At 38.7% G+C, this 50,503-nt stretch carries 50 protein-coding genes (1 of these 50 only partly in view); 28 read left to right on the top strand and 22 right to left on the bottom strand.

Going from position 1 to position 50,503, the window contains the following annotated elements:
- Window positions 1-229: hypothetical protein (locus AACZ73_RS07990; RefSeq protein WP_339876969.1), on the bottom strand; the 229-nt coding region annotated here is incomplete at its 3' end.
- A 24-nt stretch (window positions 230-253) separates the two neighbouring features.
- Window positions 254-445 (bottom strand): hypothetical protein, encoded by a 192-nt coding sequence (locus AACZ73_RS07985; RefSeq protein WP_339876967.1) that lies wholly within the window; start codon window positions 443-445, stop codon window positions 254-256.
- Window positions 446-540: 95 nt separating this feature from the next.
- On the opposite strand from AACZ73_RS07985, the gene AACZ73_RS07980 reads away from it, so the two are divergent.
- The 4 genes from AACZ73_RS07980 to msrB all read left to right on the top strand — a co-directional run bounded on the left by AACZ73_RS07980 (window position 541) and on the right by msrB (window position 3,605).
- Entirely contained in the window at window positions 541-1,005 is a 465-nt protein-coding gene (locus tag AACZ73_RS07980) for a helix-turn-helix transcriptional regulator (RefSeq protein WP_339876965.1), read from the top strand.
- Between the two features lie 761 nt (window positions 1,006-1,766).
- A complete protein-coding gene (locus tag AACZ73_RS07975; protein ID WP_339876963.1) occupies window positions 1,767-2,642 on the top strand; it encodes an aldose 1-epimerase family protein in 876 nt (291 codons plus the stop codon).
- 12 nt (window positions 2,643-2,654) lie between these two features.
- A complete protein-coding gene (locus AACZ73_RS07970; RefSeq protein ID WP_339876962.1) occupies window positions 2,655-3,140 on the top strand; it encodes a peptide-methionine (S)-S-oxide reductase in 486 nt (161 codons plus the stop codon).
- 21 nt (window positions 3,141-3,161) lie between these two features.
- Window positions 3,162-3,605 (top strand): peptide-methionine (R)-S-oxide reductase MsrB, encoded by a 444-nt coding sequence (gene msrB / locus AACZ73_RS07965; protein WP_339876961.1) that lies wholly within the window; start codon window positions 3,162-3,164, stop codon window positions 3,603-3,605.
- Between the two features lie 64 nt (window positions 3,606-3,669).
- Here the strand turns inward: msrB and AACZ73_RS07960 are convergent, their stop codons facing one another.
- The 4 genes from AACZ73_RS07960 to AACZ73_RS07945 all read right to left on the bottom strand — a co-directional run bounded on the left by AACZ73_RS07960 (window position 3,670) and on the right by AACZ73_RS07945 (window position 8,000).
- Complete coding sequence (locus AACZ73_RS07960) at window positions 3,670-4,317, bottom strand: NAD(P)H-binding protein (RefSeq protein WP_339876959.1); 648 nt, start codon at window positions 4,315-4,317, stop codon at window positions 3,670-3,672.
- Between the two features lie 280 nt (window positions 4,318-4,597).
- Window positions 4,598-5,686 (bottom strand): PmoA family protein, encoded by a 1,089-nt coding sequence (locus tag AACZ73_RS07955; protein ID WP_339876957.1) that lies wholly within the window; start codon window positions 5,684-5,686, stop codon window positions 4,598-4,600.
- Window positions 5,687-5,747: 61 nt separating this feature from the next.
- Window positions 5,748-6,626, bottom strand: coding sequence for a sugar phosphate isomerase/epimerase family protein (locus AACZ73_RS07950; protein WP_339876956.1), 879 nt, complete (start codon window positions 6,624-6,626; stop codon window positions 5,748-5,750).
- A 3-nt stretch (window positions 6,627-6,629) separates the two neighbouring features.
- Window positions 6,630-8,000 carry a Gfo/Idh/MocA family oxidoreductase gene (locus AACZ73_RS07945; RefSeq protein WP_339876954.1) on the bottom strand — a complete coding sequence of 457 codons (1,371 nt, stop codon included), beginning with the start codon at window positions 7,998-8,000 and terminating at the stop codon, window positions 6,630-6,632.
- 405 nt (window positions 8,001-8,405) lie between these two features.
- Here AACZ73_RS07945 and AACZ73_RS07940 point away from each other — a divergent pair, with 405 nt between their 5' ends.
- From AACZ73_RS07940 to AACZ73_RS07895, 10 genes are all read left to right on the top strand, one after another.
- On the top strand, window positions 8,406-9,047 hold the full coding sequence (locus tag AACZ73_RS07940) for a hypothetical protein (RefSeq protein WP_339876953.1): 642 nt from the start codon (window positions 8,406-8,408) through the stop codon (window positions 9,045-9,047).
- Window positions 9,047-9,757 carry a DUF3307 domain-containing protein gene (locus tag AACZ73_RS07935; RefSeq protein WP_339876951.1) on the top strand — a complete coding sequence of 237 codons (711 nt, stop codon included), beginning with the start codon at window positions 9,047-9,049 and terminating at the stop codon, window positions 9,755-9,757. The genes AACZ73_RS07940 and AACZ73_RS07935 overlap by 1 nt, the downstream gene beginning before the upstream one ends.
- Window positions 9,758-10,660: a bile acid:sodium symporter family protein gene (locus tag AACZ73_RS07930; protein ID WP_339876950.1), complete on the top strand. Its 903-nt coding sequence runs from the start codon at window positions 9,758-9,760 to the stop codon at window positions 10,658-10,660.
- A gap of 34 nt (window positions 10,661-10,694) precedes the next feature.
- Window positions 10,695-11,696, top strand: coding sequence for a 1-acyl-sn-glycerol-3-phosphate acyltransferase (locus AACZ73_RS07925; protein WP_339876949.1), 1,002 nt, complete (start codon window positions 10,695-10,697; stop codon window positions 11,694-11,696).
- 76 nt (window positions 11,697-11,772) lie between these two features.
- Entirely contained in the window at window positions 11,773-12,867 is a 1,095-nt protein-coding gene (hppD, locus tag AACZ73_RS07920; RefSeq protein WP_339876947.1) for a 4-hydroxyphenylpyruvate dioxygenase, read from the top strand.
- An 80-nt stretch (window positions 12,868-12,947) separates the two neighbouring features.
- Window positions 12,948-13,544: a DUF502 domain-containing protein gene (locus AACZ73_RS07915; protein WP_339876945.1), complete on the top strand. Its 597-nt coding sequence runs from the start codon at window positions 12,948-12,950 to the stop codon at window positions 13,542-13,544.
- Window positions 13,545-13,601: 57 nt separating this feature from the next.
- Window positions 13,602-14,624 (top strand): DNA topoisomerase IB, encoded by a 1,023-nt coding sequence (locus AACZ73_RS07910; RefSeq protein WP_339876943.1) that lies wholly within the window; start codon window positions 13,602-13,604, stop codon window positions 14,622-14,624.
- Between the two features lie 62 nt (window positions 14,625-14,686).
- The gene (locus AACZ73_RS07905; protein WP_339876941.1) at window positions 14,687-15,646 is read left to right on the top strand and encodes a mechanosensitive ion channel family protein; all 960 of its coding nucleotides are present in this window, start codon (window positions 14,687-14,689) and stop codon (window positions 15,644-15,646) included.
- The gene (locus AACZ73_RS07900; RefSeq protein WP_339876940.1) at window positions 15,646-16,668 is read left to right on the top strand and encodes a YihY/virulence factor BrkB family protein; all 1,023 of its coding nucleotides are present in this window, start codon (window positions 15,646-15,648) and stop codon (window positions 16,666-16,668) included. The genes AACZ73_RS07905 and AACZ73_RS07900 overlap by 1 nt, the downstream gene beginning before the upstream one ends.
- Window positions 16,669-16,904: 236 nt before the next feature.
- Complete coding sequence (locus AACZ73_RS07895) at window positions 16,905-18,635, top strand: phospho-sugar mutase (protein ID WP_339876938.1); 1,731 nt, start codon at window positions 16,905-16,907, stop codon at window positions 18,633-18,635.
- A 55-nt stretch (window positions 18,636-18,690) separates the two neighbouring features.
- Here AACZ73_RS07895 and AACZ73_RS07890 read toward each other — a convergent pair whose 3' ends face one another.
- From AACZ73_RS07890 to AACZ73_RS07880, 3 genes are read right to left on the bottom strand one after another with little or no spacing between them, the layout of a single operon-like run.
- The gene (locus AACZ73_RS07890) at window positions 18,691-19,656 is read right to left on the bottom strand and encodes an L-histidine N(alpha)-methyltransferase (protein WP_339876937.1); all 966 of its coding nucleotides are present in this window, start codon (window positions 19,654-19,656) and stop codon (window positions 18,691-18,693) included.
- A 3-nt stretch (window positions 19,657-19,659) separates the two neighbouring features.
- Complete coding sequence (gene egtB, locus AACZ73_RS07885; RefSeq protein WP_339876936.1) at window positions 19,660-20,805, bottom strand: ergothioneine biosynthesis protein EgtB; 1,146 nt, start codon at window positions 20,803-20,805, stop codon at window positions 19,660-19,662.
- A 41-nt stretch (window positions 20,806-20,846) separates the two neighbouring features.
- Window positions 20,847-21,791 (bottom strand): succinylglutamate desuccinylase/aspartoacylase family protein, encoded by a 945-nt coding sequence (locus tag AACZ73_RS07880; RefSeq protein ID WP_339876935.1) that lies wholly within the window; start codon window positions 21,789-21,791, stop codon window positions 20,847-20,849.
- A gap of 182 nt (window positions 21,792-21,973) precedes the next feature.
- Here AACZ73_RS07880 and murB point away from each other — a divergent pair, with 182 nt between their 5' ends.
- Entirely contained in the window at window positions 21,974-22,987 is a 1,014-nt protein-coding gene (gene murB / locus AACZ73_RS07875) for a UDP-N-acetylmuramate dehydrogenase (RefSeq protein ID WP_339876933.1), read from the top strand.
- On the opposite strand, the gene AACZ73_RS07870 is transcribed toward murB, so the two are convergent.
- On the bottom strand, window positions 22,984-23,466 hold the full coding sequence (locus tag AACZ73_RS07870) for a dCMP deaminase family protein (protein WP_339876932.1): 483 nt from the start codon (window positions 23,464-23,466) through the stop codon (window positions 22,984-22,986). The two genes, murB and AACZ73_RS07870, sit on opposite strands and share 4 nt — an antisense overlap.
- Before the next feature lie 139 nt (window positions 23,467-23,605).
- On the opposite strand from AACZ73_RS07870, the gene AACZ73_RS07865 reads away from it, so the two are divergent.
- From AACZ73_RS07865 to AACZ73_RS07845, 5 genes are all read left to right on the top strand, one after another.
- Entirely contained in the window at window positions 23,606-24,184 is a 579-nt protein-coding gene (locus AACZ73_RS07865; protein WP_339876931.1) for a DUF4136 domain-containing protein, read from the top strand.
- 213 nt (window positions 24,185-24,397) lie between these two features.
- The gene (locus tag AACZ73_RS07860; protein ID WP_339876929.1) at window positions 24,398-24,754 is read left to right on the top strand and encodes a response regulator; all 357 of its coding nucleotides are present in this window, start codon (window positions 24,398-24,400) and stop codon (window positions 24,752-24,754) included.
- 265 nt (window positions 24,755-25,019) lie between these two features.
- On the top strand, window positions 25,020-25,202 hold the full coding sequence (locus AACZ73_RS07855) for a hypothetical protein (RefSeq protein ID WP_339876928.1): 183 nt from the start codon (window positions 25,020-25,022) through the stop codon (window positions 25,200-25,202).
- A 71-nt stretch (window positions 25,203-25,273) separates the two neighbouring features.
- Complete coding sequence (locus AACZ73_RS07850; RefSeq protein WP_175499650.1) at window positions 25,274-25,423, top strand: hypothetical protein; 150 nt, start codon at window positions 25,274-25,276, stop codon at window positions 25,421-25,423.
- A 30-nt stretch (window positions 25,424-25,453) separates the two neighbouring features.
- Complete coding sequence (locus AACZ73_RS07845; RefSeq protein ID WP_339876926.1) at window positions 25,454-25,921, top strand: DUF6526 family protein; 468 nt, start codon at window positions 25,454-25,456, stop codon at window positions 25,919-25,921.
- 10 nt (window positions 25,922-25,931) lie between these two features.
- Here AACZ73_RS07845 and AACZ73_RS07840 read toward each other — a convergent pair whose 3' ends face one another.
- The 3 genes from AACZ73_RS07840 to AACZ73_RS07830 all read right to left on the bottom strand — a co-directional run bounded on the left by AACZ73_RS07840 (window position 25,932) and on the right by AACZ73_RS07830 (window position 30,140).
- Window positions 25,932-27,035, bottom strand: coding sequence for a glycerate kinase (locus tag AACZ73_RS07840; protein ID WP_339876925.1), 1,104 nt, complete (start codon window positions 27,033-27,035; stop codon window positions 25,932-25,934).
- 2 nt (window positions 27,036-27,037) lie between these two features.
- Window positions 27,038-28,387 (bottom strand): alanine/glycine:cation symporter family protein, encoded by a 1,350-nt coding sequence (locus AACZ73_RS07835; protein WP_339876923.1) that lies wholly within the window; start codon window positions 28,385-28,387, stop codon window positions 27,038-27,040.
- Between the two features lie 154 nt (window positions 28,388-28,541).
- Window positions 28,542-30,140 carry a beta-N-acetylhexosaminidase gene (locus AACZ73_RS07830; protein ID WP_339876921.1) on the bottom strand — a complete coding sequence of 533 codons (1,599 nt, stop codon included), beginning with the start codon at window positions 30,138-30,140 and terminating at the stop codon, window positions 28,542-28,544.
- Window positions 30,141-30,383: 243 nt separating this feature from the next.
- On the opposite strand from AACZ73_RS07830, the gene AACZ73_RS07825 reads away from it, so the two are divergent.
- The gene (locus AACZ73_RS07825; RefSeq protein WP_339876919.1) at window positions 30,384-31,841 is read left to right on the top strand and encodes a Gfo/Idh/MocA family oxidoreductase; all 1,458 of its coding nucleotides are present in this window, start codon (window positions 30,384-30,386) and stop codon (window positions 31,839-31,841) included.
- Window positions 31,842-31,941: 100 nt separating this feature from the next.
- On the opposite strand, the gene AACZ73_RS07820 is transcribed toward AACZ73_RS07825, so the two are convergent.
- The 5 genes from AACZ73_RS07820 to AACZ73_RS07800 form a co-directional block, all read right to left on the bottom strand.
- Complete coding sequence (locus AACZ73_RS07820; protein WP_339876918.1) at window positions 31,942-33,561, bottom strand: OmpA family protein; 1,620 nt, start codon at window positions 33,559-33,561, stop codon at window positions 31,942-31,944.
- Between the two features lie 3 nt (window positions 33,562-33,564).
- Window positions 33,565-34,536, bottom strand: a complete 972-nt coding sequence (locus AACZ73_RS07815) for a deoxyhypusine synthase family protein (protein WP_339876917.1) — start codon at window positions 34,534-34,536, stop codon at window positions 33,565-33,567.
- A 98-nt stretch (window positions 34,537-34,634) separates the two neighbouring features.
- Complete coding sequence (locus AACZ73_RS07810; RefSeq protein ID WP_339876915.1) at window positions 34,635-35,243, bottom strand: OmpH family outer membrane protein; 609 nt, start codon at window positions 35,241-35,243, stop codon at window positions 34,635-34,637.
- Between the two features lie 89 nt (window positions 35,244-35,332).
- Entirely contained in the window at window positions 35,333-36,235 is a 903-nt protein-coding gene (locus AACZ73_RS07805) for a histone deacetylase (protein ID WP_339876914.1), read from the bottom strand.
- A gap of 54 nt (window positions 36,236-36,289) precedes the next feature.
- On the bottom strand, window positions 36,290-36,853 hold the full coding sequence (locus tag AACZ73_RS07800) for a hypothetical protein (protein WP_339876913.1): 564 nt from the start codon (window positions 36,851-36,853) through the stop codon (window positions 36,290-36,292).
- Window positions 36,854-37,693: 840 nt separating this feature from the next.
- Between AACZ73_RS07800 and AACZ73_RS07795 the strand changes: the two genes are divergently transcribed.
- Together AACZ73_RS07795 and AACZ73_RS07790 are read left to right on the top strand one after the other, a co-directional pair.
- Window positions 37,694-38,443: an acyl-CoA desaturase gene (locus AACZ73_RS07795; RefSeq protein WP_339876912.1), complete on the top strand. Its 750-nt coding sequence runs from the start codon at window positions 37,694-37,696 to the stop codon at window positions 38,441-38,443.
- Window positions 38,444-38,604: 161 nt separating this feature from the next.
- Window positions 38,605-38,934, top strand: coding sequence for a BlaI/MecI/CopY family transcriptional regulator (locus AACZ73_RS07790; RefSeq protein ID WP_339876911.1), 330 nt, complete (start codon window positions 38,605-38,607; stop codon window positions 38,932-38,934).
- Window positions 38,935-38,996: 62 nt separating this feature from the next.
- Here AACZ73_RS07790 and AACZ73_RS07785 read toward each other — a convergent pair whose 3' ends face one another.
- Complete coding sequence (locus AACZ73_RS07785; protein WP_339876909.1) at window positions 38,997-42,239, bottom strand: S41 family peptidase; 3,243 nt, start codon at window positions 42,237-42,239, stop codon at window positions 38,997-38,999.
- Between the two features lie 178 nt (window positions 42,240-42,417).
- Here AACZ73_RS07785 and tyrS point away from each other — a divergent pair, with 178 nt between their 5' ends.
- The 3 genes from tyrS (at window position 42,418) to AACZ73_RS07770 (ending at window position 45,973) form a co-directional block, all read left to right on the top strand.
- A complete protein-coding gene (gene tyrS / locus AACZ73_RS07780) occupies window positions 42,418-43,710 on the top strand; it encodes a tyrosine--tRNA ligase (protein WP_339876907.1) in 1,293 nt (430 codons plus the stop codon).
- A gap of 143 nt (window positions 43,711-43,853) precedes the next feature.
- On the top strand, window positions 43,854-44,549 hold the full coding sequence (locus AACZ73_RS07775) for a TetR/AcrR family transcriptional regulator (protein WP_339876905.1): 696 nt from the start codon (window positions 43,854-43,856) through the stop codon (window positions 44,547-44,549).
- Between the two features lie 2 nt (window positions 44,550-44,551).
- Window positions 44,552-45,973, top strand: coding sequence for an amidohydrolase family protein (locus AACZ73_RS07770; RefSeq protein WP_339876903.1), 1,422 nt, complete (start codon window positions 44,552-44,554; stop codon window positions 45,971-45,973).
- Window positions 45,974-46,053: 80 nt separating this feature from the next.
- Here the strand turns inward: AACZ73_RS07770 and AACZ73_RS07765 are convergent, their stop codons facing one another.
- Window positions 46,054-47,592, bottom strand: coding sequence for an oligopeptide:H+ symporter (locus AACZ73_RS07765; RefSeq protein WP_339876901.1), 1,539 nt, complete (start codon window positions 47,590-47,592; stop codon window positions 46,054-46,056).
- A gap of 631 nt (window positions 47,593-48,223) precedes the next feature.
- On the opposite strand from AACZ73_RS07765, the gene AACZ73_RS07760 reads away from it, so the two are divergent.
- A complete protein-coding gene (locus AACZ73_RS07760) occupies window positions 48,224-48,661 on the top strand; it encodes a peptidylprolyl isomerase (RefSeq protein WP_310098005.1) in 438 nt (145 codons plus the stop codon).
- 225 nt (window positions 48,662-48,886) lie between these two features.
- Window positions 48,887-49,492 carry a hypothetical protein gene (locus AACZ73_RS07755; RefSeq protein WP_339876898.1) on the top strand — a complete coding sequence of 202 codons (606 nt, stop codon included), beginning with the start codon at window positions 48,887-48,889 and terminating at the stop codon, window positions 49,490-49,492.
- Here the strand turns inward: AACZ73_RS07755 and AACZ73_RS07750 are convergent.
- Window positions 49,489-50,193 carry an RNA methyltransferase gene (locus tag AACZ73_RS07750; protein ID WP_339876897.1) on the bottom strand — a complete coding sequence of 235 codons (705 nt, stop codon included), beginning with the start codon at window positions 50,191-50,193 and terminating at the stop codon, window positions 49,489-49,491. The two genes, AACZ73_RS07755 and AACZ73_RS07750, sit on opposite strands and share 4 nt — an antisense overlap.
- 16 nt (window positions 50,194-50,209) lie before the next feature.
- Window positions 50,210-50,503, bottom strand: partial view of a DNA gyrase/topoisomerase IV subunit A gene (locus AACZ73_RS07745; RefSeq protein WP_339876895.1) — the end only. It continues 2,331 nt past the right edge of the window; 294 of the gene's 2,625 nt are visible here — the last part of the coding sequence; its start codon lies off the right edge, out of view — the gene reads right to left on this strand; it ends in the stop codon at window positions 50,210-50,212.

The following is a 50,503-nucleotide window of genomic DNA, read 5'->3' as shown; positions in this document are numbered from 1 at the left end:
ATATGGATTGCCATTCGTGTGGCATGCACTTCCAGGATACAAGAGCCTCATTTCCCTTTCCTCTTCCTTCCTTCAGTCTGAATCCTGGAGTACGATTTGCTCGATGCTTAAAAGCATGGTAACTCATCAGCCCCATTGAATAGGGATGTCTCTTGTCGGAGTCACTTAAAAGATAACTTAGGCGTACTCCAATCTGATTGTTGTAAATCTCGTAAGGTGAAATCTGCATGGTTACTAGTGGTTAATTGCGTGGTTATATTGATTCTAGGACAGCCTTTAGTTTGGGAATTATATTGACACCCTTGTAATGCCCATTTATAGTCTCATTGAGAGTCTTTCTAGAACATCCGATTAGCTCTGCAATCTGCTCCTGAGTCATTTCTGACTTGAATACCTCGATTGAGAGATATTTATTTTCAGGATACCTGGGTTCTTTCTTTTTCATAGTTCTTGATTACCTTTGTTACTATTAACACAAAGTATGTCAATCATATTGACAAACGCAAATCATAATGTCAATTATTTTAACAATTATTTGAAATGGATTTTTTGAGATTGAATATCAAGTACTTAAGAGTAATAAATGGTCTTACTCAAGTTCAGTTAGCTGAAATTTTAGATGTTTCCAGAAGCAATATTGCTAGTTATGAAAGCGGGACGATACCTCCTGTCGATATTGTTCACAGGCTTGTCAATCATTTTAACATAAAGTTCAATGATTTTATAGAAAAGGATCTATCAAGTTTTGAATCAAAAAATGTGAATACTGTATTGATAAATACAGATAGGGAAATACCAAATATCCCTAAGCAAACTAGTCAGGTTAATGAGCAAGTAAACCCGATTGATTTTTACAGGGCAAAAAATATAGAGTCTCTAGAAAGGATTATTACTGCCCAAGAAACCGTGATAAGAACTCAGCAGGATACAATTGACGCGTTAAAGGAAGTCATTACCGAAATCCGGCCAAAATCAACCAAGAAAGAGTTTCATAAATCCCAATAATTCCACACGCACACACTTTTTATTAATTAAAACCTTTAAAAATCAACCTAATGGCTTGATTTTCAGTTGTTTATTTGATTTTGTTAAATGTTTGAATGTGGTTTTATAGGGTACCAAATAATCATTAATTAGCTCTTTAATTGTCAAAAAATAATGCTATAGGGTATTGAAAGGCGTTTTTTTAACGGTTTTTTGGCACCCTAAATGGCACCCTAACTGGCACCCATACCCACACATTTAGCAAAAATCAATGGAATTCATCACTCATTTTTCTAGCTGCTTTTGATAAAAAAATAATGCTTTAAAGGTCTTTTAAATCCCCTTTGTAGGCACTTTAAACGGGCATAATGGAAGTTTTTAAGCCGTTTTGGCATACATTAGCCTTTGTGATGATAGCACGATGGAAGAGGATGGAAGAGAAGGACGTTTCGATTTCAGCCGTTTACCTAGCTAAAACCATTAAAAAAGCCTCTCCATTTGCTAGAGAGGCCGTTTTTCCACCGTTTTATAAAAATGCCGTTTTAGTACGGTTCGTATTGTGCCCTATACTTTTGGAAGCAACTTTCATCTTTTATTAAAAATCTATTAAGAGATTCTTCGTTTTATACCAGTCCTAAGTGGGGTTAAATGAAGGGAGAACGATTTTATCTTAAAAATGTATGCTTTAAACTTCAGAATCACGAAAATAAATTTTGATATATTAACCATAATAGAATCTCTTTTTACCACCAATTTTAATTCTTAGCGAAAATTAAGTAATCATGAATTATACACTAGAGTCTGCAGAATTAACCATAGCAGTCAATCCAATTGGAATGGAACTCAGTTCCATCAAATCAAAACTTACAGGCGTCGAATATATGTGGCAAGCTGACCCAACTATCTGGAAGGGACAGGCGCCGGTACTTTTTCCAATTGTCGGAGCACTCAAAGATGGCTATACCCTCATAAATGTTGAGAAATATGAAATGCCAAAGCATGGATTAGTTCGGAATTCTTCCAAACCTGAACTTATCAAACAAACTGATAATTGTCTATCATTTCGCTTGACATGGGATCAAGAAACGTTACAGCATTACCCATTCAAATTCCAGCTTGAAATATCTTTCATTCTTTCAGGTAAAACGTTGGAGATAAAACATCAAATCACCAATCTTGATAATGTACCCATGCCATATTTTCTTGGTGGACATCCTGCATTCAACTGTCCATTGCTGCCTGGAGAGATATATGAAGATTACAGGATTCAATTTCCACAGCAAGAAACTGATAGTACTTGGTTGATCGACGAACAAGGACTGATTAAAAATGAGCCAAAACCATTTATAGAAAATAGTAATATTATTCCATTGAGTAAGGACTTATTCGACGATGACGCACTAATTTTCAAGCATTTGAAATCCAAAGAAGCAACGCTTTCCCATAAAGAAAAGGGCGCAATTTTGACTGTAAAATTTGATGATTTTGATTACTTAGGAATTTGGGCAAAACCTGCAGCTCCATACGTTTGCATAGAACCCTGGTTAGGCATAGCAGATAGTTCAGATTCCAATCATGAGTTTACCAAAAAAGAAGGATTGTCTTTAGTAGAACCAAACCAAAGCGAAACCAAAAGCTATTCTATCATTGTTGTATAGAAAAAAAATGTAATGACTGAACAGAAGATTGGTTTTGGAGGAGGATGCCATTGGTGCACAGAAGCTGTATTTCAGTCCCTGACCGGAGTAAATAAAGTAGAACAAGGCTGGATAGCTTCTGATGGCGAAAATAGCAGTTTCTCTGAGGCCGTGATTCTTAACTATAATCCTGAGTCGATAAATCTTAAAACACTAATAGAAATTCATTTATTATCTCACTCAAGTATGGCTAATCATAGCCTTCGCAATAAATACAGATCTGCTATTTACTATTTGGATAAGTCACAAAGAGCTGAAGTGGAAAAAGCATTTTCAGAAGCTAAATTAATCTTGGATAAGGAACCTATTACCAAGGTTTTGTCCTTGTGTGATTTCAGGTCAAATAAGGAAGAGTTTTTGAATTACTATCAGAAAAGACAGGATGCTCCATTCTGCCAAACCTACATTTCGCCCAAACTTGTAATGCTCAGACGGCGTTACGCTAAACAACTTAATTAGAATTAAAACGAATTGAAAGATATGCTAAACTGGAATGACATTATAAAATTTGCTAACAATGGAAATCCTACACCGCCTAAAAGAGTGGAAAAAACGGATGCGGAATGGAAGGAGATTTTAAGTTCTGAAGAATACTATGTCGCCCGGCAAAAAGGAACTGAGCGGGCACACAGCTCTGAGCTTTGTAGCTTATTTGAGCCTGGATTGTATGCCTGTAAATGTTGTGGTACCCCTTTATTCGATTCAAATGAAAAGTTTGAAAGCGGAACAGGCTGGCCATCTTTTACTCAGCCGGTTGCGGTGGAAAATGTCGCTTACCATAAAGATATAAGCTTTGGAATGGTAAGAGTAGAGGCGCTTTGCAACGTATGTGATGCGCATCTTGGACATGTATTTCCGGACGGCCCTGCTCCTAGTGGATTGAGATATTGTATGAATGCAGTTTCACTGGAAAAAGTAAAGTAAAAGCAAAAAGTTAAATTTCTATTAAATTAATGAAGCAGGCCTAAAGGCCTGCTTCATTTTTTTTTTATTCAATATTTGCAATAAACGGAGCCTCTTTCAAGTGGCTTCCATTCTGCAAAACAGTAATAAGAAATCTAGCCAAGCTAGTAGCTGAAATATACTGTCCTGGACAATCAGTCAATGAAACAACAATCTCCGGAGCTTCATCAGTCTGCATTATCAAAGGCAATCTTACCAAGGTCCATTCTAATTTTGAGGCACGAAGAAGCTCATATTCCAACTGCCTATCTTTTGTGGATACCGGATAATTGGAGTACATCCAATCCGTGGCTGCACGTATTGTTTCTCCTTTTTGATCCATTTCAGTTTCCACGTTCAGTCCCGTAATCACAAGATAGCGGCTAACCCTATTTGCTTCCAATACTTCCAAAATTAGTTTGGTTGCCTTACTGAAAATTGTAGGCTCGCTGTGAGGAATCCCCATCCCTAGCAAACTTATTAATCCATCACAACCAGAAATTAGCGCTTGTAGCGCTTTCTTATCCAACAAATCACCAATAATTACTTCTATATTGGGATGTTTAGATGGAACTTTGCCGGGATTCCGGACAAGGACTTTAATTTTAAAATTTTGGCGAAGAAGCTCTTTAACCAAGAACACTCCGGATTTGCCTGTACCGCCGATCACAGCGATTTTATTGTAATTTTTCATCTTTCTATAATTTCTTTGAGGTAAAAGGAATCCCAAACGATGATTAATAATCCGTATGCAAAACGTTTTATGCTTAATCGATTTTATGGGGTTCTTTATAAAGTTTAAGTAAAAATAAACCAAAGCATTCCCTAGCAGGAATAGCTTATTTACTTGCTAGAGAGCAAGAAGTTGGTTCTGTCAGATATTTTATAGAGAGATTTTAATAGGCTAAAATTAGCATAAAAAAGTAAAAGGGAGCTAATTAAAACTAGCTCCCTCTAAAAAGTAAATACGTATCTTACTTAGCCCATTCGATATAATCCTGGCTAACCTGACCTTCTAAAATACTTTCATTGGAATAGATGATAACTCTATATTTGAAGGTTGCCGATTCTCCTTTTTCCAATTTGAAATTTAACTCCTCTTTACCATCACTCAATGCTTTTTGCCCCAAAGGGTTTGCTGCAAACAAGCCATATCCTCTTGCATGCCAATAGGTTGGATATCCTGGGTTAGATGGAAAATCTAAGATAGCTACAGAGATATTTTCGTCATTGATTTTACCTGTGAGGCTTACCCAATCCCCTCTAGTTCCCCACACATCATCACCCTTAATTCCTTCACTACTCAAATACATTCCAGTAATTCCTTCATTATTCATTGTTGGAACATCAGTGGCAACTCCTGAAGCATCCGTGAAAATCTCCGGTTTATTGGACGGATGCTCCAGCTGTCTTGCTGTGCGTAAGCCAAGCATCCCTTCCTTGTTGTCTGTCAATTTTACTTCACCGTTTGGAGCCGTCAAGGTGGCGATCCGATCTATAGTACGCTGATCATCTTTTCCGCTGAAAATAAAAGTGGTGTTTTCTGTTAAAAGAACCTCTCCAGCGTTATTCATCCAATCCAAGCTCACTTCCAATACACCTCCCTCTTTTCCACTTTTCACAGAGTTGATGGATTTGTGTACGATATGACCATATTTGGTTTTGTCAGTGATCGCCGAAGAATTGTTCCAAAAGTCCAGTCCATTCACATCACCATAATTGAACCAGAGGCCCAAATGATGAGGGTGATCAACCCGCTCTCCTGGCCTAGGACTGATAGGCCATCCACGGGTAATTGCATTTCCATTAGCAGTATTTATAGGATAAAGTACAGGTTTCTCCAATGAATCAGGATAGATATAAGAAGTAAAAAACTCTCCATCAATGATTACATCTACTTTCTTTGCAGCATCATCTCTAATGAGTTCTATCCTATCTTTCATTTCCTCAGTTTCTTTTTCAGTTTCTGTTTTTTTATCAGAAGATCCACAAGCAAAAGTCATTGTATATAAGGCAACTAACGTTAGATAGGTAAAGTATTTTTGTCTGTTTAAAATCCGCATAGAATTTATGGATTTAGGGTTTAGTAATTAAATGTAAAAGTGCTATTCGTTTCAGGAAAAGTTATTTATTCCCCTTCTTCAGCTGATTGAATAATGTCAGCTGTTCCTTCAGTGCAGCTACTCGATCGGCAGGTTCAGTTCTAGCTTCCATCAGAATCCAGCCATCATAGTTGATGTCATTAAATAATTTGAAAAGTTCTGGATAAGGATAATCGCCTTCATTGAATTCCCTGACGTGTACCGTGTCTCCAAACCATTTTTTTACGGAATTGAAATTCTCTTCAAGGCCAGGCGGAAGTAGATCTTCGGCATTGCAGTTCCAGCATATTTTCACTGCAGGCTCGGTGACCTGTTCAAAAATCGCTTTCATATTGGGTAGCTCTTGTGTCAAATTCCCATGAACCTCCACCCTTACTAACTGCCCATATTCTGAGGCAAACTTTCCAACTTCATTAAAGGAAGCAGCTATCTGAGAGATCGTCTTTTCCTTTGGAACCCCTTCAGGTAGATTGTTTGGCTTCACCTTAATTCCAGTGGCACCAATATCTTTGCAAAGTTTTATATATTCTTTTGTTTCGTCTACATTCTTTCGTACAACTGCCGGATCCGTACTATGGTATTCGAAATTACTACCATATCCTAAGCAAGTTACCTTGCTATCCTTAAAGCGTTTTTTAACTTCGGCACGCTCTGCAGCATTTAGACTTGTTTCCACTCCGTGCTCATGTTCTGTTCGAAGTTCTACTCCCAGCACCCCTGCTTTTTCACAGTTAGCGATCAGCGTGGGAAGATCCCAGTCTCGTCCCCATTGATAGGTTACCAATCCGAATTTCATGTTCGACTTTGCCATGGCAAAGACATCCAAGGGAAATTGCATAGCAGCAAGACTTACACTAGCTACTACGCTTTTCTGCATAAAATTTCTTCTAGAATTACTCATAAATCAAACTTTGTTTGGAACTGTGTAAGGATCACGGTAATCTCTAGTAAGCATTTTATCTGCTTCCTTGTCCTTTACAAACTTTTCAGTCGTCCCATCAAATCTCAATTCACGGCCGGTGAGGTACGATACATTGGCGATAAGTGGAAGCACAGAAGATTTGAAACCTTCTTCGATATCACAATGAAGGGTTTCATTATTTTCTGCACGTATGGCATCCAAAAAATTGGCATAATGCTCGGCACCACCCGGTGCTGCGAGTACTTGACTACTCGGAGCTGGAGCAGTTTCTTTCTTTGATTGGGCGAAAGGTTCTTTTCCTTTCTCACGAAATGCTTTCCAAGTACCGCCGTCTAGTTCCAGATAACCTTTGGTTCCATAAAACACATTTCCTATGTGGATGCCTAAGCTTGATTCGCCATTCGTGTATCTTCCACGGGTCTCAAATTCAAGCATGGTTCCATCTGCGTATTTGAAAACTGAACTTTGAGTATTTGGAGTTTCCTGAGAGCATTCATTTGGATCTATTCCGTAGATTCCTCCTGCTGAATACACTGAAATTGGATGTTCATTCTTATTCATTCCCCAGCGAGCTACGTCAAATTGGTGTGGACCTTGGTTTCCTGTATCACCGTTTCCTGTGGCCCAGTGCCAATGCCAGTTGTAATGAACTTTCTTTTCATTGTATGGAATCATCTGCGCCGGACCTCTCCAATAATCGTAATGTAAGGATGCAGGCGGTGTGCTGTCTGCTACTTTACCAAAAGAATCGCGAGGCTTAAAGCAAGTTCCTCTTGCCATATATACATCCCCAATTCCTCCGCCATGAAGGAATTCCATAGCTTCCATCACATTTGCAATGGAGCGGTTTTGGAATCCTACCTGCACTCTTCTATCATATTTGCGGGCTGCTTCTACCATTTTTCTGCCTTCCCAGACATTGTGACTTGCTGGCTTTTCTATGTATACATGCTTCCCTGCTTGGCATGCCCAGATAGTTCCCAGCGCGTGCCAGTGATTTGGAATAGCCATAGATACTGCATCTAATTCCTTATCCTCGAGTACCTTTCGCATATCCCATTCCGTGGTTGGAGTGACGCCGGTTTTATCGATGACTACTTTTGATTTCTCAGAGAAATACTGCTCATCTGCATCACAAAGCGTTTTTAGTCTTACGTTACGATTATCTTTCAGGGCACACCACTGATCGATGTGATTGCTGCCTTGTCCGCGGATACCTATCACCGCCAGATTGATCCGCTCGTTTGCGCCGATGATGGAAGCGTACGATTTTGCACTCATACTCATTCCTGCCATGGCTATTCCGGCAGTTCCTAAGAGACTTTTCTTAATGAATTCTCTTCTTTTTTCCATTTTGATTTAAGGTTACAGGGTTTTTTATTATTCTTCCTAAGTTTATTCTCTTCTTCTTGATTGGCTGATTTACAGCATTTCATATGGTTATAATTGTTTTAAATAGCCCCAATGATTTCCCGGACCAATTAGCAATTATTTTGTGTTTGCCTTTTCTTTTATTCTATTTCACCTACGAATTTTTAATCTAAACAATCTCTTCTTATCTATCAATACTAATTATTTATACACCCAAATAACTTGTGCAAACGATTGCTTTTATCCTCCTTTCCTAATCCTATTAACTGATCTTTATCACTACTTACGGTGATATTCCGGTTTATCACTGTAAATGGTGATATTCTGATTTATCACCGTAAATGGTGATATTTTGGATTATCACCGTAAATGGTGATATTTGAGATTATGACAGCAATTATAACAGGAGATATTATCAATTCCCGCGAGCTCAAAAGTCAGGATATATGGATCAAGCCATTCAAAGAATTGCTGGGCAACTGGGGACAAACTCCAAAGCAATGGGAAATCTTCCGTGGAGATAGTTTTCAACTGGAAATCGCAGATCCAACCGAAAGTTTACTCGCTGCACTACAGATCAAAGCGCTAATAAAAAGTCTTCCCTACCCTGACAAAAATAAAAGGAGTTCTCCAGTGGACGTGCGGATGGCAATTGGAATAGGTGCAAAAACTCACAATGCTGACAGCGTCTCTGAAAGCAATGGAGAGGCTTTTGTAAGGTCAGGTGAAAAATTTGAGCACCTGAAAAGCGAAATGGTCACCTTAGCAATCAACTCTCCCTGGGAAGAATGGAATGATGAAATGAATCTTTACCTGAAATTGGCCGGCATTCAAATGGACAGCTGGTCAATATCCTCAGGCGAATTAATGTCAGAAATGCTATCCAATCCAGATCGTACACAAGCGCAGATAGGAGAAATCCTGCATATCAACCAAAATTCTGTCAGCAAACGCTACAAAGCCGCAAATGGAGAGGATATTTTGGCTATGGAAAAATTATTCAGAAAGAAACTTAGTCAACTTCTGTAATGCTGATTTTAATCAAACTTATTCTCGCCCATCTCATTGGAGATTTTATACTTCAGCCCACCTCATGGGTAAAAGAAAAGGAGAAACGAAAAGCTACGTCGCCAAAGCTATATCTGCATGTGTTGCTTCATGGTGTGCTGGTGATATTAATACTTTGGGATTTTAGCCTATGGCCAATGGCGCTGACTATTACTCTAGCACATTCGGGTATAGATCTAATAAAGCTTTATGCGCAAAAGCCTAAAACTAAAACAACCTGGTTCATCGCAGATCAAATCTTACATATAGTAAGTATTTTCCTCATTTGGGTAGCTTTTACAGAGGTTTCTATTGATTTCGGGCAAATCCTACAAAGTCCGAGAATTCTTTCCCTTATCACTTTAATACTTTTCCTTACTCAGCCTACCTCAATTATTTTATCCAACCTGCTTAAAAAATGGTCTGATTCCATCCCTTCACAGCCCGACCAGTCTCTGCAGGATGCCGGCAAGTACATAGGGATTTTGGAGCGGCTATTTGTCTTTTCATTTATAGTGACTGGGCACTGGGAGGCCGTAGGTTTTTTGCTGGCAGCGAAATCTGTCTTTAGATTTGGCGATCTTCGAAAATCAAAAGAGAGAAAACTCACTGAATACATTCTGATCGGAACCCTGCTAAGTTTTGGTATTGCCATGGTTTCCGGTCTTATCTTTTTCTCTATTTCAAATTAAATGAACCCAAGCACCGAACTGGATTCGATCCAGCTGAATTTTTCTGCCAATGATTTACTGCTGCTCAATCTAGCCTTGGCTTTGATCATGTATGGGGTAGCACTAGATTTAAGATTTGAAGATTTCAAATACCTGATACAAAATCCAAAAGGTTTCTTTCTAGGGGTATTTTCACAGTTCCTATTATTGCCATTTCTTACCTGGTGTCTCGTGCTCATCATGCAGTCACCTCCTTCGGTAGCATTAGGAATGTTTCTCGTGGCAGCTTGTCCAGGTGGGAATGTCTCCAATTTCCTGACTAGTCTGGCAAAGGGAAACACCGCACTTTCAGTGAGCCTCACAGGATTCTCCAGTATAATTTCTATCATCACCACTCCTTTGAACTTTGCACTGTGGGCAGGATTTTATGCTCCCACCTCAAACCTCCTCAAAGAAATCAGTCTGGATTATACTGATGCCTTCTCTACAGTAGCATTAATCCTAGGTATTCCATTGATCTTAGGAATAATTACGCACAAGTATGCACATACATTTGCAGAGAAAGCCTCCAAAATTCTAAAGCCACTGAGCATATTAATTTTCGCTGCCTTTGTGGTAATCGCTTTTACAGGGAATTTTGAATTATTCACCAAATACATATCCCTCATCTTCCTATGGGTTTTGGCGCACAATTTCGTGGCTTTGGGGTCAGGATTTATTACAGGAAAGCTATTCAAACTTCCATTGGCTGATGTCAAAACAATCACGATAGAGACAGGGATTCAAAATTCAGGTTTGGGGCTGGTTTTGATTTTCACTTATTTTGATGGCCTTGGTGGAATGGCTATTATTACAGCCTGGTGGGGTATCTGGCACTTGATTTCAGGTATGACAATCGCAAGTCTTTGGAAATCAAAAAACTGAACAAGAAAACAGTTTGTGAAAAGCAAAAATATCAATGCAGTATATAGTAAATGAATTCCTTCGTATCCTCGTCAAGATATCTCTTAAGGGATATTTCAAAAAAATCATCATCGAGGGAAAGGAAAATGTTCCAAAGAATACTCCTATTCTTCTCGTGGCAAATCATCAAAACGCATTGATAGATCCTTTGCTTCTGGCTACTCATACAGGGCTAAAACCTTATTTTTTAACCCGTGCCTCAGTATTCAAAAAATCATTTGTTGCCAAGCTGCTGAATTTTATCTACATGCTACCCGTCTATAGAGTTCGTGATGGATTTTCTACTATTCAGCAAAATCAAGGCACTTTTGATCAGACTTATGAGGTCCTGCAAAAGAATGGAGCTGTGATCATATTTGCCGAAGGAAGTCATAGTCTAATACGAAATCTACGCCCACTGAGTAAGGGGTTTACAAGAATAGCTTTTGGACTAAAAGAAAAATATCCTGAAACCACTCCTGTGATCCTACCTGTAGCACTAGATTACTCTGCTCATAAGCGCTCAGGAAGTATAGTCCGAGTTACGATCGGAGAAGTAATTCCGGTCGACATGCCTGTTTCAAAATCCGGCTTGCTCACCAAGTCTGTTCAGGTTGCATTACAAAATCTGGTGGTAGAAATACCCAATGAAAACTATGATCAACATCTGGAAAGACTTCTGGAAAATAATGTGGATGTAAGTTCAAAGGCTGATGTAAGCCTGTTTCTAGAAACGGGTCAAGTTCCAAATCCTGTGGATGATGTTTCCGGGCTAAAGAATAAACTGATGAAAATCTTCCATTTCCCTCTATACTGGTTATGGCTGTGGAAAAAGCCTGGAGTGAAGGATCCGGTTTTCTCGTCCACCTGGAAGTTTTTAATTGGCTTCGCTTTGGCACCCTTATATTACTTTATTTTACTTTGGCTGGCTATGGACTCAGTCCTGGGTACCTGGGCATTAACCTTTTTGGTTATGGCTTTGATTACGATAGTAGGTAATAAAAACCCTCAGGAATAATCCCGGTCTTGACCAAATATTCTTTGGGATATTTTATAACTTTGATTATATAGGATAAACCCAAAATAACTGAAATATGAGTCAAGACTTTCTTCCTCTGAAAGGAACGGATTACGTAGAACTATACGTAGGCAATGCAAAGCAATCCGCACTTTACTATCAATATGCCTTCGGATATGAATTGATCGCTTATGCGGGACCAGAGACTGGAATTAAGGATAGAGCATCCTACGTGCTTAAGCAAGATAAAATCAGACTGGTACTTACTTCTCCTTTGCATCCAGAAGGCTCAATAGCTGAGCATATCAAGAAGCACGGAGATGGAGTAAAAGTCCTGGCTCTTTGGGTGCATGATGCATCACAATCTTGGAAAGAAACGACAGATCGTGGGGCAGTTTCAGCATCAGAACCTAACACGATTTCCGACGAGCATGGTGAGGTAGTCGTTTCTTCAATCAAAACTTATGGAGAAACCATCCATACATTTGTAGAACGCAGGAACTATAATGGTATTTTTCTTCCAGGATATCAACCTAGATCAAGTACTTATACTGCTGAACCAATCGGTCTTAAATATATAGATCACTGTGTCGGAAATGTGGAGCTCGGTGAGATGAATCGCTGGGTGAATTTTTACGAGAATGTAATGGGTTTCAAATTGCTTATCACATTTGATGATGAGGACATTTCCACTGAATATTCAGCATTGATGTCCAAAGTTGTTTCCAATGGAAATGGCTATGTAAAATTCCCTATTAACGAACCAGCAAAAGGCGAAAAGAAATCACAAATAGAGGAATACCTAGATTTTTACCGAGGTCCCGGTGTCCAGCATATGGCTATTGCTACGGATGATATTATTCACACCGTGACTGAATTGAGGAAAAGAGGCGTGGAGTTTCTAGTGGTGCCTACCTCCTACTACGACGATTTATTAGATCGTGTAGGAAAAATCGACGAAGATTTACAACCACTGAAAGACCTGAATATCCTCGTAGATCGGGATGATGAAGGCTATTTACTCCAAATCTTTACCAAACCTGTACAGGACAGACCAACACTTTTTTTTGAAATTATACAGCGTAAAGGTGCTAAGTCTTTTGGGAAGGGGAATTTCAAAGCACTTTTCGAGGCAATAGAAAGAGAGCAAGGGCTGAGAGGAAATTTATAAAATATGAGTCGGTAACAATAGCCGACTTTTTTTATTCACTATTAAATGAAAAGCTGTAATTTCTTTAAATTTTTACAACCATGAAATCAGCTCTAAGCTTCGTTTCCAATACGATAAAAGGAGGAATTTTCTTCCTATTCCCGATTGTGTTGGTCATTATTTTTTTAGAAAAAATAATTCACATACTTCGACCGATAGCAACCTCTCTGAGCAAGAGCTTAGGGCTTGAAAGTCCAAGTTTTGATGTCCCCTATTTCTTGGCTTTATTGATTATCCTGATTTTCTGTTTTATCGCAGGATGGGTAGCTAAACTTGGAGCGGGCAAGTGGCTGGTAAACTGGATTGAAAATCATATTCTTTTGCTTTTCCCAGGTTACCAACTTATGAAAAGTACTATGCAAACCAACGTGGGGCTAGACAGCGATAAAGATTACCCTGTTGTGTTGGTTCCCATAGATGGCTGGATGATCGCCTTCCATGTCGATACACTGGAAAATGGGGAAATTGTAGTTTTCGTTCCTTCAGCTCCAAATGTTTGGGAAGGAAACGTAATACTTTTTGACAAAAATAAAGTGCGTACCTCCCACCTTACACAAAAGCAAGCTGTACAATTGATCAAGCGACTTGGGGTCGGCACCAAGGATCTGTTGAATCAGAGCAATGTCCCACAGACCTAATCTCATTGCGCATGAGTATTGTAATGTAAATGGTATATCCTATAACAATACAAACCCATGGTTACAGCAGCCGAACTCCCAAAAGGTCTCGTTTACATCAGAGATTCTCAGCCTGGTATTCACAGGAAGAAAAAGGGACGTGGATTTACTTTTCTAGACAAAGACAATCAAAAGCTTGACAACGAATCACATTTAGAGCGAATAGAAAATCTAGTCATTCCTCCTGCCTGGAAAGACGTCTGGATCAGTCCAAAAAAGAATAGCTATTTACAAGCTACCGGAATAGATGAAAAGGGAAGAAAGCAATACCTCTATCACAAGAAATGGTCAGAATACACCCAAAAAATCAAATATGATGACCTGCTCAAATTTGGGTTTTATTTACCCAAACTGCGAGAGCGTTATCAAAAAGATTTGCGACAAAAAACCTGGAATAAAAATAAAGTTCTCGCTCTAGCTACAGCACTTTTGGATGAGCTGTATCTGCGGGTAGGAAATAAGCAATACACGGAGAGTAATAAAACTCATGGACTTACTACTCTGAGAAGGAAACATCTTAAGGAAGATGGATCTAGACTTTTGATCAATTACATCGCAAAAAGTGGTAAACAAAGGTCTGTAGCACTCACAAATAAGCGCCTGATTAGACTATTGAAAGATTGCTCACAGCTACCAGGATATGAGCTTTTCAGGTATCAGGAAGATAATGAATGGTACACTGCAGACTCTTCGGAATTAAACGAATATATCAGTGCTGAAGCTCCTGAAGGCGACTATTATACAGCAAAATATTTCAGAACCTGGGGTGCAAATAGCGTTTGTATCAAACATACCTGCGAAGTCGAATTGATGTGTAGTGAAACAAGAAAAAAACCTGAGCCGACCCTGATCAAAATGGTGGCGGAGGAGATGGGCCATACTGTAGCTGTTTGCAAAAGTTCATATCTACATCCAGAAATTCTATCCCATTGTCTAAATCCTCAAAAACTGAAGGATTGCCTGCCAAAAGACTTCTCAACTGATGGGTATAAAGAAGAGGAAGTCCAACTCATGAAAATCCTGTGTACTAAAGTAAACTAAGTAGGCAACTTTACCTTGGCATGCTTTTTTGACCTAAGTGCGGTTAAAGACCTATTTTATTTATGAATACAGCTGAAGTGTTAGGGTATGACACCCAAAGAATATTTGACAAAATCACGGATAAACTTAGCGGATGGATAGATATACTGGTAGAGAATCTACCTAATCTTGCATTAGCGATAATCCTTCTGATCTGCACAGTTTTCATTGCGAAAACACTCAAACGACTTTCTGCAACTTACATACACAAGCTGGGCACCAATGAAACCATCAGTCGGTTTCTAAGTCAGCTCATCTTTATCGCAATATTGATTTTTGGAGTCATGCTAGCGCTATCTGTGATGGATCTTAGTAAGACTGTTTCCTCTATTTTGGCTGGTTTGGGTATTATCGGACTGGCGTTAGGTTTTGCTTTTCAGGATACAGCTGCCAACTTCATTTCAGGTGTCTACATCACATTCAATCAGCCTTATAAAATTGGAGATATTATAAAAACCCATGATGGACATGAAGGATCAGTAATCGATATCAATCTGCGGGTTACCAAAATCAAAACATATAATGGACCAATAGCTTACATTCCCAATCGCTACCTCTTTCAAGAATGCTTTACTAACTTCACCGAATTTGCACAGCGTAGAGTACAAATAGATTGCGGTGTCAGCTATGGTGAAGATCTGGAATTTGTCGAAAAAGTGGCTTTGGAATCTGCAAGAAACGTTAGTACCAGATTGAAATCCGAAGAACCTACTCTATTTTGGACAGGGTTTGGTGATAGCTCAATTAATTTCACTTTGAATATCTGGTGCAAATTCGAGGTGCCTAATCTGGATTTTATTGCAGTTCGGAACGAAGCAATAATTTCTCTCAAGAAAGCTTTTGATAAAAATGATATTATGATCCCATTCCCTATCCGTACTTTGGACTTTGGAATCAAAGGTGGTGTTCAGCTGAACAAAGAATTAGCCTCTCTTACCAACACTGAGGAAAAAGGCTCCTCAAATAATACAAATGAGAGCTAATGGCAACTGAAGAAACTATGGGAAACATGACCCCGGTAAGGTTTAAACTCACGCATATCCCCAGCTTAATGGTGGAGAGTTTTAAACAATGGAACAATGCTGATCCATGGCGGCTAAGCGCCATTATCGCTTATTATGCAGTGCTGTCACTTCCCGCTTTGCTAATTATTGTAATCAATACAGTGGGAGCTATCTGGGGAGTTGACATAGTGACAGGAAGACTACAACATGAGCTATCTTCTGCTATGGGATCAGATACAGCAGAATTCCTTACAAGCATGGTTAAAGAAACTCAGACCAGCGGCAAGTCTACTGTAGCTTCCATTATCGGTATTGGAATTTTGATTTTTGGTGCATCAGGTGTTTTCTTCCATTTGAAGATCAGTATCAATTCAATTTGGGGATTAAAGCAGAATGATGATGTCAAATGGTATCGGATGTTATTGGATCGAGCAGTTAGCTTTGGGTTCGTTCTTGTACTAGGATTTCTCTTATTCATTAGTTTTATACTTACTGCACTCTTATCCTTTTTCAGTGATTTCATTAGCAGTATCTTACCTGAGTTCGTTGTCGTTTTTGCCTTTTTATTAGATTTCATTATCTCCTTCGGAGTGATTGCAGCATTATTTGCTCTTATATTCAAGTATTTACCCGATGCAAAAATCCAATGGAAATCAGTTTGGGTTGGCGCTTTGCTGACGTCCTTACTTTTTTCAATTTCTAAATACTTATTGGGAATTTATTTTAGCACTGCTGAGCCCGGATCCACTTATGGAGCGGCAGGATCAATTATTCTTGTACTACTTTGGGTTTCCTATTCGTGTTTGATTTTCTTCTACGGAGCGGAATTTACCAAAGTCTTTTCGATCCGATATGGCTACGGAATTATTCCTAAAAAACATTATTCAAGGGTAAAAAAAAAAGAAGTAGTACTTGAGGGAGATTTTATGCCTCCGCCTGCTGATCCTTTGCCTGAAGGCGAAAAGGACGACCTTCAGGATGATTTGAAAAATAATACTTAGCCCTTTATGAATTTATGAGTAAATGGAGAATTGATAACTCAAAGTTGTTCAGAATTTTCTTAAGTGAATCTCACCTTAGTTTAGAAAACAGAATTTGAAAAGCCTAAGCGTAGTTTTCGTCAACTTTCAATTCACCACATCATTAAATTAAAATCCACAGATTCAACACCTAAAAAATTAACAGGTGGCATATTTTGTGAATTTATATATCTTAGAACCTCAATAATTTTTAAAACATGACAACCATAGATCCCAGCATCTTAGCCAAAGCAGATACTTGGCTTAGTGGCAATATCGATGAAGATTCGAAAGCCCAAATCCGCACCCTAATTGATCAAAATCCTTCTGAGCTATCAGATTCATTCTACCAAGATTTGGAATTTGGTACAGGAGGACTAAGAGGACTTATGGGCGTGGGAACAAATCGTATGAATGTCTACACTGTCGGAATGGCCACTCAAGGACTCGCTAATTATCTTCTGAAATGCTTTCCAGGTGAGACAATCCGAGTAGCAATTACGCACGATTGCAGAATAAACAATACCCTTTTCGCAACGACCACTGCCAATGTATTGACAGCAAACGGAATTCATGTATTGTATTTCAAAGAAATGCGACCGACTCCTATGCTATCATTTGCTGTCAGACATTACGATTGTAAAAGTGGAGTAATGATTACTGCATCACATAACCCGAAGGAATACAATGGCTACAAGGCCTATTGGGATGATGGTGCTCAGGTCGTAGCTCCTCATGATAAAAATATAATTGATGAAGTGAAGAAAATCACTTCGTTTGACGATGTGAACTGGGATAAAAATGATGAGCTATTCCAATACATAGACGAAGACTTTGACAAAGTTTATTTGGATCTAGTCAAAGGCTTGAGCTTGGCTTCGGATGCAATTGCTTCTCAAAAGGATATGCCAATTGTCTTCTCTCCAATTCATGGAGCATCGGGTAAAATGGTGCCTGCTGCATTGAAAGTATTTGGATTTGAAAATGTAAACATTGTCAAAGAACAAGCAGAACCCGATGGAAATTTTCCAACAGTAATTTATCCTAATCCGGAAGAAGCAGAAGCACTGACACTTTCAATTAAATTGGGAAAAGAAATCGGTGCGGAATTGGTATTGGCCTGTGATCCTGACGGTGATCGCTATGCCGCTGCTGTACCCAATTCCTCAGGGGAGTTTGAGCTATTGAACGGTAACCAAACAGGCGCACTTCTTACCTATTACTTACTTAGTCAATGGAAAAAGTCGGGTAAACTTGATGGTAATCAGTATATGGTGAACACCATCGTGACTACCGAATTGATCGATAAAATCGCTGGAGGGTTTGGCGTGAAATGCTTCTCCGTATTGACTGGATTTAAAAATATTGCTGCTGTAATCAAAGATCTTGAAGGTAAGCAGACATTTATAGGTGGCGGAGAAGAATCTTATGGCTATTTGGTAGGTGACTTCGTACGGGATAAAGACGGTGTAAGTGCTTGCGCCATGGTCGCTGAAGCTATAGCCTATTATAAGACTCAAGGTAAATCAGTATTCGACGTATTAGCGGAAATTTACTCGCAGTTCGGATTTTATAAGGAATCTCTAATTTCTGTAACCAAAAAAGGCAAGGATGGAGCCGATCAGATTCAAGCTTTGATGACAGACTTTCGTCACCACCCACCAGCGGAAATGAATGGTGTGGAAGTCGTGAAGATTGTGGATGTGAAAGAAAGTACAATCAAAGATGTCAAGTCCGGAAAATCTGAAAAACTGGATATGGATAAATCGAATGTGATGCAGTTCTATCTTGCAGACGGCAGTAAAATCTCTGCGAGACCTTCTGGTACCGAGCCAAAAATCAAATATTACTTCTCTGTGAATGCTCCACTTACAGATCAATCTGATTACAGAAAAGTTGAAGCTGAATTGGAGGAAAGATTAGAAGGACTGAAAAGATATTTCAGCTAAAAATCAAAGGTTATAAAAATGAAAGCACTGATGTCTCAGTGCTTTTTTTATGTACTTACTTTTTCTCCCATAAAACGTCCGCAAAATAACCATCAGAATCCAGAAAGTTCTGATTCACTTCAAAACCTCCCAAAGATGCTAAATGACTAATTTCAGACAAGCTGTATTTTTTAGAAATTTCAGTGAAGATCGACTCAAACGCCTCAAATTCGAAGGTCTGATTTAATGCACCTATAGATACAGCCTGAGATTTTAGAGAAACCAAATAGCTCCGACATTCGCCACTCACTGGATCGTAAGTAGGCCAATGCACAAATGAATTCCTGTCAAAATCAGCATCTAACTCTCTATTGATTCTATCAAGCAAATTCATATTAAACTCACGGGTAACTCCCTGTTCATCATTATAGGCATCCAAAATAATATTTGGGTTTTTCTTCAAATCAAAACCCAACAAAACTTGGTCACCTTTTCTTGTGCCTACTCTAAGGTGATCGATAATATTTTTAGCTTCCTCTACTCCGAAGTTGCCCAGATTAGCACCCAAAAAAAGAATAAGATTAGGTCGACCATTTTCCCATTCCTGATTTTTGAGTGATTCTCTATAGGTTGATTGAATGGGATTAACTTCCAGATTAGGCATTTCTTCCCCCAGACTTTGCTCTAATTCCTCCAACACAGATCCGGAGAAATCAACTGGATAGTAGATAAAATCAATTTCATTGTTTACTAAAAACCTTAGTAAAATTTTGGTTTTCAGTCCATCTCCAGCTCCAAGTTCAATTAGATTGAAAGGTTTGCCAATTTTTAGAATTGAATTCAAGATCTGCTCATGCTGACCTTCCAAAATCTCATATTCTTTTCTAGTAAGATAATATTCTGGCAAAGCCATGATCTGCTGAAACAGCTTATCGCCTTTTGCATCGTAGAAATATTTGGAAGGTAAAGTTTTAGGAGTGGAATTTAGGCCGAGCATTACATCCTGTGCAAAAGTGCCAAAATCCGTATTTTTTGCGTTCATAAATTAGAGTGATTTGGCAAGTCGAATACCCATGAATTGCCATCTGTATTTTGGGTGAAAAAAGTTTCTATAGGTTGATCTGGAGTGCCCGTCAGAAGTGGCGACAGACCCACCTCGCAGAACCATTTGATTAATCATAAATTTGCCATTGTATTCTCCTATCGCTCCAGGAGCTACTGTAAAACCTGGGTAAGGCAGATAGGCAGAGTTTGTCCATTCCCATCTTTTTCCCCAGTCAAATTGATTTTGAGCTACCTCCCATTCAAACTCAGTGGGGAGCCGCATTCCCTTCCAAGCAGCAAATGCAGAAGCTTCGTAGAAATTCACATGCGCAACAGCCGCTTTTTTATCAATTTCTTTCAAACCATCCAGCGTATAATAAAACCAAGCTCCGTCTTTCTTCTCCCAATAGAGTGGTGCTTTTACTTTAAGCTCGTTGGCGCAAGCCCAACCTTCATCATGCCAATAGGCAGGACTTTCATATCCTCCAGCATTTATAAATTCTAGGTACTCTGCATTGGTAATAAGGGATGATGAAATTGCAAAGTCTTGTATATATACCTTGTGCGGATTAAGCTCGTTGTCATAGCAGAAATCCTTTCCATTGTAACCTATCTCATAAATTCCGGACTTTATTGAAATCCAATTTGAATCAGGTTCATACTCGTATTCACCTATATTCATTACACTTGGATTCAGCGGATTGAACCACAAACTATACTTTAAATCAGTAATCAATAATTCCTGATGTTGCTGCTCATGATTCATTCCTAGAATCACCAAATCATCGATAAGTGGATTCTTTTTTTCTATAAGCCTTTGCATCGCATCATCTACATAGGCTCTGTAGGTTTTCACTTCCACTACAGATGGTCGTGACATTAGGCCTCGTTGATTTCTTGCGGTTCTTGCACCTAAGGAATTATAGTAGGAATTGAAAAGAAAATTAAACTGGGGATGTTTAACCACATAACTGGGCTCATTCGGCACCAAAATAAACTGTTCAAAAAACCACGTGGTATGAGCCAAATGCCATTTTGGAGGACTTACCTCTTCTGATGCCTGTAAGCTGTAGTCCTCAGTAATTAAGTTTTCGCAAAGGAATAAAGAGTGATTTCTTACGCTTTGAAAAGCTTGTGATAACTCCATAAAAATCTGATAGATAGATTACTATATTTCTTTTGTTATGTTTATTCCCTACCAATGTGCACTAATGCATCACCAACATTGATTACTGGCATATTGTTCATGCCTATAATATGACCATTTGTTGGAGCTTTGACAGGAATTTTCACCTGCCCGTAAGGATCCGAAATCCGTGCCAAGATCTGCCCTTTACGTACTGATTCACCTACCTTGACGCTCGAATTGAAAATCCCGGAAGCCTTTGCTCTGACCCAATTACTCTCTTTTAAAAAAATGCTCTCCTGAGCTGGAGGTGCATCGGCAAGCATTCCCAAGCTGGCCAACATACGCTTAGTTCCATTCACGCCTTCCTCAATACCATATTCATCCAGACGCATAGACTCCCCTCCTTCAAAAACCATAATATGCTTTCGCGCTTTGTAAGCTTCTTTCCTGAATGACTTTTCAATATATTTTGAATTGACTACATAGTGAGTACCAAAAGCTTTAGCCAACTCCAAGGCAACTTTGTCCTTATAATCCACCCTGATTTGTGGGAAATTGGTAAGCATACGACCTCCGGTATGGAAGTCTATTCCAAAATCAATCTGTGGGATGATTTCGCTGCTTATGATGTAAGCGATACTACCAGCCAAAGAGCCTTTTTTACTTCCTGGAAAACTTCTATTTAAGTCTCTGCCATCCGGAAAAGTTCTGCTGTTTGAGAGAAATCCATAAATATTCACCAAGGGAATAAAGATTAAGGTGCCTCTTAAAAGTTCTAGTCCTTCGTCTACCTCTTCTAATAAACGCTTCGCAGTCACGACACCGTTGATTTCATCCCCATGCACTCCCCCACTAATCAATACTACAGGACCATCTTTCTTTGAGGAGCGAATGAAAATGGGCAGATCAATTAAGGTGTGGGTGGGAAGTTTGGCGATTGCAATTTCAATGTTCATAGATTGGCCAGGTCTGATACGCACGCCATTTATAACCAATTCTTTCATCTGTTTATTAATATGTTTTCAAAGGCCACTCTAGCTTTACAAGCAGAAAGTTTATATGGCTGTAAATTATCCTTCATATGGCGTTCTTATCAAAGTCTATTTGGGCGGAATAAACTTCTAATGGGTAAATTCATTTCCTATTGGAACAAAATCTTGCTTATTTCGCAAGGCACTCTCCATATATGAATATACTAGAAAACATCTCCCTCAAGGCATACAATACGTTTGGAATTGATAAATCTGCCCGATTTTTTACTGAAGCTAAATCAATTGATGAGCTCAAAGAAGCGTTGGTATGGGCTAAAAATCAGAAAATCAAAGCATTAATTTTAGGTGGTGGTAGCAATATTTTACTGACACAAAACCTCGATACCCTAGTAATCAAAATAGAAATTGAAGGAATCAAAATTATCGGAGAGACAGATGAATCTTATCTTGTAGAAGTTGGAGCAGGCGTGAATTGGCATCAATTAGTTCTCACTGCAATAGAGAATAACTGGGCTGGAATAGAAAATCTATCCTTAATTCCAGGAACTGTGGGAGCTTCACCAATGCAGAATATCGGGGCTTATGGAGTGGAGATCAAAGATGTGTTTTGGAGTTTAAAAGCTCTCAATATCGATAGCTTAAAGATCGAAGAATTCAATGCTGATGAGTGCCAATTTGGCTACAGAGAAAGTGTTTTCAAAAACAAGCTAAAGGATAAATACGTGATTTGTTCGGTAGTATTCCGACTGAAAAAAGAACCTGAATACCATATTGAATACGGTGCAATTCAAGAAACTTTAGAATCCTCAGGAATAAATGAGCTCAGCCTAAAAGCAATCTCTGATGCAGTAGTTCAAATCCGTCAATCCAAACTCCCTAATCCTAAGGAAATTGGAAATGCGGGTTCATTTTTTAAAAATCCAACAATACCTAATACACATTTTGAACAATTAAAGAGTCAATACCCATCTATTCCCGGCTATCCAAATGAAGAAGGTATAAAAGTTCCAGCAGCCTGGCTTATTGAGCAGTGCGGTTGGAAAGGAAAGAGATTTGGAGAAATAGGCGTTCACAGTAAGCAGCCATTGGTTTTAGTGAATTTTGGAGATGGGGATGGGAACGATATCAAAAAACTGGCGGAGAAAATACAGCATTCAGTGTTAGAGAAATTTGATATTTCTATTCAACCCGAAGTGAATTTTCTCTAAACCAATTGGTCATTGACTTCCAGCGTCTTTTCATACTTATCTACCCGAACACCAAATTTGCGTAGGAAATCCACCCCTTCATCTGATCCAATCCCTTTATATTCGGCATAAGAATAGAGATATATGACTCTAGAAATTCCCATTGAGAAAATTATACGAGAACAGGCAAGACAGGGAGAAAGTGTCACAAAAAGAGTAGAACCTTCCACAGTTGTATTATTTTTAACTGCATAGAGAATTGCGTTTTGCTCAGCATGGAGAGCCAATGAGCAACTACCTTTACTATCCCTTGCGCAGCCCCGATCAGGAAATTCCACATCACAATTATGCGTACCCGCAGGAGGTCCATTATAACCTATAGAAATTATCCGGGTATCTTTTGTGAGAACGGCTCCCACATGCTTCTTTATACAATGGGAACGTTTGGCCAAGTTGACCGCCAATTCCATAAAAATATCATCAAAATCAGGTCTATTCATTTCGTATAATTTGACCAAAATTAGCATTTGAAATTGAAGGCAAACAAAAATTCATAAATATTAGGCAGAAGTTTTTACTTAACATCTTAATCTAACTTTCTAATCGATTCCACGTTTTGGAAGGAAAAGCCTAATAAAAATGAATCGCCAGAATCCATATTTCATTTCACTTATTTTCTTTTCTGCACTCATATTTAGCTCATGCAGTTCTATTGATATTTTCAAAGAAAATATTGAAACCCCTATCAGAAAAAAATACAGCTCATTTGTCATTATCAATCAGGAGATAGGTATGAGAGGGTTTTCCTCGCAATTTATAGATCAACAAGTGCAGATTCACCTGCAAGAGGCGCTTGAATCTCAAGGGTTAGTTTATGATAAAACCGGACCGGAATTAGTCATTCGGTATACCTCGAACGAAGATACAAGAAAGAGAGAGACTTATCAAAACAACAATACTTATCCCTATTGGGGATATAGAGTTTGGGATCCGTGGATGTATAATCCATACTACAACAATCGCAATAGTACTAAAACCACAACTTATGAATTGGTGCAAGTAATAGTCGATTTTATAGATTCTAAAGAAGATAAATTATTGATGACTTTGACAGGGGTTACCGAAGTCACTTCAGAGAAAACCAAGAGCAAGAAGGTTCTTAAAACTACCGATAAAATTATTGAATCCTTCCTATATGACATGAACGAATCTGAGTAGCAGTAACTTATATTTTTTAATTTTTCTTTACAAAAGAAAATAATTGTTAGCCAGAAATTCGAAATGACTTGATTTGAAAATGTCAGGTTGGTACCGCTTATAAAATAATATAAAACAATTCACTCTTAATTGGCAAAATATTTGTAAAAATATAATTACCTATTACTTTTGTAGTAGTTATAATGTATTTCAGCCACTAATTTTTGCACTTTAATGCTAACAATTGTCTTAATAGATGATGATCCCATCAGTACATTTGTTACTGAAAAACTCATTTCCAGGAATGTAAATGAACCGTGTAAATTTTATAAGTTCCAGAGTGCCAAAGCTGCACTTCAAGAAATCTACTCTATAAACGCTAATTACCTGTTTTTGGATTTAAATATGCCAGAAATGACTGGTTGGGATTTCTTAGACCGCTTTAATACTGATAAGAACGAAGCTCAAATCTACATTTTGAGTAGTTCCGTGGACGAAAGAGACATTGACAAAGCAAGTGGATACAGTGTTGTTAAAGATTACCTCTCCAAGCCCCTCATAAAAAAAATCATTAAATCAATATTCGCCTAGTCAAAATTTGATTATTCGTAAATAGGTTAATTACTAATAATCAAATCAATTTAAACTTGTTGAAGTTTATTATAAAGTTTTGATATATATCCAAAATTCCATCATTGATCAATTATGGAAATTACCTATCAAAAGAATAATGAAATGGGGTGAAAAGGGCTTGACCTAAAAAAGTTGAAAAAAAATTTATCTCCAGTATGGTGCTAAATAAATTTTTCTTTTAATTCGTAACGTTCAACTATTAAAAACCCCTATCTAAACTACTATGGAGGATTTTGACGACGATTACGAAGATGACGACAACTTCAATGATGAAGAGGAATTCGAAAGTGATTTCGAAGATGATTATGATCTTGATGAGGAAAATGAATTTGTCGATGACAACATTATGGATTTCGACGATGACGATGAAGACGAAGAAGATTTCGATGACGATCAATTCGATTAATTAGATTCCTTTGGTTAATTGGCTTTAAGAAATTATCTTCGAGCTATCTTTAGAAAATCAACAAATTGATCATGATACTACTTGACGTTTTCAGTTCTCCAATTGCTGGAGGAGCCCAAACCTTCCTTGTAATTGTATGTGTGCTAATCGGACTTGGAGCCGGGATCACTGCAATTGATACTAGAAGTACTTTCACAAAGAAGAAAAAAGCAGATCATTAAAAACTTATATTTTACTTAAAAAGGAGGCTAATGCCTCCTTTTTTTATGCCCTTATATATGACAACAACCCAGAATTTTGAGAATCACGCAAAGTACTTTCCACTACATCACTTCGTGATACTCCCCATGGCTCTAATTTTTCTAATTTGGACACTGGTAAGGTTGGACTTTAGCACAACCGAATCCGCTTCGGATAGTATTTATGCTCTGCTTTTAGCAATAACAGTTCTATTGGTTTCTTACTTACCCCGGATTCACGGTATCAAAAACCAGAATAGAATAATTCGTATGGAGATGAGGCAACGTTATTTTTTTCTCACTGGTAAAACACTTTATGAGAAAGAAAATCTAATTACTTCGGCTCAACTTATAGCATTAAGATTTGCCGGTGACGATGAGCTTATTGATTTGATGGAAAAAGTGATCAAAGAAAATACGACACCTAAAGAAATTAAGAAAAGCATTAAAAATTGGATGGCTGATCACCATAGAGTCTAATAAACATGAATCAGAAATCTAGAGAAAGTTTGTTTGTAAGCAAAGCACGGAGGTTTTCTTTCGCCCTATCCCTAAAGTTTGATTGATTATAATCTAAGTCAGGTAGCCTCAATACCTGATCGAATTCCTCAATGCCATTTTCATTCCCGGAAGTTATTAAGGCAATTTTTTTATTTTGATTTTGAGCCAGTTTCATCAATTCATAACAAGCTTTACCTTCTTTAGATTGATTGTCATACCTCCCCTCCCCGGTGATTATCAGATCTGCCCAACCCACTTGCTCACTAAGGTTTACCTTTTCAAAAAAGTATTGCGCACCATGCTTAATATCAGTTTCAAAAAATGCTGAAAGTCCCAGCCCAATTCCTCCAGCAGCCCCAAAGCCAGGTTTATCTTCAAAAGTTCTTTTTTGCTTTTGAAAAATCTGGAAAACTGCTGATTTACAGACTGATTCATAAGATTCCATCTCAGTTGATATAATTCCTTTTTGAGGTCCGAAAACGGGAACTGCTCCTTTCTCACCAAAAAATTTATTTTTAACATCGCAGAGGCATAAAATCTTAATCTTCGGAATTCTAGGAGATTTCTGAATATGCCTAATCTTTGAAAGATAATTTGGCGAAAACGGGATTAGTTCTCTTCCATTTTGATCCAAAAAATCAATACCCAGAGCTGCTAAAATGCCAATCCCTAAATCAACAGTAGCGCTGCCGCCAAGACCCAATATGATCTGTTCTGCTCCACCATCAATTGCAGCCCGGATTACTTGTCCAGTTCCATAGGTAGAAGCTACATAAGGATTCAATGGTTCTTTCCCAATTATAGCTATGCCCGAGGCAGTAGAGACATCCACATAAGCAGTTTTAGTGTGCTCATCCCATCCATAGAAACCTTCCACAGGCCTACCAAAGGGATCAAGTACCATATCAGACCTCTTCTTTAAATCTAATATTTGAGTTAATAACTCGCAAGTCCCATCTCCTCCATCCGCAATAGGAAGCAATTTTAAGTTTACTTGTGGGAAATTTTTGAAAAGGAAATCCTGGATAATTTCTCCAGCTTCCAGAGCACTCATGGTGCCTTTGAATGCATTAGGAGAAATGAGAATATTCATAATTAGGCACTTTTCATTCGCTGGAAATAATCCTTCATAGCCACCCGCACTTTTGGAGCTAAGTAAAAGGTGGAGATCATGGTTGGTACAGCCATAATCGCATACATTCCATCTACCAAACTGATTACCACATCCAGGGATGCTACTGCCCCAGCTACAATCGTGATCAAATAGAAATAATTATAGTAATCCGCCCTTTTAGCTCCAAATAAATAGCCAAAGCATTTATGTCCATAATATGAATAGGTGAACATAGTAGATAACGCAAAGATCAGCACAGCAATCATCAAAAGGTATCTTCCATAAAAAGGTAGAGCCATATCAAAGGCAGCAAGTGTTAATCTTACGCCGTCTTTTTCCGTAGACTCCCAGACTCCCGTTAGCATGATCACTAATGCTGTCAACGTACATACAACCACAGTATCTATAAATGGACCAAGCATAGCTATGAGTCCTTCACGAATTGGTTCGTTATTTTTGGAAGCTCCATGTACCATAGGAGCTGTACCTATACCAGCTTCATTTGAGAATGCAGCTCTTCTTGCTCCAACGATAATTACTGCCCCAACAGCTCCACCGGCCATAGCTTCACCTGTAAATGCATCAGTTACTATTTTTAAAAGCATGTCAGGCACATCACCTATGTATTTGAAAACAATTATAACAACGGTGACAAAATATAGACCTACCATGAAAGGGACCATTTTGGATGCTACTGCCGCAATTCTTTTGATTCCACCAAGAATTACAATAGCCACTAAAACCATCATAGTGATGCCTATTATCCATCTAGTTTTATCTCCTTCATCCAATCCTGCAGGTTCTAGAATTACTGTTCTCAGTACCGCAGTTAATTGATTGGCTTGGAAAATTGCCAGTAATCCTAATATTCCTGCCCCACAAAATATGATAGAAAGGAATTTCCACTTTTTTCCCATTCCTTCTTCAATGACATACATGGGACCTCCTTGTATTTGGCCTTCAGAATCCTTTCCTCTGTACATAATAGCAAGGCTACATGTATAGAATTTGGTAGCCATTCCTACAAATGCAGAAACCCACATCCAGAAAATAGCTCCTGGACCACCCATATTTATAGCGATCGCCACTCCGGAAATATTTCCCAAACCAACTGTAGCTGCAATAGCTGCAGATAAAGCTTGAAAAGAGGATATTTGACCGGGAGCAAGATCATCGTCATATTTCCCACTAAGTAACCCTACAGCATGACCGATCTTTCGGAAAGGCACAAAGCCAGAATGAACTAAAAGTACCAATCCCCCTCCCATTAAGATGACAAGCATCGGTGTTCCCCAAATCCAGTTAGCAAAGGAAATAATATATTCGCCCATTAATGTTTTCCAGTTATTGTAATTAATTTACTTGATCTGATGATTTTAAAATTAACATCCATATTAGGTTCATTTTAATGAAATTCAAAGAATATGGATTTGTAAGAAGCAAAAAACCCGGTGTATGCCGGGTCTTTGAGTTCTTTGATTTTACTTACCAATTGACTTTTGGTGATTTATAAAATCCTATTCCATTGATATCCCAGCGTTTACCCTGGATTGCCACTCTTTTTTGAAAACTTTCCCAACTTCTCCGATCAGGTGATGACCATGCCACCTCTGCAAGTGCTGCCAGTCTAGGAAAAGCCATATATTCTATATCTGATCTATCGGCCAATGTCTCAGTCCATAATGGTGCCTCAACGCCCAAAATATCTGATTTATTTATCCCTTCAGCGTAAGTTGAAGGATTCCAATTGTAAGCATCATCAAGCTCTATATAAGCTGCCCAATGTAGACCAAGCTGAGTGGTAGAGTCGTACTGCATATCCAGATAAGCTCTTTTCGCTGGAGACATTAAAATTTGATTTCCCTGCTCTTTTGCCAGATTTGCATTTTCTTCTTTCGCCCAGAATTGAGCCACTGTACCCGAGGCTAATTTAGCTGTTGCGATTTCATCCCAACCCATGCTCTTTTTGCCATATTTAGTAACTATTTCCTGTACTCGCTCGACAAAATATATATAGTCATCCTTTTCAGTTACGTGTGATTCATCACCACCAATATGGATATACGGGCCTGGTGTGAGCTCAACCAATTCTTTGATCACATCTTCTACAAAAGTGTAGGTGATTTCTTTATTGGTAGCGAACGTACTAAAGCCAACCTCGATTCCAGTATATATTTCCGCTGGCTCAGGATTTTTATCCAGAATGTCAAAATCAATTTTGCCCTCTGTCATTGTAGAAAAATCTCCGTCTGGCAAATTCACTCCAGGGTTTAGCTCCGCATAGGACGCCATTGCTGCATTTGTATGCCCTGGCATATCAATCTCAGGAACTACTGTGATAAATCTATCCGCAGCGTATTTCACGATCTCAGTGTAATCCGCCTGAGTGAAAAAACCTCCCTCAGTCCCACCAACTTCTGTTTTACCACCTATTTCAGTCAACTTAGGCCAAGATTTAATCTCAATTCTCCATCCCTGATCATCTGATAAATGCAAATGCAGGTAATTGAATTTCAAACTACCCATCTGGTCAATGTAATGCTTAACATCCTCGACACTGATGAAATGCCTTGCAACATCGAGCATAGATCCTCTATAAGCAAATTCTGGTTCATCTACTATCGTACCATTTCCTATTGTCCAGTCTACGTCTACCACAGAAGTATTTTCAATCTCAACGGGCAGCACTTTGATTAGGGTCTGCGTACCATAATAGAGACCGGCTTCGGAGGTAGATGAAATTTTTACTACATCATCTGAAATATCCATAGTATATTTTTCAGAAGCTTCCCCATTAGTCAATTCCAAAATTATGTCCCCAGTCTCAGCAGAAACAGGAAGATCAAATCCGGTAGCTGGTCGCAATCTTTCAGCTAAAAAATTCCCGACCCTAGTTAAATCAGAACTATTACCTATTAACTGAACTGAAGATTCTGCATCAAGTTCAAAGCTCCCCGAAGCAGAAGCAATCGACCTGGGAATTGGGATGATCCCTGTTTCTTCAAGCTTTACTGTTTCTTTTTCTTGGCATGAACTAATAGAAAATACTGCAAGTGCAGCCAATGACCATAAGGTATTTTTCATAGAGTAAAGGTTTAAGTAAACTTAATCTAATTTTTCTAATAAGCCCGATAATCCTAATCGATTTTATAATAAAACAGTCAAACTTAGAATTACAAAAGTTAAAACTAGAAATAGCAGTATGAATTTTACGAATGGGGTGAAGAATGTGCCTCGTTTTTAATAATTTCAAATTTCTCAAATAAAAAATTCATTTGTATTCATATAAATAACGCAAAAACCCTCTTTAACAAAACTATTGATCTAATGGAAAGTAAAGGCTCAAGCTCTGGGAATTCCCGGAGAAAATTTCTAAAAGGTTCTGCGCTGGCAGCTGCAGGATTTTACATAGTACCAAGAAATGTTATAGGTGGACCAGGATTTATTGCTCCAAGTGACAAACTTAGAGTAGCAAGTATAGGTGTAGGCGGAATGGGCGGAGGTGATGTTCGTGGAATCACCCAAACAGGAAAAGTGGATTACATTGCGTTATGCGATGTGGACGATTCCAGAGCGAAGGGTAGCAGGGAACTGCATCCAAAAGCTAATTACTACAGGGATTACAGAGAAATGCTGGATAAGGAGGGAAATAACATAGACGCAGTAAGTGTATCTACTCCCGATCATACGCATGCTGTTGCTGCGATGGCAGCTATGAAAATTGGCAAACACGTATATGTGCAAAAGCCGCTAGCACACGATATCTACGAGGCAAGAATGCTAACCCAGGCTGCTGAAAAATACAAAGTTGTCACCCAAATGGGCAACCAAGGATCTTCCGGTGATGGTGTACGTAAAATGGTGGAATGGTATGATGCAGGGCTAATTGGTGAAGCAACTAAAGTTTATTCCTGGACAAACAGACCTGTGTGGCCTCAGGGAATTCAATGGCCTACAGAACCTGTGACACCGCCTGCTGATTTGGACTGGGATCTTTGGCTTGGGACTGCGCCGTATAAAGATTATGTTGGAAACCTTGTCCCTTTTAATTGGAGAGGCTGGTGGGACTATGGGACGGGAGCACTTGGCGACATGGCATGTCATATCATGGAGCCTCCATTCAGAGTACTTGGTCTAGGATATCCCAAATCTGCTGAATGCTCTGTAGGATCCGTTTATGTAGGAGAATTCCAAAGAGGATATTTTCCTGAAAGCTGCCCTCCTTCCTCTCATATTACCTTGCGTTTTGATAGACCAGGTAAAGAAGATCTAGAGTTCCACTGGATGGACGGTGGTATTCAGCCGAACAGGCCAGAAGAATTGGAACCTAATGAGCAAATGGGTGATGGAGGAAATGGTGTAATCATAGAAGGTACAAAAGGAAAAATGATGTGTTCCACATATGGAATAAACCCACAATTACTTCCTACCTCAAAAACCAAAGATATCAATGTTCCTGAGACACTTTACCGAGTTCCAGGTGGCGATACGGGCCATTATAAAAATTGGGTAGAAGCATGTATTGCAGGATATGGATCTAAAGAATACAAAAACCTAAGTTCACCGTTTTCTATAGCCGGCCCACTTACTGAATCTGTACTGATGGGAAATCTAGCAATTAGAAGTTACGATTACAGAGCTCCGAAACCTGATAATGCTAAGGAATTTGATTATCCTGGAAGAGGTATCAAACTTGTTTGGGATGGGCCAAATATGAAGGTTACCAATTTTGAACTAGCTAACCAGTTTGTAAAACGGAATTATAGAGGAGATTTTTCTCTATAAATTTAAAACGGCTTTGAAAGATGATTTCAAAGCCGTTTTTGAGTTTTAATGGATTCAAATAAATCTGGAACCGATTTAAGTTCGAGTTACTTAATTTAACCTATTGCTCTACTTCCAATTCTACTCTCCTGTTTTTCGATCTTCCCACTTCTGTAGAGTTAGAAGCCAAAGGTCTGGTCCCACCCCATCCTGATATCCGGAGGTTTTCAAAAGCGACACCTTTTTCAATTAAAAAATCTCTCACACTACCAGCCCTTTCCAAAGAAAGTCCTTTATTCAATCCAGGATCACCCGCATTATCAGTATGGCCATGTATTCTAAGTTTCATTTCAGGATTTTCCAATAGAAATTCTGCTAGTTCAGCTAATGATGATTTGGTCTCCTCACCTTCCAGTTCTGCTGTACCACGTTTAAAATTCACATTTTCCAGCAACACAATACTTCCAGATTCTGCTTTAGTCATCAGAACTACTGTGGGTTCACCAGTTTTTATTTCGTCTATAGAGATAGCCTTAGGAAAATAACCTTCAGCAACAACCTTAATTTCCTTCACTGCCGAGCTTTGCAATTCTGATAGTTTTAAAGAATCAGAGGAATTTCTAGCAATAGTATTTTCCCCAGACTTCCAGTTAATTGTGAATGGAACCAAAGTTTTATTTTTGGCATCTACTACAAACCAAGAAATAGGGTTTTCTTTAATTTCTTCTTCAGTAACTTTAACCTCTGGAAAACCAACCGAAGAGGAAGGATAAATGGGAACTATGCTAGTTTTCTTAGGTGGAGAAGTTTGAGACTTTGACTCTAAAGATTCATCGACTGCAGCAACAAATTCCTCAGGGATGACTAGTGGCACCACTGTTTCAAATGTTAGCAAATCAGCAAATCCATCACTGTTCTGAGTACTTGTCCATACCACCTCTTCATCATTGATAAATGTAACAGATACTTCAGATCCGGGGGAGCTGATCTGTTCCCAAATTACTGGTTTGCTCCAGCTATTCCAGCCCGATCCCATTCGCTTTGAAATGAAAATGTCCTTTCCAGACGCACCTTCATGCATATTTGATGAGAAATATAACTCATCAGACTTCGAGTCATAAAAAGGGCTCATTTCCTGACCCAACGTATTCACCGCCGAACCTATATTGACAGGTTTTGACCACTCCGTTGGACCAATTTTCTCGCTGACATAGATATCCTCGTTTCCTTTGGAATCTTTACCTTTTCCCGATAGGAAAATCACATTGCCTCCCGATGCAACTCTCCCCGTAACTTGACCGGAAAGGCTATCTAGGCCTTCCATGGTTACCTGGCGAAGAAAATTCCAGTCCGCTCCAAATTTCGAATATTGATAAATACCAAACTTTTCACTACCCGTATGATAAACCAAAAGTGTAAGAAAATCCTCTAGACCAAGTGAAAAATCATACCCGTCTGTACTGAGGTCAGTACGATGTACTGCCTCTTCCCATGCACCTGATTCAGATTTTTTGCTCATCCAGATATCACCTGGATCTGACACTCCCCCTACGTTATTTGGATGAAAAGCGCGGGTAAATAGCAAGGTGTTATCGCCTATCCACACGGGATTCATATCATCCTGAGGACTATTGGCTCCAGACAATGACATAATTGTCTGCGCCTCCAGATGAAAAGAAAAACAAAAAGCAAGTAGCATTGCGCCACTTGCTTTTAAGAATACGTTATTGAATTTTCTCATAGTTTATTGATCCAGCACAATGGCAAATACCAAAGGCGCTACGATCGTTGCATCAGATTCGATGATATATTTCGGAGTATCTATTCCTAATTTGCCCCAGGTGATTTTCTCATTTGGTACAGCTCCAGAATATGAACCGTAAGAAGTGGTCGAATCAGAAATCTGGCAGAAGTAGCCCCAAAGCGGAACATTTTCCCTTTGCAAATCCTGATGCAACATCGGCACCACACATATAGGGAAGTCTCCTGCAATTCCCCCGCCAATCTGGAAAAATCCGATAGTACTTTCGTCAGTTGCGGTATTTGTATACCATTCTGCGAGATACATCATATATTCAATTCCGCTTCGAACTGTATGTACATTCTTCACGTCACCTGAGATAACGTGACCTGCAAACATATTACCCAAAGTAGAATCTTCCCAGCCTGGGACTATAATAGGAAGGTTCTTTTTAGCTGCTTCCAGTAACCAGCTATCCTTAGGGTCAATTTGATAGGATCCTTCCAACTTTCCGGAGAGAAGTATTTTATAGAAAAATTCATGTGGAAAAAATGCTTCTCCAGCTTGATCTGCTTTCACCCACTCTTCTAAAATCACATTTTCAATTCTTCGCATCGCTTCCATTTCTGGAATACATGTATCAGTCACGCGATTCATATGTCGCTCTACCAGATCTTGCTCCTGTGCCGGAGTAAGCTCACGATAATTTGGAATACGCTCATAATAGTCATGTGCCACCAAATTGAACACATCTTCTTCCAAATTGGCGCCTGTACACGTAATAATTTGAATCTTGTCCTGACGGATCATCTCCGCCAAAGAAATACCCAATTCTGCGGTAGACATGGCACCCGCAAGGGTTACCATCATTTTCCCGCCTTTATCCAAATGGCTTTTATATCCTTCAGCTGCATCTATCAACGCAGCAGCATTGAAATGTCTATAATTGTGCTTTAAAAATTCAGTGATTTTCATTCTATAAATTTTCGTTAGAGCTCCAAAATTACCCAATTTTTCCCCACAAAAAAACCCAGCCTAAGCTGGGTTTAAATATTTGGAAAGAGTTACTCAGCTTATTTAGCTGTGTCTGCAGGTGCAGCAGTATACTCTTTGTTTAATCCTTCGATTACTGAGGAGGTTACGTCCAATGCGTCGTTGCCATACCAAACAGCTCCACCTCTAGTGTAACTCAAAATCACTGCAAGGTCATTTTCTTCAGCGTATGTTTTCAGGTATTTCTGAACCCTGTCGTAAACTTCACTGTAAAGCGCAGCTTCGTCAGCAGATAATTCTTGCATCAAATTGTCACGGTAAGTCATCAGGTTTTGTTCTTTTTTAGCCAGTTCTTCTTGCTTAGCTCTGGCCTGATTCGGAGTCATATTATTACCTGTTTGTTGGAAAGTCTGAACTTCCTGCTGGAATCCGCTAGCTCTTCCCTGAAGATCACCTTCGAATTTCTTTCCTTTTTCGGTTAGCTCTTCTGACTTGGTCTTGAAGTAATCATACTTGTTGATCACACTATCAGTGTAAACGTAAGCAACTTTCAAATCGCCTTGTATTACTTCTTTAGAAGCGCTTTCACCAGTCGCGGTAGAAGTTCCAGCTTTATCGCAGCCGTATAAAAGCATTGTAGCAAGACTCAATGCACCGATTAGTTTTAATCCTCTTTTCACTTTGTTCATGTTATTGATTGCAAGGGCGCAAATATAAAGAAAGTATTGATTTTACAAGAATCGACTTTAAATCTATGGGAAAAATTGAAATTCTCTATTTAAAAATAAAGATCCTGAGCAAGTCTATAAACTTGAGTATGAGCTTCTACAATCTTCGATACGCTAGGAGAATATCCTCCCCCCATACAACACATGATAGGCACATTAAGGGATTTAGCCAGTTGCAGGACAATTTCGTCTCGATTTCTAATCCCTTCCAAAGTCATAGCTAACCTTCCTAGCTTGTCGCTTTCCAATACATCAACACCTGACTGATATATAATGAAATCAGGAGAAAAATCAGTTAGGATTAGCTCAAGTTGAGATTCAAGAATGCTTAGATATTCCTGATCACCGGTACCATCAGCTACTGCATAGTCCAAATCTGAGATTTCTTTCCTCATGGGATAGTTCTTTTCACCATGCATGCTGAAAGTAAATACGTCCGGATTAGCATAAAAAATACTAGCTGTTCCATTTCCCTGATGAACGTCCAAGTCTATCACTAGAACTTTTTTGGCTAATTTATTTTCGATTAAATAATTAGCAGTCACAGCAATATCGTTCAAAAGACAAAAACCTTCCCCTCTATCTGCAAAAGCATGATGTGTGCCTCCCGCTATATTCATCGCTATTCTATATTTCAATGCATATATAGCAGCTTGTACAGAGCCGTCCAAAATACTGATTTCACGATGGACTAATTTCTCGGAAAGAGGAAATCCAGTAGACCGAATCTCTGATTTGGATAAATTCAGATTTTTAAGTTTTGTCCAATATTCGGCTGTATGCGTATTTAAAATCCACTTTTCATCAATTGGCTGTGGCTCAAAGAAATTCTCTTCGCCAACAATTCCTTCATACAACAATTGCTCTGGCAGTAATTCATACTTATCCATCGGAAATCTATGACCTTCTGGTAATTGGTGTTTATAAATGGATGAGTAGGCAATTTTCAGCATAAAAAAACGCTTGGGGTGAGCAAGCGTAATTACTGGTTTCTAATTCAAATTTAATTAATCTTCTATGTCCTCTTCTTCGGATTGAAAAGCATACATGGTATCATCAAGTTCCAATGTATCGTCATTGAATTCCTTAATAAATTTTGAAATTACCATTTCATCTATGTGGTCAACATTGAGAGCTGCATCTACACCGATTCCAAAATCATGATGGGTGTCCACATCAACAAACTCCTGCACTTTCACACTTTCTTCCTCTTCAATCTCCATAATGATTTCTGTGATAAACCAGCCTATCTCTTCTTCTTCACTGGTTAAGGGTTTCAAATTTCCATTTTCATCCTCCTCGTAGGAGATTCCACTGAAATTTGGAAATTTCTGAGCGGCTTTGTGCTCGGCAAGTTCATATACTTCACTGGCATGATGTAAGCGTAAGGTGTATAATGCCGCATCGTAAATGACTTCTTTTCCTTGGTACATTCCAATGAAATAGAAATTCACAAACTCATCGGAGTTTTCTTCGTCGGGAATGATTCTAAACGTTTTGTTGAGCTTTCCTAGCTCTTCCTTCAGCGCATCAATGCGAGCAGGATCAAAACCTGGGTTTGAGATTGACATAGGTCAAAAATTTAAAGAATATAAACTTTTAAGGGATTAGCAATTCAATAGTACTAAATGATATAGTAATATAATATCAAAATCTTAAGGAATTTAATAAAAACCACAATGCGTGATAAAGAAATTGTTATTTAATTGAGCATTTCTAAGGAATATAATATCCTGAAAACGAGCGAATAACAAATCATATTCTTTTAAAAATGCCCAATACAGCCTAATTCCTAACTTTTGGACAATTGTGAACATTGAAAAAAATTTCCACAAAAAAGTTAGCAATAACTGAAAAGTTTGAAAAGCAATTTTTAATAATTAGGGGAATTTTCACTAGTCATGTGGGTATACCGTTTTTGAAGCAATTAGGAAGCAACTCTCCACAGGCTTAATTTACTACTGCTCCACAAAACACTTCCATCACCCTTCATAAGTCATGACCCCAGATATGCAGGGAATTTATGCCTTTTGGCAAGTTCAAAACTTTTCAGATAGTAGATAACAGTAAGCATATTTTTGAAACTTCCCAAAGCACAAATGATTTTGAAAGACTGTAAACAGGATTGATTTTTTAAGTGAACAGACCGCCAACAAAAATCCATTGAATAAGTTAAACATGCTTATGGTTTGAATATTGTTAATAGATAATCTATCACACCCCAAAGAATATTCAAATCCAAAAATTTCAATGAGATCCTTACTTTCCACAAAAATAAAGTCAGGTAATAGGAATTATTTTTCCTAACCTGACAAATATCATCTTTTAAAGAAAAAATGGATTGGGTTTGAAATTCGTTCCTTCATTTGCATTACCTTATATTTGTAATCTTAACATAAAACCTGAGCCGAGTGATAATCATAATATTCTTCTTGCTGCATTGGTATTTCTCCCTGTTTTGCCAGAGCTTCTTCTTACATAGATATGCCGCCCACCAAATGTTCTACATGAACAAATATTGGGAGAAATTCTTCTATTTCTTCACCTGGATGTGGCAGGGCAGTTCATATCTTTCTCCAAGAGCTTATGCGATTCTTCATAGAATGCATCATGCCTATAGCGATACACCTAAAGATCCTCATAGCCCGCATCATACAGAGAACCTCTTTACAATGATGTGGAAAACTAAAAATATCTACAATGAGTATTTTTCTTTTCGATTAAAGCCCGAAGAAAGGTTTTCTAAGGATATTCCTGATTGGAACAAGTTTGACAAGTTCGCAGATACGATGCTTGTAAGAGTAAGCTGGGGATTACTGTATGTGGCAATTTACGTACTGTGTATCTCTGTCTTTGACTTACCAGGCACACATTGGTGGATGTATTTTTTGCTTCCTATACATTTTTTAATGGGTCCAGTACATGGAGCTATTGTTAACTGGAGTGGCCACAAATATGGTTATGCAAATTTTGACAATAATGACCATTCAAAAAACAGCCTGTTGCTAGATGTGCTCATGCTTGGAGAGCTATTTCAAAACAATCACCACAAGCTTCCAAACAGACCAAACTTTGCTGTGAAATGGTACGAATTCGATCCTACGTATCCAATCGTAAAATTGTTACATCTGACTAGAGTAATTAAGATGAGACCTGCGTAAAAAGTGGGGCAAAAATGTCCCATTTTTTGTTGAAATAGTTTAATTACTATATGAACGTCAATTATCATTAGATAAAAAATATTAAAAGTAAAGGTGGTTTTTTTTGCAATTGTGAAACTAAACGAATAATTTTCTCGCAATTAAAACTTAACGCCTTATTTATGAAACCATTAACAAGAGCCGAAGAAGAGATCATGCAGATCCTCTGGGAAATCGAGCGGGGATTTGTCAAAGACATCCTAACACCCATGACAGAGCCTAAGCCTGCTTACAACACTGTTTCTACGATTGTTAGAATCCTGGAACGCAAAGGGTTTGTAAGTCACAAGTCTTACGGTAAAAGTCACGAATACTTCCCAATCGTTTCGAAAGATGAATACCGTTCATTCATTATCAAGAAGATGTTGGATGGATATTTCGAAAATTCCTTCGGAAAACTCACTGAATTCTTCAAAAATGATGAAACGCTGAATACTAAATCGTATCAGTAATCCTTTTCGAATAAGTGAATAAAAAAACCTGGTATCACTACCAGGTTTTTTTTATTGCTTTTCTATTTTACTTCTTTTAAAAGCTCTTCCACAGCCTTCTCCAATTGCTGGTCTACTCCTTGGTCAATTTTCCCAGGCATATTTTTAACTTCAAATTGTGGTCGCGTTTCATTATTTTCTAACCACTCACCAGCTTTATTTTTGGCAGAAATAGGAACTGCCCCCCATCTTCCACCATCAGGTAGACTCTCCCACCCAGCAAATGAACAAGTTCCTGGAGTTGGCATCCCCACTGTTTTACCAATATTTAAATCCGTGTAGCCACATGCAAAGCAATGCCCATCTGAGTAATTAGCTTCATTAAACATAGCCAGTGTGGGTTTGGTCCACCTAGCTGTAGGTTCATATCCCACTTCTCTAGCTTCGGTGGCATAGGTAAGGAATTTTTCACCTGTAAAGAACATCGCCAAATCTGCTACTAAGTCGCCACCTCCATTGAATCTCGTATCCACTACTACCGCATCACTGTCATGATATTTACCCATCATTTCCTCATATACATTCCGAAAAGGGCCATCACTCATGCCGGGGATATGTACATACCCTAATTTGCCACCACTTAAACTATCTACTTCATTCTGATTGATTTTCACCCATCGCTTGTAAAGTAGTTGGCCTTCTTCCCGCAATGATATTGGCTTAATGGTAAGTTGTTTTCGTTCGCTGGTCTCTGGATTAAACAATTCAATCAACGTGAACTTGTCAGATTTTCGATTAAGGAATTTTGCGAAATCAGCCTCCGGACTTATCAGTTGGCCGTCTATTTTCTCTATAATCATTCCTTTTCTTATGGCTAGATCTGATTTGTCCAAGGGTCCTCCTGCTATGACTTCTGTGATTTTGATACCATTTCCTTTAAACTTATAATCCCAGAAAATGCCAATGGAAGCGGTTTCATCTGCCAAATCTATGGATCTAGAATATCTAGCTCCAGCATGTGAAACATTCAATTCTCCAATCATTTCAGAGATCATCTCTGCAAACTCGTAACTATTACCAATGTGAGGAATATACTTTGCATAATCTACCTTCGCCATTTCCCAATCCACACCATGCATATCAGGAGTATAGAAAATACCCTTTGTCCTGAGCCAAATATGATCAAACATATATGCCCGCTCAGCATCCTTATCAAAGGTCATTTCACCGGAAATTTTGATTGCTTCTTTCTTCATCCCATCTGGATTGATTTTAGAAATAGTACCATTGCTGAGCAAGAACAAATTCTTTTGATCCTTATCCCACATTAAACTTCCTCTACTAGCATCCAAGCTGAGCTCCTGCTTAGTCGCTTTGGTTCTCAAGTCTGTACTCCAGAGATTCATTCCCTTCTCAAATGCTGCTAAATAATAGAGCTTCTCACCATCTTTAGATAATACCGCATCCCCAAGTGAAGAAGAATGGATTGTCAATTTGGCTTTTCTCTCTTCAATCCCTTCCCAGTCAAACTTTAACTGCTCTACGGCCTTGTCTTTATGATCCTTCTTTTCGTCTTTCTCGTCTTTGCCTTTTTCACCTTCCATTTTGTTGGCCTTTTCTATCTCCTTCATGAGATCAAAATCCTCTTTAGACATAGTGAACTTATCCCAAGCGGATTTATCAAAAAACATGGTGTAGACATCATTCTGGCTTTGTCCGCTGGTGGCATAGCTACGAAGCCCATCACGATTGGAGAACCAAAGCATTTGCTTACCCTCATTAACCCACTTTGCTGCATCGTCCCCATAGCCGCTCTTTGTCAAATTTCTCATTTCCTCTTTTCCTGAAGCATCCAAAAGCACCACTTCAGAGTTAGCCATAGTAGGTCTATAGGTAGCTAGCAACCACTTAGAATCTGGACTCCACGTAAAATACTGATCACCATCACGCATGTGAAAAAGCTGGTTTGGAGTCATAAGCGTCACCGTCTCTTTGCTTGCCATGTCCATCACCTTCAGCGTCCTTCTATCCTCTACAAAAGCAAGTTTTTTTCCGTCCGGAGAGAACTTTGGTAAGTAGACTTCACCCTCCAAACTAATCAGAGGCTTCTCTTCTATGAGTGTGGATGCAAAAAAGAATGGCTCTTCTGCCCGCATCTTAGTACTTTGAAATATCTTCCATTTGTTGTCACGCTCACTAGCATAAATCACTGACTTGCCATCTGGTCCAAATTCCACAAACTGCTCCTGCTCTGGCGTATTGGTAATTCTCTTGGTCAAAGCACCGTCGACCGATGTCACGAAAACCTCTCCTCTAGCAATAAAAGCGATCTCTTTTCCATCAGGAGAAATAGACATATCTCTCACTCCACCATTGATTTCTATGTAGCTATCTGAATTGCTAATAGCTTGGGTCTTGATGGTCACCTCTAGTTTCTTAGGCTCCTCTCCTTTTTTCAAAGTATATAATTCCCCATCGTAACTAAAACTCATCAATCCATCATTCGAAATACTAAGGAAGCGCACAGGGAATTTCTGCAACGAAGTCAAGGCTGCAGTTTCCTTTGGATTAGAAATGTTCATGGCAAAGACATTGAAATTTCCATTTGCCTCACTCAAGTAATAGATCTCGGACTCGTCTGGAGAAAAAACCGGGTTTCTATCTTCACCATAAAAGCTAGTCAGCATGGTATGAGAATTACTTTCTTTTTTATACATCCATATATCCCGGGCAATTCCCGACTGATGATGTTTGCGCCATTCGTTTTCCCCACCCTTTTTATCGTGGTAAAGCATTTTGCTACCATCTTTATTGCTCTGCACATACTCAGCAGGAATGGTCCACACCTGATCCACTCTACCACCAGCTCTGGGAACTGAGTATAATTCAGGCTGGGAGGAAGTAGGATATTGTCTATGTTCGGCGATGTCCATTCGGCTGGTACCAAAAATCACGGATTGATCATCAGCACTAAACTCAAATGGCTGTTCGTCATTGGAATGGTAAGTAAGTCTAGTTGCTGCTCCCCCGGCAGGGCTCATCACGAAAATGTCAAAGTTGCCATAGCGGTCTGAAGCAAAGGCAATTTGATTCCCATCCCGGCTCCAAACAGGTTTATAGTCATGTGCTTCATGAAAAGTGAGCTGCCTGGCATCACCACCACTACTACTTACTATGTATAAATCCCCTTTGTAAGTGAATACAATCTGAGAGCCATCGGGTGAAATAGCCGGATATCGTATCCATTTGGGTGAATCTTGGCCGAAAACCGTAGTACCAATAGCACAAGCTAAAAGTGTAAAAACAATCAAACGTTTGAAATTCATAGGAAATTAATTTATCGCTGAAAGTAAGCAAAAAACCATTTTTGAATGAGGCGGTTTTACATGTAAGTAAATTATAGGCTTGTTTCAGATTTTTAAATAATCGCGGAATGCCTTATAGCTTTCCTTCTTTCCTTTGGCAGACTAGACTATATTTGCACCTCGAAAAATCAACCATTAGATGAATTCATTCATAGAAGAATTACGCTGGAGAGGCATGCTTCAGGACATGACCCCCGAGATCGAAGAGCATCTTAATAAAGGAATGTCGTCTGCATATCTGGGTTTTGATCCGACGGCAGACTCCTTACATATAGGTCACCTAGTTGGGGTAATGACACTTTTACATTTTCAGCGCGCAGGACATAAACCGTTTGCCTTGGTCGGCGGTGCGACTGGTATGATTGGTGATCCTTCTTTCAAATCAGCGGAAAGAAATCTTCTGGATAAAAACACATTGGATAACAATATCTCCTGCATCCAGAATCAGCTAGCCAAATTCCTTGATTTCAAAGGATCCACAACCAACAAAGCAGAACTTGTCAACAATTATGACTGGATGTCTAAGTTTAGCTTTTTGGATTTTATTCGTGATATCGGAAAGCATATCACCGTTAATTATATGATGTCTAAAGACTCTGTAAAAAGACGTCTGGAAGATGGAAACGGTCTTTCCTTCACAGAATTCACCTACCAGTTGATTCAAGGATATGACTTTTATCATTTGTGGAAAAATGAAAATTGCTCCATACAACTAGGTGGTTCTGATCAATGGGGAAATATCGTCACAGGTACAGAATTGATCAGAAGAATGGGCGGAGGATCGGCTTATGCCTTGACGGTTCCTTTAATCACAAAAGCCGATGGCACCAAATTCGGTAAAACTGAAGGCGGATCTGTATGGCTAGATCCAGAGAAAACTTCTCCTTACGCTTTCTATCAGTTTTGGCTGAATGTATCCGACGAGGATGCTTCCAAATATGTCAGGATTTTTACAGTCTTGGATCAAGCTACGATAGAAAGCTTGGAAATAGAACATGCTCAAGCTCCTCACCTACGAACCTTGCAAAAGGAAATTGCAAAACAAATCACCATCATGGTTCATGGTGAATCTGATTTTGATATGGCAGTGAAAGCCTCTGAAATTTTATTCGGCAAATCTTCTACCGAAGATTTGGCTGCTTTGGATGAGCGTACTTTTCTTCAAGTTTTTGATGGAGTGCCTCAAGTTCAAATAGACAAAGATGAGTACGAATCATTAGGTTCAATTCTGGAGCTTTTCGGAGATATCACTAAAGGAGTTGTGTTCACTTCTAAAGGCGAAGCTAGAAAAATGATACAAGGAGGCGGAGTGAGTGTAAATAAGGAAAAGCTCACCGATCCAAATTCTGATATAAAATTGAACTTGCTTCAAAACAAGTATTTACTTGTTCAGAAAGGCAAGAAAAATTATTACATAGTGGAAGTAAATTAATTTTCTAATTTCTACAGAAAAGGCTTTAGGAAATCCCCTAAAGCCTTTTTTTCTTCAATCTAGATAAAATATAGCTAAGTAAAAGCTCAGTTTTGACCCTTGTTTAATAACTTTGGGATCAATTTTTAGAAAACAAAAACCTTATGGCAGGAGAGAAAAATAAAGAAAAACTAATTTTGGATTCAGCAGTTTCACTTTTCACTTCCAAAGGCTATCTGGCCACAAGAATGGAGGATGTGGCAAAGTCTGCAGGAATCAGCAAGGGTCTCACCTATTTCTATTATAAAAACAAAGAGGATCTTTTTATGGCTTTGACCAAAAAAGCATTCGATCAGTTCAAGGATGAGTTCCGGGACGTGTACAGGTCCAAAGGTAAATCAGGGCTGGAAATGCTTTCAGAACTTTTGGTCAAAATTGTTGCTTTTGCCAAAGCAAATCAGGTCTATTACGATGCTATTCTGAATTTTCTGGACTTGTTGAAGAAATATAATAATGCTGAAACCAGAAAGCTTATCGATCCTAAAACATTGGAGTCAGTGCACTTTCAAAAACTTTTGGAAGCGCATCATGAGCCAGCAAAAATTGGCATCATGATGGTCAGCCAAGGAATAAAGGACGGAAGTATTCGCCCGGAACTTCAACCAGAAATTGCTTTTTACACAATCTGGAGCATGATCATAGGCTACGAAAAAATGCTTGGCCCTATAGAGTATGAAGCGAAAGACCATAAAATTCATGCTGAGAATTGGGAACCAGGTTTCCTACGATTAATGCAGGAAATGCTTAAGGGAACCATTCAGGCCACTAAGAAGACTACCGTTCAGGGAAGTTTATTCTAACTATGCGAATCAAACAAGTCATTGTTTTAGGCCTGATAATTTCCGGTTGCCATTCAAAATCATCCGTAGATCTAGTAATAAAAAACGCAACTGTATTAAATATACAATCAGGGTCGATGATGGAGAACCGATTTGTCTTCATATCATCTGAAACCATTGTAGAAGTTGGAGATTCCTCACTTTTTGAAAAGTATAAGGCAAAAGAAGAGCTAAATGCTCATGGGAAATTTCTAATGCCAGGACTTTGGGACAACCATGTTCACTTCGGCGGAGCAGAATATATAGACGAAAATGAACAGCTTCTACCTCTATATTTAGCATTTGGAGTCACCACAGTTCGTGCTTCTGCTGGAGATATAAGTCTGGAAGTGCTTAAGTGGCGGGATGAAATAAACAATGGCTCGAGAATAGGTCCTAAAATCCTAACATCTGGTCCAAAGATAGAAGGAATAGCATCTATCTGGCCAGGCGATTTGGAGGTAGGAACAGAGGAAGAATTAGACCAGGCACTTGATTCACTTGATAAACTGAATGTAGACTTTATTAAGATTACGGACAATACGCTTCTTCCAGATCTTTTTCTTAAAGCGGTCGAAAAAGCCTCTTTAAGAGGATATAGCGTCTCGGGTCATATCCCAGCAGCACTTACCCTAGGTCAGGTTTCTAAAGCAGGACAAAAGACTATAGAGCATCTATCCTATATGATGAGGGCTACCACTCCTCTTGAACCCGAAATATCAGCAGGAATAGCTTCTGGAGAATTAACTATATCAGATGCAGCAAAACTTCAAGCTGCCACATACGATGATTCGGTTGCTTTGGCGAATTTTCAAAAATTAGCTGAGCAGGGAACTGGGATTGTTCCCACAATTCTGATCAGCTATAATATCGCCTATCTGGATGAGAATGACTTTGCTCATGATACTATTCTGAATTATCTGGGGCCAAAGCTAAAGGAAAGTTATCAATGGCGAATTGAGAGAATGGCTGGAGAATCTGCAGAGGTTTCCAGGGAAAGAAATGAAAATTTTAAGAAAGTTTCGTCCCTACTTCCCCTGATTCAAAAATCAGGCATGAAAATCATTGCTGGCACAGATGCCGGGTACCTAAACACCTACGATTTCCCAGGATTAGCTATACATCTAGAACTCCAAAAGTTTGTGGAATTTGGGCTTACACCCCTGCAAGCTTTACAAGCTTCTGTGATCAATGGACCTGATTACTTTGGGATTACTGAATTTAGCGCTGTTGAATCAGGAAAAAAGGCAAATCTAATTTTGCTAAACCGTAATCCTTTTGAGGATATCTCAGCGACATTGAGCATTCATGACGTGATTAAGGATGGGCAACTGTATACCAGAGAAGATTTGGATAATATGCTGAAGCAAATCAAGTCCTGGGTAGCAGAAAAAGAAAGCAAATAAAATCTCAATAACATCAAAGCAAAAGAGGCTGTCGATTATAGACAGCCTCTTTTGTGTTGATTCTAATTATAACCGAGCATCTAGTGCACGTCTCCCATTAGCCTTTTAATGAATGGTGAAGCAATTAGAATTAAAATTCCTGCCCCCAATGAATATTTAGCTATCAACAAAAATCCATCGGTATAGACGCCTAGTGTTTCAAACCCACCAATATTCTTGTCAGTACTTTCTATCGCTAGTTGCTTTCCGATAAATCCTACTACCTGAAAAGCAAATGCAGAAGATAAAAACCACACTCCCATCATAAAGGCAACAATGCGCTTGGGCGACAAATCTGTAATTTTAGAAAGTCCAACTGGTGACATAAATAGCTCTCCAATGGAAATCAAGAAGTACATCAACAGTAAATAGGCAAAAGGCACCAAACCTGCTTCATTTGCACTATTCTTACTAATGTGTAAAATATAAAAGCTAAGACCTGCGAATAGCAACCCCATTCCAAATTTGAAAGGTGTTCTTGGATTCAAATTCTTTTTGGAAAGAAAAGTCCAAAGTAAGGAAATCGGAATTGCAAGAATAATAATCCACATCGAGTTCAATGAATTGGTTTGGGAAGCAGTCATAATTCCTCCTAAATCAATATTCCTGGATGCAAATAGCGTAATCACACTTCCTGAAAGTTCATGAAAGCCCCAAAAAATGGTCATGAAAACAGTGATTAGAACCGCTACTATAAGCTTCCCTCTTTCTTCCTTATTTGATTGAAAAATGATATAAGCTAAATAAGCTAAAATACCGACACCAATTATTTTGAAAATCACATTTACTATGTCCTGATCGCCAAAGAAAGTACCTTCACTTCCTAGTGGTTTGTAGGAAGACAACAGGTAGGCTACGACTGGTACAGTCAAGACTGACAGTAAAGGAATTAAGTACCTATTTTTAATCCCTAAAACTTTCCGATCAATCTCCCCTGAGGTCGGAGGAAGTCCTTTGTCTCCAAATACGCCGTTGCGAATGCCACTCCAAAAGAATATCAGCCCAGAAAGCATTCCAAAACCAGCCAGAGCAAATCCATAATGCCAGCCATAGGTAACTGCCAGCCAGCCGCAAAGCAAAGGTGCCACCCAACCACCAATGTTTATTCCCATATAGAAAATGGTAAAACCGGAATCTTTTCTGGTATCACCATCAGGATATAAGGTTCCTACAAAAGTGGAAATATTTGGTTTGAAGAATCCGTTACCAACTATAATAAGTGATAGCGCTAGGAAAAAGGCTACGTTATTTTCTACGGCAAGAACGAAATGCCCGAGTGACATTAACACACCTCCAAGAAAGATGGAATTACGCATTCCCAGAATTTTATCTGAAATTCTACCGCCTATCACTGTGGAAGCATAAACGAGCGATCCATAAGATGCATAAACTGCTGCGGTAGCATAATCTCTATCGCTCAAGGCTTCAAAGATGACCTCTACCATGTATAAAGTAAGTAAAGCCCTCATGCCGTAGAAGCTAAAGCGCTCCCAGAGTTCTGCAAAAAATAAGTAAAATAAGCCTTTTGGATGACCAAAAAGCATTGGCTCATCAAATTCAGTAGTGAGGTCTTTTTCCAAGGATTGTTTTATTTGGGTGAAATCAATTTTACAATGATAAACCTTTTTAAGTCTTGTTTCCAAAGTAAAAGACACTGAATTATGGCATTGAGGCCAACTAATAAATTACAATATTAGTAAAGAATCAATTATGGATGATTACCAAAAGTACGTTCCAAAATAATAATCTGTTTTTCATATACAATCGATTGTATTTGAAATAAAAGCACTTTTTTTGACTTATATTTTATGAATTTTAGTAGTTTTATACAGACAATTTTCAGATTGTATACCCAAATATTCACTTAAAAAGCTGACTTAGGAAAGTCAATTATATTTTATTCCCTCTTTTTCCTGATTTAGTAAGCTGATAGAATCAGCTTAATCAGCCATTTTTTGAGGAAGGTTTTGGGTAGAATTGATAGGATATATTAGATCATATCAGACAGTATAAGTTGATTACTAGCAGTTTAAACTTTAATAATTATTTTTTCGACACTTAAGCACATTGAAAAAAGTGATGCTAAACCAGCTAGAGTTCTGAAAATCGTGTATGAGATAATTTATGTTCCATATATTATCTTAATTATTATATTTTTGCACACCTAAGAATTCAAAATTCCTGACTAGGACATAACGAAAACCTGAAAAAATGAAGACAGCAGAATTAATTACAGAAAAAGGGACAATGAAAGTTGAGTTTTACGAAAAGGATGCACCTATAGCAGTCCAAAACTTTATTGACCTGGCAAACAAAGGATTTTATGATGGTTTGACTTTTCACAGAGTTATACCAAATTTCGTAATACAAGGTGGCTGTCCTAAAGGAAATGGAACTGGCGGACCTGGGTATCACATCAAATGCGAACTAGATGGAGAAAACCAATACCACGATCGTGGTGTACTTTCCATGGCACACGCTGGAAGAAATACAGGTGGCTCTCAGTTCTTTATCTGTCACAGTAGAGACAATACAGCTCATTTAGATAGAAACCATACTTGTTTTGGTAAGGTCGTAGAAGGGCTGGATATTATCGATGAGATAAAAGCGGGAGACAAAATCGAAAAGATTGTAGTTTCTGAATCATAATTACCAGCAATCAGAATTATAGAGTCCTCATTGGCAGCATGCTAGTGGGGACTTTTTTATTCCTCTTCTATCTCATGAAAAGGTTGGAATAGTTATTGAACAACGGTCATTCTTGTGAGATGTTATTTAAAATATCACTCAGATTACTAATAACAGTTGGGATAATGTTGACCGGAAAATTCTCAATAGAGTTATCTCGATGACTTGAAAAACAAGTATTAAATTATGAAAACACGCCTTTCCCTACTTTTCTTCCTGCTTTTTGCATCGATGTCCATCTCTCAAGCGCAGCGTTATGGAACAGCTGTAGGTCTACGGCTTGGAAATAATAACCAATACAGAACCGTGGGGTTCACTGCGCAACAACGAATTTCCAAGAGGGTATCGATAGAAGCAATCCTCCAATCTGACTTTAATCTTAATACAACTTTCTCAGCTTTGGTGGAAAAGCATCATCCTATAATTTCCAAGCGATTTAATTACTATTACGGAGCTGGGGCATCATTTGGAGTGGAAGAAAGCTACATAAAAGACGAAGAGAGCAAGCAGGTACTGCATACCTATGGCAATACGACTGTAGGAGCTGATTTGATTGGTGGATTGGAACTTACCATTCTGAATACCGTCATCTCTGTGGACTATAAACCCAATATCAATCTTATAGGAAGAGAAGAATTCTTTAGAGGTCAGGTGGGGATTTCCGCCCGCATGGTGTTGGTAAAAAGTAAAGAGCAAAAGAAAAAACAGAGACAACGTCAAAAAGCAAAAAGCAGGACTCAAAAAACTCCTTTTAACGAACAGATCAACTCAATCTTTCATAAAAAGAATTAACGCTTTTTTCCTTTTAAGTAGGCTTTCTCATGAAGGTCGGCTCTTTTGACAACCGATGGATACCATTTCATTCTAAGCAGTTGTTTCTCCTCTTCTGTCAAATAAAAACCAGGGTGGTCGTACTTCCCGACTTTCTTCATCAATTCATACAATGAAATAGATGCTGCCACGGAAATATTAAAACTCTCCGTGAACCCATGCATCGGAATATGAACTAACCCGTCCACATTTTCACGAACTTCTTCACTTATTCCCTCATGTTCGTTGCCAAAAACTAGCGCTATTTTTTCATCAGGTTCTAAATCATGAATAGATATTGATCCCGGCAAAGGACTAGTTCCATATATTTTATAGCCACTTGCTTTTAGAGTAGTGAAGCAATCCTGAACTGCTGATCCTTCTTTATTATAATACTTATGAAGATCAATCCACTGGGAAGCTCCTCTGGTTACAAATGGATTGACCTTATATGCATTCATTTTTTCAATGACGTGAACATCCTGGATTCCAAAGCAATCGCATGTACGGAGAACTGCACTGGCATTATGAGGCTTGAAAATATCCTCAAGTACCACTGTGATGAATCGTGTTCTTTGAGCCAAAACTTTCTCCATTACTGATTTCTTATTATCAGTGATGTATTGGCTCAAATAATCCAGCCAGCCTTGATCTATAGGTTGCAATTGATTTGGTATTTCCATCTAAAGATTGGGGCTATTAGAATAGCCCCAGTTGTTCTTCATCATCTTTCTTAATCTTCAAATCTATGGTAGAACCTACTTCAAGATCGTCGTCAGCATCGGCTTCATTTTCATCCGGGTCTGAATCAGATTCCTCTGCCTTCTCTGCCTTTTTTGATTCAATCAAGCTAAGTGTTTTAATTTCATACGTACTCAACTTATTGCCTAAGGCTTTCCATCCCTTGATATCTATGAGCATATCCAAGTCGTATTCCATCACCTCTTCCACTTTCCCTTTGATCACAGTGACACGAGCCTGAGGTTGTTTTTC

The sequence above is a fragment of the uncultured Algoriphagus sp. genome (assembly GCF_963974835.1).
In the GTDB taxonomy this organism is placed as follows: Bacteria; Bacteroidota; Bacteroidia; order Cytophagales; family Cyclobacteriaceae; genus Algoriphagus.
The sequence above is the reverse complement of the archived record's forward strand: the minus strand, read 5'-3'. Positions and strand labels throughout refer to the sequence as shown.

Coding starts and splice junctions, on each gene's coding strand:
- AACZ73_RS07950 (WP_339876956.1), bottom strand. CDS start 6,626: ATGAGTAATTCTAGAAGAAATTTTATGCAGAAAAGCGTAGTAGCTAGT.
- AACZ73_RS07840 (WP_339876925.1), bottom strand. CDS start 27,035: ATGAATATTCTCATTTCTCCTAATGCATTCAAAGGCACCATGAGTGCT.
- AACZ73_RS07760 (WP_310098005.1), top strand. CDS start 48,224: ATGAAGACAGCAGAATTAATTACAGAAAAAGGGACAATGAAAGTTGAG.
- AACZ73_RS07860 (WP_339876929.1), top strand. CDS start 24,398: ATGCTAACAATTGTCTTAATAGATGATGATCCCATCAGTACATTTGTT.
- AACZ73_RS07810 (WP_339876915.1), bottom strand. CDS start 35,243: ATGAACAAAGTGAAAAGAGGATTAAAACTAATCGGTGCATTGAGTCTT.
- AACZ73_RS07845 (WP_339876926.1), top strand. CDS start 25,454: ATGCCTCCTTTTTTTATGCCCTTATATATGACAACAACCCAGAATTTT.
- hppD (WP_339876947.1), top strand. CDS start 11,773: ATGAGTCAAGACTTTCTTCCTCTGAAAGGAACGGATTACGTAGAACTA.
- AACZ73_RS07870 (WP_339876932.1), bottom strand. CDS start 23,466: ATGAATAGACCTGATTTTGATGATATTTTTATGGAATTGGCGGTCAAC.
- AACZ73_RS07790 (WP_339876911.1), top strand. CDS start 38,605: ATGAAACCATTAACAAGAGCCGAAGAAGAGATCATGCAGATCCTCTGG.
- AACZ73_RS07805 (WP_339876914.1), bottom strand. CDS start 36,235: ATGCTGAAAATTGCCTACTCATCCATTTATAAACACCAATTACCAGAA.
- AACZ73_RS07750 (WP_339876897.1), bottom strand. CDS start 50,193: ATGGAAATACCAAATCAATTGCAACCTATAGATCAAGGCTGGCTGGAT.
- AACZ73_RS07755 (WP_339876898.1), top strand. CDS start 48,887: ATGAAAACACGCCTTTCCCTACTTTTCTTCCTGCTTTTTGCATCGATG.
- AACZ73_RS07880 (WP_339876935.1), bottom strand. CDS start 21,791: ATGAAAGAATTGGTTATAAATGGCGTGCGTATCAGACCTGGCCAATCT.
- AACZ73_RS07815 (WP_339876917.1), bottom strand. CDS start 34,536: ATGAAAATCACTGAATTTTTAAAGCACAATTATAGACATTTCAATGCT.
- AACZ73_RS07955 (WP_339876957.1), bottom strand. CDS start 5,686: ATGCGGATTTTAAACAGACAAAAATACTTTACCTATCTAACGTTAGTT.
- tyrS (WP_339876907.1), top strand. CDS start 42,418: ATGAATTCATTCATAGAAGAATTACGCTGGAGAGGCATGCTTCAGGAC.
- AACZ73_RS07890 (WP_339876937.1), bottom strand. CDS start 19,656: ATGAACGCAAAAAATACGGATTTTGGCACTTTTGCACAGGATGTAATG.
- murB (WP_339876933.1), top strand. CDS start 21,974: ATGAATATACTAGAAAACATCTCCCTCAAGGCATACAATACGTTTGGA.
- AACZ73_RS07900 (WP_339876940.1), top strand. CDS start 15,646: ATGGCAACTGAAGAAACTATGGGAAACATGACCCCGGTAAGGTTTAAA.
- AACZ73_RS07895 (WP_339876938.1), top strand. CDS start 16,905: ATGACAACCATAGATCCCAGCATCTTAGCCAAAGCAGATACTTGGCTT.
- AACZ73_RS07915 (WP_339876945.1), top strand. CDS start 12,948: ATGAAATCAGCTCTAAGCTTCGTTTCCAATACGATAAAAGGAGGAATT.
- AACZ73_RS07970 (WP_339876962.1), top strand. CDS start 2,655: ATGACTGAACAGAAGATTGGTTTTGGAGGAGGATGCCATTGGTGCACA.
- AACZ73_RS07935 (WP_339876951.1), top strand. CDS start 9,047: ATGCTGATTTTAATCAAACTTATTCTCGCCCATCTCATTGGAGATTTT.
- AACZ73_RS07980 (WP_339876965.1), top strand. CDS start 541: ATGGATTTTTTGAGATTGAATATCAAGTACTTAAGAGTAATAAATGGT.
- AACZ73_RS07945 (WP_339876954.1), bottom strand. CDS start 8,000: ATGGAAAAAAGAAGAGAATTCATTAAGAAAAGTCTCTTAGGAACTGCC.
- msrB (WP_339876961.1), top strand. CDS start 3,162: ATGCTAAACTGGAATGACATTATAAAATTTGCTAACAATGGAAATCCT.
- AACZ73_RS07865 (WP_339876931.1), top strand. CDS start 23,606: ATGAATCGCCAGAATCCATATTTCATTTCACTTATTTTCTTTTCTGCA.
- AACZ73_RS07770 (WP_339876903.1), top strand. CDS start 44,552: ATGCGAATCAAACAAGTCATTGTTTTAGGCCTGATAATTTCCGGTTGC.
- AACZ73_RS07960 (WP_339876959.1), bottom strand. CDS start 4,317: ATGAAAAATTACAATAAAATCGCTGTGATCGGCGGTACAGGCAAATCC.
- AACZ73_RS07910 (WP_339876943.1), top strand. CDS start 13,602: ATGGTTACAGCAGCCGAACTCCCAAAAGGTCTCGTTTACATCAGAGAT.
- AACZ73_RS07830 (WP_339876921.1), bottom strand. CDS start 30,140: ATGAAAAATACCTTATGGTCATTGGCTGCACTTGCAGTATTTTCTATT.
- AACZ73_RS07775 (WP_339876905.1), top strand. CDS start 43,854: ATGGCAGGAGAGAAAAATAAAGAAAAACTAATTTTGGATTCAGCAGTT.
- AACZ73_RS07785 (WP_339876909.1), bottom strand. CDS start 42,239: ATGAATTTCAAACGTTTGATTGTTTTTACACTTTTAGCTTGTGCTATT.
- AACZ73_RS07800 (WP_339876913.1), bottom strand. CDS start 36,853: ATGTCAATCTCAAACCCAGGTTTTGATCCTGCTCGCATTGATGCGCTG.
- AACZ73_RS07855 (WP_339876928.1), top strand. CDS start 25,020: ATGGAGGATTTTGACGACGATTACGAAGATGACGACAACTTCAATGAT.
- AACZ73_RS07850 (WP_175499650.1), top strand. CDS start 25,274: ATGATACTACTTGACGTTTTCAGTTCTCCAATTGCTGGAGGAGCCCAA.
- AACZ73_RS07985 (WP_339876967.1), bottom strand. CDS start 445: ATGAAAAAGAAAGAACCCAGGTATCCTGAAAATAAATATCTCTCAATC.
- AACZ73_RS07835 (WP_339876923.1), bottom strand. CDS start 28,387: ATGGGCGAATATATTATTTCCTTTGCTAACTGGATTTGGGGAACACCG.
- AACZ73_RS07930 (WP_339876950.1), top strand. CDS start 9,758: ATGAACCCAAGCACCGAACTGGATTCGATCCAGCTGAATTTTTCTGCC.
- AACZ73_RS07905 (WP_339876941.1), top strand. CDS start 14,687: ATGAATACAGCTGAAGTGTTAGGGTATGACACCCAAAGAATATTTGAC.
- AACZ73_RS07925 (WP_339876949.1), top strand. CDS start 10,695: ATGCAGTATATAGTAAATGAATTCCTTCGTATCCTCGTCAAGATATCT.
- AACZ73_RS07825 (WP_339876919.1), top strand. CDS start 30,384: ATGGAAAGTAAAGGCTCAAGCTCTGGGAATTCCCGGAGAAAATTTCTA.
- AACZ73_RS07940 (WP_339876953.1), top strand. CDS start 8,406: ATGACAGCAATTATAACAGGAGATATTATCAATTCCCGCGAGCTCAAA.
- egtB (WP_339876936.1), bottom strand. CDS start 20,805: ATGGAGTTATCACAAGCTTTTCAAAGCGTAAGAAATCACTCTTTATTC.
- AACZ73_RS07975 (WP_339876963.1), top strand. CDS start 1,767: ATGAATTATACACTAGAGTCTGCAGAATTAACCATAGCAGTCAATCCA.
- AACZ73_RS07820 (WP_339876918.1), bottom strand. CDS start 33,561: ATGAGAAAATTCAATAACGTATTCTTAAAAGCAAGTGGCGCAATGCTA.